General features: G+C 62.8%; 51 protein-coding genes and 1 pseudogene (2 of these 52 running past the window's edge). 26 read left to right on the plus strand and 26 right to left on the minus strand.

What is annotated here, in order from left to right; translation table 11 throughout:
• Positions 1-557 carry the 3' portion of a CheR family methyltransferase gene (locus KW842_RS05215; protein WP_229223480.1) on the plus strand. The gene continues 301 nt to the left of window position 1, outside the view, so only the last 557 of its 858 coding nucleotides appear in the window; its start codon lies off the left edge, out of view; it ends in the stop codon at positions 555-557.
• Here KW842_RS05215 and KW842_RS05220 read toward each other — a convergent pair.
• On the minus strand, positions 554-1,180 hold the full coding sequence (locus KW842_RS05220; protein WP_218302988.1) for a glutathione S-transferase family protein: 627 nt from the start codon (positions 1,178-1,180) through the stop codon (positions 554-556). The genes KW842_RS05215 and KW842_RS05220 overlap by 4 nt on opposite strands.
• Positions 1,177-1,845 (minus strand): glutathione S-transferase family protein, encoded by a 669-nt coding sequence (locus KW842_RS05225; RefSeq protein WP_218302989.1) that lies wholly within the window; start codon positions 1,843-1,845, stop codon positions 1,177-1,179. The genes KW842_RS05220 and KW842_RS05225 overlap by 4 nt, the downstream gene beginning before the upstream one ends.
• Before the next feature lie 123 nt (positions 1,846-1,968).
• Between KW842_RS05225 and KW842_RS05230 the strand changes: the two genes are divergently transcribed.
• Complete coding sequence (locus tag KW842_RS05230) at positions 1,969-4,626, plus strand: M1 family metallopeptidase (protein WP_218302990.1); 2,658 nt, start codon at positions 1,969-1,971, stop codon at positions 4,624-4,626.
• 379 nt (positions 4,627-5,005) lie between these two features.
• Entirely contained in the window at positions 5,006-5,683 is a 678-nt protein-coding gene (locus tag KW842_RS05235; RefSeq protein ID WP_218302991.1) for a YceI family protein, read from the plus strand.
• 123 nt (positions 5,684-5,806) lie between these two features.
• On the opposite strand, the gene KW842_RS05240 is transcribed toward KW842_RS05235, so the two are convergent.
• Positions 5,807-6,436, minus strand: coding sequence for a LysE family translocator (locus KW842_RS05240; RefSeq protein ID WP_218302992.1), 630 nt, complete (start codon positions 6,434-6,436; stop codon positions 5,807-5,809).
• Positions 6,437-6,551: 115 nt separating this feature from the next.
• Here KW842_RS05240 and KW842_RS05245 point away from each other — a divergent pair, with 115 nt between their 5' ends.
• The 3 genes from KW842_RS05245 to KW842_RS05255 are packed head-to-tail and all read left to right on the plus strand — an operon-like array spanning position 6,552 to position 11,507.
• Positions 6,552-9,350: a hybrid sensor histidine kinase/response regulator gene (locus tag KW842_RS05245; RefSeq protein WP_229223481.1), complete on the plus strand. Its 2,799-nt coding sequence runs from the start codon at positions 6,552-6,554 to the stop codon at positions 9,348-9,350.
• Positions 9,351-9,409: 59 nt separating this feature from the next.
• Entirely contained in the window at positions 9,410-10,789 is a 1,380-nt protein-coding gene (locus tag KW842_RS05250) for an MFS transporter (protein ID WP_218302994.1), read from the plus strand.
• A gap of 58 nt (positions 10,790-10,847) precedes the next feature.
• Entirely contained in the window at positions 10,848-11,507 is a 660-nt protein-coding gene (locus KW842_RS05255) for a class I SAM-dependent methyltransferase (protein ID WP_218302995.1), read from the plus strand.
• A gap of 12 nt (positions 11,508-11,519) precedes the next feature.
• Here the strand turns inward: KW842_RS05255 and KW842_RS05260 are convergent, their stop codons facing one another.
• Positions 11,520-12,590 carry a flavodoxin family protein gene (locus KW842_RS05260; RefSeq protein WP_218302996.1) on the minus strand — a complete coding sequence of 357 codons (1,071 nt, stop codon included), beginning with the start codon at positions 12,588-12,590 and terminating at the stop codon, positions 11,520-11,522.
• 154 nt (positions 12,591-12,744) lie between these two features.
• On the opposite strand from KW842_RS05260, the gene KW842_RS05265 reads away from it, so the two are divergent.
• The 3 genes from KW842_RS05265 to KW842_RS05275 are packed head-to-tail and all read left to right on the plus strand — an operon-like array spanning position 12,745 to position 14,171.
• On the plus strand, positions 12,745-12,996 hold the full coding sequence (locus KW842_RS05265; protein ID WP_218302997.1) for a hypothetical protein: 252 nt from the start codon (positions 12,745-12,747) through the stop codon (positions 12,994-12,996).
• Positions 12,997-13,038: 42 nt separating this feature from the next.
• Complete coding sequence (locus KW842_RS05270) at positions 13,039-13,626, plus strand: helix-turn-helix domain-containing protein (protein WP_218302998.1); 588 nt, start codon at positions 13,039-13,041, stop codon at positions 13,624-13,626.
• On the plus strand, positions 13,623-14,171 hold the full coding sequence (locus tag KW842_RS05275; RefSeq protein ID WP_218302999.1) for a GNAT family N-acetyltransferase: 549 nt from the start codon (positions 13,623-13,625) through the stop codon (positions 14,169-14,171). Before KW842_RS05270 ends, KW842_RS05275 begins: the two co-directional genes overlap by 4 nt.
• On the opposite strand, the gene KW842_RS05280 is transcribed toward KW842_RS05275, so the two are convergent.
• A complete protein-coding gene (locus tag KW842_RS05280; protein ID WP_218303000.1) occupies positions 14,168-17,269 on the minus strand; it encodes an FAD-dependent oxidoreductase in 3,102 nt (1,033 codons plus the stop codon). The genes KW842_RS05275 and KW842_RS05280 overlap by 4 nt on opposite strands.
• 98 nt (positions 17,270-17,367) lie before the next feature.
• On the opposite strand from KW842_RS05280, the gene KW842_RS05285 reads away from it, so the two are divergent.
• A complete protein-coding gene (locus KW842_RS05285; protein ID WP_218303001.1) occupies positions 17,368-17,931 on the plus strand; it encodes a hydrolase in 564 nt (187 codons plus the stop codon).
• Here the strand turns inward: KW842_RS05285 and KW842_RS05290 are convergent.
• The 10 genes from KW842_RS05290 to KW842_RS05335 form a co-directional block, all read right to left on the minus strand.
• Positions 17,921-21,010 (minus strand): glycoside hydrolase family 2 TIM barrel-domain containing protein, encoded by a 3,090-nt coding sequence (locus tag KW842_RS05290; protein ID WP_229223482.1) that lies wholly within the window; start codon positions 21,008-21,010, stop codon positions 17,921-17,923. The two genes, KW842_RS05285 and KW842_RS05290, sit on opposite strands and share 11 nt — an antisense overlap.
• A gap of 71 nt (positions 21,011-21,081) precedes the next feature.
• Positions 21,082-22,113, minus strand: a complete 1,032-nt coding sequence (locus tag KW842_RS05295; RefSeq protein ID WP_218303003.1) for an ABC transporter substrate-binding protein — start codon at positions 22,111-22,113, stop codon at positions 21,082-21,084.
• Positions 22,113-23,183 (minus strand): ABC transporter substrate-binding protein, encoded by a 1,071-nt coding sequence (locus KW842_RS05300; RefSeq protein WP_218303004.1) that lies wholly within the window; start codon positions 23,181-23,183, stop codon positions 22,113-22,115. Before KW842_RS05300 ends, KW842_RS05295 begins: the two co-directional genes overlap by 1 nt.
• Positions 23,183-24,229: an ABC transporter substrate-binding protein gene (locus KW842_RS05305; RefSeq protein ID WP_218303005.1), complete on the minus strand. Its 1,047-nt coding sequence runs from the start codon at positions 24,227-24,229 to the stop codon at positions 23,183-23,185. Before KW842_RS05305 ends, KW842_RS05300 begins: the two co-directional genes overlap by 1 nt.
• Before the next feature lie 21 nt (positions 24,230-24,250).
• Complete coding sequence (locus KW842_RS05310) at positions 24,251-25,108, minus strand: ABC transporter ATP-binding protein (RefSeq protein ID WP_218303006.1); 858 nt, start codon at positions 25,106-25,108, stop codon at positions 24,251-24,253.
• Positions 25,105-26,331 (minus strand): MFS transporter, encoded by a 1,227-nt coding sequence (locus KW842_RS05315; protein WP_218303007.1) that lies wholly within the window; start codon positions 26,329-26,331, stop codon positions 25,105-25,107. The genes KW842_RS05310 and KW842_RS05315 overlap by 4 nt, the downstream gene beginning before the upstream one ends.
• Positions 26,328-27,095: an ABC transporter permease gene (locus KW842_RS05320; protein WP_218303008.1), complete on the minus strand. Its 768-nt coding sequence runs from the start codon at positions 27,093-27,095 to the stop codon at positions 26,328-26,330. The genes KW842_RS05315 and KW842_RS05320 overlap by 4 nt, the downstream gene beginning before the upstream one ends.
• Positions 27,092-27,967 (minus strand): ABC transporter permease, encoded by an 876-nt coding sequence (locus KW842_RS05325; RefSeq protein ID WP_218303009.1) that lies wholly within the window; start codon positions 27,965-27,967, stop codon positions 27,092-27,094. Before KW842_RS05325 ends, KW842_RS05320 begins: the two co-directional genes overlap by 4 nt.
• Entirely contained in the window at positions 27,964-29,031 is a 1,068-nt protein-coding gene (locus tag KW842_RS05330; protein ID WP_229223483.1) for an ABC transporter substrate-binding protein, read from the minus strand. The genes KW842_RS05325 and KW842_RS05330 overlap by 4 nt, the downstream gene beginning before the upstream one ends.
• A 13-nt stretch (positions 29,032-29,044) precedes the next feature.
• Positions 29,045-29,767 carry a class II aldolase/adducin family protein gene (locus KW842_RS05335; protein ID WP_218303011.1) on the minus strand — a complete coding sequence of 241 codons (723 nt, stop codon included), beginning with the start codon at positions 29,765-29,767 and terminating at the stop codon, positions 29,045-29,047.
• Between the two features lie 211 nt (positions 29,768-29,978).
• Between KW842_RS05335 and KW842_RS05340 the strand changes: the two genes are divergently transcribed.
• Positions 29,979-31,061 (plus strand): ABC transporter substrate-binding protein, encoded by a 1,083-nt coding sequence (locus tag KW842_RS05340; RefSeq protein WP_218303012.1) that lies wholly within the window; start codon positions 29,979-29,981, stop codon positions 31,059-31,061.
• A 68-nt stretch (positions 31,062-31,129) separates the two neighbouring features.
• Here the strand turns inward: KW842_RS05340 and KW842_RS05345 are convergent, their stop codons facing one another.
• The 3 genes from KW842_RS05345 to KW842_RS05355 are packed head-to-tail and all read right to left on the minus strand — an operon-like array spanning position 31,130 to position 35,823.
• The gene (locus KW842_RS05345) at positions 31,130-33,538 is read right to left on the minus strand and encodes a TonB-dependent receptor (protein ID WP_218303013.1); all 2,409 of its coding nucleotides are present in this window, start codon (positions 33,536-33,538) and stop codon (positions 31,130-31,132) included.
• A gap of 26 nt (positions 33,539-33,564) precedes the next feature.
• Positions 33,565-34,725, minus strand: coding sequence for an LLM class flavin-dependent oxidoreductase (locus KW842_RS05350; protein ID WP_218303014.1), 1,161 nt, complete (start codon positions 34,723-34,725; stop codon positions 33,565-33,567).
• A gap of 24 nt (positions 34,726-34,749) precedes the next feature.
• A complete protein-coding gene (locus KW842_RS05355; RefSeq protein ID WP_218303015.1) occupies positions 34,750-35,823 on the minus strand; it encodes an LLM class flavin-dependent oxidoreductase in 1,074 nt (357 codons plus the stop codon).
• Between the two features lie 226 nt (positions 35,824-36,049).
• Here KW842_RS05355 and KW842_RS05360 point away from each other — a divergent pair, with 226 nt between their 5' ends.
• The 12 genes and pseudogenes from KW842_RS05360 to KW842_RS05405 all read left to right on the plus strand — a co-directional run bounded on the left by KW842_RS05360 (position 36,050) and on the right by KW842_RS05405 (position 46,340).
• Entirely contained in the window at positions 36,050-37,267 is a 1,218-nt protein-coding gene (locus KW842_RS05360) for a sigma-54-dependent Fis family transcriptional regulator (protein ID WP_218303016.1), read from the plus strand.
• A gap of 20 nt (positions 37,268-37,287) precedes the next feature.
• Positions 37,288-37,878 carry a malonic semialdehyde reductase gene (locus KW842_RS05365; protein ID WP_218303017.1) on the plus strand — a complete coding sequence of 197 codons (591 nt, stop codon included), beginning with the start codon at positions 37,288-37,290 and terminating at the stop codon, positions 37,876-37,878.
• 135 nt (positions 37,879-38,013) lie between these two features.
• A complete protein-coding gene (locus KW842_RS05370; protein WP_218303018.1) occupies positions 38,014-40,260 on the plus strand; it encodes a TonB-dependent receptor in 2,247 nt (748 codons plus the stop codon).
• A gap of 13 nt (positions 40,261-40,273) precedes the next feature.
• Complete coding sequence (locus KW842_RS05375) at positions 40,274-41,557, plus strand: amidohydrolase (RefSeq protein ID WP_218303019.1); 1,284 nt, start codon at positions 40,274-40,276, stop codon at positions 41,555-41,557.
• Positions 41,558-41,625: 68 nt separating this feature from the next.
• Positions 41,626-42,024, plus strand: a pseudogene (locus KW842_RS27845) (TonB-dependent receptor plug domain-containing protein); the annotation flags it as partial.
• Between the two features lie 76 nt (positions 42,025-42,100).
• Positions 42,101-42,565 carry a hypothetical protein gene (locus KW842_RS27850; RefSeq protein WP_373925138.1) on the plus strand — a complete coding sequence of 155 codons (465 nt, stop codon included), beginning with the start codon at positions 42,101-42,103 and terminating at the stop codon, positions 42,563-42,565.
• Positions 42,562-42,861, plus strand: a complete 300-nt coding sequence (locus KW842_RS27855) for a hypothetical protein (RefSeq protein ID WP_373925137.1) — start codon at positions 42,562-42,564, stop codon at positions 42,859-42,861. The genes KW842_RS27850 and KW842_RS27855 overlap by 4 nt, the downstream gene beginning before the upstream one ends.
• A complete protein-coding gene (locus tag KW842_RS05385) occupies positions 42,749-43,204 on the plus strand; it encodes a TonB-dependent receptor domain-containing protein (protein WP_218303021.1) in 456 nt (151 codons plus the stop codon). Before KW842_RS27855 ends, KW842_RS05385 begins: the two co-directional genes overlap by 113 nt.
• Positions 43,205-43,288: 84 nt before the next feature.
• Entirely contained in the window at positions 43,289-43,912 is a 624-nt protein-coding gene (locus tag KW842_RS05390; RefSeq protein ID WP_218303022.1) for a response regulator transcription factor, read from the plus strand.
• Between the two features lie 114 nt (positions 43,913-44,026).
• Positions 44,027-44,869 (plus strand): alpha/beta fold hydrolase, encoded by an 843-nt coding sequence (locus KW842_RS05395; RefSeq protein WP_218303023.1) that lies wholly within the window; start codon positions 44,027-44,029, stop codon positions 44,867-44,869.
• A 128-nt stretch (positions 44,870-44,997) separates the two neighbouring features.
• Entirely contained in the window at positions 44,998-45,738 is a 741-nt protein-coding gene (locus tag KW842_RS05400) for a sensor histidine kinase (RefSeq protein ID WP_218303024.1), read from the plus strand.
• A complete protein-coding gene (locus KW842_RS05405; protein ID WP_218303025.1) occupies positions 45,717-46,340 on the plus strand; it encodes a response regulator transcription factor in 624 nt (207 codons plus the stop codon). The genes KW842_RS05400 and KW842_RS05405 overlap by 22 nt, the downstream gene beginning before the upstream one ends.
• Here KW842_RS05405 and KW842_RS05410 read toward each other — a convergent pair whose 3' ends face one another.
• Positions 46,341-47,027, minus strand: coding sequence for a hydrolase (locus tag KW842_RS05410; protein ID WP_218303026.1), 687 nt, complete (start codon positions 47,025-47,027; stop codon positions 46,341-46,343).
• Positions 47,028-47,143: 116 nt separating this feature from the next.
• Between KW842_RS05410 and KW842_RS05415 the strand changes: the two genes are divergently transcribed.
• Positions 47,144-47,515: a hypothetical protein gene (locus KW842_RS05415; RefSeq protein WP_218303027.1), complete on the plus strand. Its 372-nt coding sequence runs from the start codon at positions 47,144-47,146 to the stop codon at positions 47,513-47,515.
• On the opposite strand, the gene KW842_RS05420 is transcribed toward KW842_RS05415, so the two are convergent.
• Complete coding sequence (locus KW842_RS05420; protein WP_218303028.1) at positions 47,512-50,535, minus strand: sensor histidine kinase; 3,024 nt, start codon at positions 50,533-50,535, stop codon at positions 47,512-47,514. The two genes, KW842_RS05415 and KW842_RS05420, sit on opposite strands and share 4 nt — an antisense overlap.
• Before the next feature lie 126 nt (positions 50,536-50,661).
• Here KW842_RS05420 and KW842_RS05425 point away from each other — a divergent pair, with 126 nt between their 5' ends.
• On the plus strand, positions 50,662-51,024 hold the full coding sequence (locus KW842_RS05425) for a hypothetical protein (RefSeq protein WP_218303029.1): 363 nt from the start codon (positions 50,662-50,664) through the stop codon (positions 51,022-51,024).
• 326 nt (positions 51,025-51,350) lie between these two features.
• The gene (locus KW842_RS05430) at positions 51,351-52,244 is read left to right on the plus strand and encodes a PAS domain-containing protein (RefSeq protein ID WP_218303030.1); all 894 of its coding nucleotides are present in this window, start codon (positions 51,351-51,353) and stop codon (positions 52,242-52,244) included.
• Positions 52,245-52,499: 255 nt separating this feature from the next.
• Here the strand turns inward: KW842_RS05430 and KW842_RS05435 are convergent, their stop codons facing one another.
• The 6 genes from KW842_RS05435 to ssuD all read right to left on the minus strand — a co-directional run.
• Positions 52,500-52,715 carry a hypothetical protein gene (locus KW842_RS05435; protein ID WP_218303118.1) on the minus strand — a complete coding sequence of 72 codons (216 nt, stop codon included), beginning with the start codon at positions 52,713-52,715 and terminating at the stop codon, positions 52,500-52,502.
• 131 nt (positions 52,716-52,846) lie between these two features.
• Positions 52,847-54,607, minus strand: coding sequence for an amidohydrolase (locus KW842_RS05440; RefSeq protein ID WP_218303031.1), 1,761 nt, complete (start codon positions 54,605-54,607; stop codon positions 52,847-52,849).
• Positions 54,608-54,696: 89 nt separating this feature from the next.
• Positions 54,697-55,263, minus strand: coding sequence for a YceI family protein (locus KW842_RS05445; RefSeq protein WP_218303032.1), 567 nt, complete (start codon positions 55,261-55,263; stop codon positions 54,697-54,699).
• Between the two features lie 208 nt (positions 55,264-55,471).
• Positions 55,472-56,296, minus strand: coding sequence for an ATP-binding cassette domain-containing protein (locus tag KW842_RS05450; RefSeq protein WP_218303033.1), 825 nt, complete (start codon positions 56,294-56,296; stop codon positions 55,472-55,474).
• A gap of 9 nt (positions 56,297-56,305) precedes the next feature.
• The gene (gene ssuC / locus KW842_RS05455; RefSeq protein ID WP_218303034.1) at positions 56,306-57,064 is read right to left on the minus strand and encodes an aliphatic sulfonate ABC transporter permease SsuC; all 759 of its coding nucleotides are present in this window, start codon (positions 57,062-57,064) and stop codon (positions 56,306-56,308) included.
• Between the two features lies 1 nt (position 57,065).
• Positions 57,066-57,223, minus strand: the end of a protein-coding gene (ssuD, locus tag KW842_RS05460) for an FMNH2-dependent alkanesulfonate monooxygenase (protein WP_218303116.1). The gene runs 988 nt beyond the window's last position; only the last 158 of its 1,146 coding nucleotides appear in the window; its start codon lies off the right edge, out of view; the stop codon is at positions 57,066-57,068.

Genomic DNA, 57,223 nt, shown 5'->3' on the forward strand with positions numbered 1-57,223 from the left:
GCCTGTCGCTGGGCGCCAGCTTGCACAGTGCAGCGCTGCCACGCATCTGGCTGGCCGACTGCGCCGGCGCACAGCAGGCATGGACGCTGGCCATCCTGCTCGATCAGGAACAACTCGCCTCGCGCACCGAAATCTACGCCACCGTCAATAGCGACGCCATGCTGGCCGAGGTGCAGCAGGAGCTGCTGCCGCTGGCGCGGCTGGGAGAACTGCAGGCCAACTACCTGCGCAGCGGCGGCATAGGCAAGCTGACCGATTACTTCGATACCGGCGAGGACGGCGCCGTGCTGAAACCGCATCTGGCCAGCCGCATCACCTGGGCGCAGTACAACCTGGTCACCGACGCCTCGTTCAACGAATTCCAGATGATACTGGGCCAGCGTGCCCTGCCCGAGTTCGCGGCACCGCTGCGCAAGCGCGTACTGCAACTGTTCGACGACAGCCTCACGCGATTCGGCGTGCTGGCCCTGGACCGGCCGTTTGACGAATTTGATCCCCGCGCGCGCCGCTACAAGCCGCTGCTGCCGCACCAATCCTGGTACAAGCGTCTTGCTTAGCCTTGCGCGGCAGCGCTTGGCCTTTCAGCGATGCGATCACGCCAGGCCTGTAAATGCGCCATGCCTTCTTGTCCCGGCCGGAAGCGCATCAGGCCGCGCGCAAACTCCAGCGCGCAAAACGCCGTGATGTCCGCAATGGTGAAACGCTGTCCCGCGACGAAATCCTGGCCGGCCAGCACCTGATCCAGCCAGCGCGCCGTCTCGCGCATCTTTTCGCCCTGCGCCGCGCCATAATCAGGAAACTGCGGCTGCTCCAGCATCGCCAGGCCCGGATGCGTGTGACGCACACAATTGGCGATGCCGTAGAACAGATGCAGCTCCACACGGCGATCAGTCATTTCGATAAAAGCCCGTTCATCATAGTCCTCGCCCATCAGGTTCGGCTCGGGCGCATGGCCTTCCAGCCATGAACAGATGGCGCGGGTTTCACACAGGATGCGGCCATCATCCAGTTCCAGCGCCGGCACGCGGCCGAACGGGTTGCGCGCCAGGTAGCCGGCGCTGCGGTGCTGCGCGGCGCCCAGGTCAATCTGTACCTGCTCAATGCCGTCCAGGCCTTTCTCGGCAATGAACATGGCAACCCGGCGCGGATTCGGCGCGCGGGCAGAGGTGTAGAGCTTCATCGCGATTGTCCTTGTTCCAGCATGGTCTGCACGCTGCTCGTATCGATCCGTTCGGCGCGCGGCGGCATGATGATGCCGCGCTGCACCGCCGGCCGCGCGGCAATCACCTCCAGCCAGCGCTGCAAATGCGGCAGATCGTCGACCGCCACACCCGACCAGTTATGCGTGTGCACCCAGGCCCAGTTGGCGATGTCGGCGATCGAATAGTCGCCCGCCAGGTACTCATGCTCTGCCAGGTGCGCATCCAGCACGCGGAACAAACGCTTGCTCTCGCCCTGATAGCGGTCAATAGCCGGCTGTATCTTTTCCGGAAAATAGCGATGGAAGACATTCGCCTGTCCCATCATCGGGCCGATGCCGCCCATCTGGAACATCAGCCATTGCAGCACTTGCGAACGTCCCTTGAAGTCCGAGGGCATCAGCTCACCGGTCTTTTCGGCCAGATAGATCAGGATGGCGCCGGACTCGAACACCGCGAAATTATCCTCGGCGCGGTCGACAATGGCCGGGATGCGCCCGTTCGGATTCAGTGCCAGGAACCACGGCTGCTTCTGCTCGCCGGCCGCCAGGTCCAGCGCATGCAGCGTGTAGACCAGTTCCAGCTCTTCCAGTGCGATGGAGATTTTGTGGCCATTGGGTGTAGCGGCTGTGTACAAATCGATCATGTCTGTGCCTTTTCCGGAAAAATTCACCAGGCCAGATCATAATCCTATTTGAGATTTGACAGCGCCCACAGTTCGCCGTAGATTGCTCGCTTGCCCAAAAGGCCAGTTTATCAAAGGAAGAACATGCAACGCAGTCTGATTTCGCTCGCCGTCATGGCGCTGCTGGGATTGTCCGCTGGCGCACCTACCCTGGTTGCCGCCGCTCCTGCCGCCAAGGCCGCGCAAGTCACCACCCAGCTTCCGCGCACCGCCGTCCCGACGCATTATGCGCTGTCGCTGACACCCGACGCCGCCAATAGTAGCTTCAGCGCCAGCGTAACCATCGCGCTCGACGTCAAGCAAGCCACCTCCAGCCTGACGCTGCAGGCAGCCGACCTGAAATTCAGCGCCGCTGCCATCAGCGCCGGTCCAGGCAAGGCATTGCAGCAGTCCAGCAAGATCGATGTCGATGCTGATCAGCAGACCGCTACCTTCCACTTTGCAGAATCGCTCAAGCCGGGCAGCTATCAGCTCAAGCTGGACTACACCGGCATTATCGGCACCCAGGCGTCCGGCCTGTTCTCGCTGGACTATGACAACGGCGGCGTGAAGAAACGCGCGCTGTATACGCAGTTTGAAAACTCCGACGCGCGCCGCATGATCCCGTCGTGGGACGAGCCATTCTACAAAGCCACCTTCGCGCTGGAAGCGACCATCCCGGCCGGCCAGCTGGCGGTGTCGAATATGCCGGTCACCTCGACCAGCAAGCTGGCCGACGGCCGTGAGCTGGTACGCTTTGCCACCTCGCCCAAGATGTCGACCTACCTGCTGTTCTTCGGCGTGGGCGAATTCGAGCGCGCCACCGCCATGCAGGACGGCGTGGAGCTGGGCGTGATTACGCAAAAGGGTACGCTGGGCCAGGCGCAGTTTGCGCTGGACTCGTCGCGCGACGTGCTGAAAGAGTACAACGACTACTTCGGCGTCAAATACCCGCTGCCCAAGCTGGATAATATCGCTGCGCCGGGCCGCAGCCAGTTCTTCAGCGCGATGGAAAACTGGGGCGCCATCTTCACCTTTGAAAATTCGATCCTGCTCGATCCGCGCGTCGCTACGCAATCGGACAAGGAAGTCTCCTTCCTGGTGGCCGCGCACGAAATGGCGCACCAATGGTTTGGCGACCTGGTCACCATGGCATGGTGGGACGACCTGTGGCTGAACGAAGGTTTCGCCTCGTGGATGGAATCGCGCACCACTGACCGCCTGCATCCGGAATGGAACTGGCATCTGCGCGCGGTTGACACGCGAGACGGCGCGATGGCCCGCGACGCGCTGGCCACCACCCATCCGGTGGTGCAGCGCATCGCCACGGTGGAGCAAGCCAGCCAGGCCTTCGACAGCATCACCTACAGCAAGGGCGAGGCGGTGATCCGCATGCTGGAAAGCTATGTCGGCGAAGACGCCTGGCGCAGCGGCGTGCGCAGCTACATGGCCAGGCATGCTTATGGCAACACGGTGTCCGATGACCTGTGGCGCGAAATCGAAAAAGCCGCGCGCAAGCCGATCACCGCGATTGCACACGACTTCACGCTGCAGCCTGGCGTACCGCTGATCCGCGTGGCGGACGCCGTCTGCAAGAACGGCAAGACCACCGTCCAGCTGACCCAGGGCGAATTCAGCCTGGATCAGGAAAACAAGAAGCCGTTGAGCTGGCGCGTGCCGGTCATCGCGCAGACCATCGGCGGCACCACCGTGCGTGCGCTGGTCAGCGGCGGCAAGGCCAGCATGACGCTGCCGGGCTGCGGCGCGGTGCTGGTCAACGCCGGCCAGAGCGGCTACTACCGCACGCTGTACTCGCCGAAGGCGTTCAGCACGCTGGCCGCCGATTTCGCCAGCATGCCGACCATCGATCAACTGGGCCTGCTGGCCGACAGCTGGGCGCTGGGCCTGGCCGGCCACATGCCAGCCTCCGGCTTCCTCGATCTGGCCGCCAACGCACCTGCCGACGCTGCACCGGAAGTGTGGCAGCGCATCGCCGGCGTATTGGCCGGCCTGCATGGCCGCTACGAAGGCCAGCAGGAACAGCGCGCCGCACTGGAACGATTTACGCGTGCGCGCCTGGCGCCGGTATTTGCCCGCGTCGGCTGGACTGCCAACAAGGACGAAGCTGCAACCGTCGCCAATCTGCGCGCCACCCTGATCCGGGTGCTGGGCGAAGTCGGCGACCCGGCCGTGATCGCCGAAGCCAATCGCCGCTATGCGGCCTCCGCGACCGACAAGACGGCGCTGCCGCCAGCACTGCGCCGTCCTGTGCTGGGCGTGATCGCGGCCAATGCCGATGCAGCGACCTGGGAGCAATTGCACGCCGCCGCCAAAGCCGAGCAATCGAGCATGATCAAGGCCGAGCTGTATAACCTGCTGGGCGCAGCCGACGACAAGGCGCTGGCGCAGCGCGCGCTGGAGCTGGCACTGACCGACGAACCGGGCGCCACGGCCGGTGCATCGATCATCAGCCGCGTGGCGGGCAATCATCCAGACCTGGCGTTTGACTTTGCCATCGCCCACCGCGAACAGATCGACAAGATCGTCGACATCGCGTCGCGCAGCCGCTACTTCCCCGGCCTGGGCGGACGCTCGTCCGATCCGGCCATGATTGGCAAGCTGCGCGCCTACGCTGCGCAATACCTGCGCGCCGAAGCGCAGGGCGATACCAAAACCGCGATCGCGTCGATTGAGTACCGCATCAAGGTGCGCACGCAACGCCTGCCGCAGATCGACGCCTGGCTGAAACAGCACGCCGGCTAAGCAAAAAAAAACCAGCATCATCGCGAGATGGTGCTGGTTACAAAACGCTCGAAAGCGTGGGGATGTTACTGAGGTCCGCCGACTATGGTGTCGGCCTGGAGCAAATTTGTGCCGGGCTTTCTCGGTCCGGCAACCGGGCGCTGGGCTTAACCTCGCGCTATGGGTTCTACTTTGCCACCGATCGGCAAAGACAGGCTTAGGACTTCATTAAGGTAATGCTTAAGGAAACTTAAGCGGGAGGAGTGGTGCCGGTGTTTCAGGCCACCGGCCAGCCTGCTGAGCTATGCTGCGTGTACGTCCGCGCCATCTTGGGCGCGGGGCCAGTTGCAGCATGCTGTTGCCAGCGGAAGCAATAATATTTGGACAATATGACGGCGAAATGACGTACACAAAATTTACCTTGCGATTATCTGCGGCGCTGCTGGCACTGAGCGCTTGCTCGCCATTGCCGCCACCGGCAGCGCCTGCCTCACCGCCGCCGCACGCAGCGGCCGTTCAGGCGCAGCAGCCCGCCGATAGCGGCCCGCTGCTGCACATCGACAGCGCGCGCTCGCTGATCGTGGCGACAGTGCGGCGCGGCGGCATGCTGGCGCGGCTGGGCCACGATCATGTGGTGGCCAGTCACGCCATCAGCGGCAGCGTTTCGCCATCGCGCAATCACGCGGATTTCACGTTCCGCCTCGATCAGATGAAAATCGATGAAGCGGATCTGCGCCAGGCCGCCGGCCTGGAGAAACAGCCTTCTGCCGACGCCATCGAAGGCACGCGCTTCAACATGCTGAACAAAGTGCTGGACGCGGACCGTTATCCGCTGGTGCGGGTGCAGGCGGAACGCCTTGCCACTGACCAGCCGCTGCGGGTCGCCATCACGCTGCATGGTGTCACGCGCACGCTGGAGGTCCCGGTGGAGCTGCGCGAAGAAGCGGGCGCCATCCAGGTGAAAGGCGCGTTCACGCTGAAGCAGACCGATTTCGGCCTCACGCCGTTCTCGGTCATGGCCGGCGCCATGTCGGTGCAGGACCAGATGGAACTGCGCTTCGACCTGCTGGCCAAATAAAAAAAGGCCCGCAGCAAAGGCGCGGGCCGAAGGTTTCAAATCGGGAGAGACTTGAAAGAGCAAAGACAGTATCTCAGCCCCGCATGACGCCATGATGACATGGCGCGCTCCCGAATAAACTTTTTAACGGGCGATGATGAGGCGCAGGCCAAGCACGATGAACACAGCGCCAGCGACGCGGTCCATCCACTTGCCGGCTTTCGGCGTGCGATTGATCCACGCGCCCACCGCGCCGGAAAAATAACCGAGCAAACCAAACAGCAGCACCGCCTGCGTAGTGAACAGCAGACCCAGTTGCGCCGTCTGCCAGGCCGCATCGCCACGCTCCGCCACCACAAACTGCGGCAGGAAGGACAGGAAGAACAGCACCACCTTGGGATTGATCATATTGGCGAACAGTCCCTTGGTGAACAGCTTGCCCAGGCTTTCATCCGGCAAGCCCGCGCCTTCCACGCGCGCGCCGCCACGGCTGCGCAAGGCGCCGGCGCCTAGCCAGATCAGATAGGCGCCGCCCAGCAGTTTCAGCGCGCCAAACGCCATCGGCGAAGCTTTGATCAGCGCACCGACGCCAAACGCCGCGAGCACGGTGTGACTCAGGCAGCCCAGCGCGCAGCCCAGGCCAAATAGCATGCCCTGGCGGCGCCCGCGCGACATGCCAACGCTCAGCACCATCAGGTTGTCCGGCCCCGGCGAAACGGTGATCAGCAGCGCGGCGCTGAGAAATCCAATAAACTGTTCTGGCGAGATGAGCAAGATACTTCCCTACGGCGCAAAACCTTCATCATACCAAAGCGCTAAGTTCTCGTTTAAAATGGCTGAAATAACTTCTATAACAGCCGGCGCGCGCACACCGATGAGCAAAGCGAGCATGACCCACAGCCTGATCGCCTATCTGCGCCGCTATGCCCTGCTCCTCCTGCTGACTCTTTGCCTGCCCGCCAGCGCTACGCCCATCGCGCTAGCCAACGCCAGCATCGACCTGGCCAAGACCGGCAAGCTCTATGCTGACAACGGCGAACCGTATCCGCTCAACGCCGCCGGCCTGCCGGCCATGCTGGCCAGCCTCAAGCCCGCAAACAGCGTCAACCTGCTGGGCGGCGGCTACTGGCTGTACGCGGAACTGCATAATACCGGCGGCCAGACGCAGTGGGTGATCGATCCCAACGACACGCTGATCGACATGGTCGACATCCAGGTCTACAGCGAGGATGGCGGGATCCGCCAGCTGCTGACCGGCTACCGCCAGCCGCATTCCTATATGCTCCACTATGGCAAGGACATCGACCTGGAGCCGGGCCAGCGCTACCAGGTGCTGATACGCTTCTCCAGTCCTTACTATGCGCGCACACCGGTGTTCTCGGTGCTGCCGCGCACTGACTACCAGCAGCTGGTGGCCAGGGAGAATGTGCTGATCATCGGCTCGGTGGGCGCACTGCTGGCGCTGACCGTGTTCAACTTCTTCATCTATTCGATCACGCGCGACCGCTCCTCGCTGTACTACTCGCTGTATGTGCTGTGCTATGCGGTGGCCTGGGGCATGACCTTCCACATGTCGGCCGACCTGTTCGGCTGGCATAAGCTGCACTGGCACTACGTGCCCTTCTTCCTGCTGCCTGTGCTGAGCACCCTGTTCTACACCACCTTCCTGCGGCTGAAGGAAACCGCACCGCGCCTGTACCGGCTCAGCCGCATCAACATCGTGCTGCCGCTGCTGACATTGCCGAGCTGTTTCCTGGCGCTCAGCTACGCGCACACCATCGCCACCATCGTCATCACCATCTGGATGACAATGGCGCTGGCCACCGGCATCATCGTCTGGCGCGGCGGCTATTATCCGGCGCGCTTCTTCGTGCTGGGCTTTGTGGCGCTGATGATACCGGGGCTGGTGATTTTGCCGGCCAACGTTGGCCTGATCCCGGCACTGGTCAGCAATGCGCAGTTGTTCACACTGCTGGGCGGCACGCTGGATGGGGTGCTGCTGGCGTTCGCGCTGGCCGACCAGATCCGCCTGCTGCGCAACAACCTGGAACAGCGGGTCAACGAACGCACCGTCGAACTGACCGAAGCCAAGGAACACGCGGAAGTGGTCAGCCGCCACCGCATCGACTTCCTGTCGGCGATGAGCCACGACATCCGCACCCCGCTGGCCGGCGTGATCGGCATGATCAAGTTCGCCATGCGCGACCAGTCAGTGCGCGGCCGTACCGAGGAATACCTGCGCATCGGCCTGCAAAACAGCGAGTCGCTGCTGGCCATCCTCAACGACATTCTGGATTTTTCCAAGATCGACGCCGGCCGCCTGTCGATTGAAACCGTGGACTTCGACCTGATTGCGCTGATCGACGACGCGGTCGGGATCCTGCAGCAGCAAGCCGACGCCAAGAGCCTGCTGCTGCGCTATGAGCTGGCGCTGGACCTGCCGCGCTATGTGCGCGGCGATCCGACGCGGCTGCGCCAGATCCTGCTCAACCTGCTGGGCAACGCCATCAAATTCACCGACCGTGGCGAAGTACGGCTGGACGCATCGGCGCTGCGGAATACCGACGGCCGCGCCAGCATCAGCTTCGATGTCAGCGACACTGGTCCCGGCATCCCGCCCGAAGCGCTGCCACGGCTGTTCCAGAAATTCGAGCAGGCCGACCATTCGACCACGCGCCGTTACGGCGGCACAGGCCTGGGCCTGGCGATCTGCAAAGAGCTGGTGGAACTGATGGGCGGCGCCATTGCCGTGTCGAGCCGCGTAGGCGCCGGCTCCACCTTCAGCTTTACGCTGCCGCTGGAACTGGGCGCGGCGCCGGTCGGCGATCCGTCCATATTGCCGCGCAAGGAACATCATGCCTACCGCTTGCGGGTGCTGTGCGCCGAGGATGTGCGCACCAACCAGATCATCGTCAGCACGCTGCTGGAAGGCATGGGCCACGATATCCGCATCGTCGAAAACGGCTTGCAGGCGCTGCATGCGCTCAGCACCGCTGCCTACGACATGGTGCTGATGGATGGACGCATGCCGATGATGGATGGCGAACAGGCGACGCGGCTGATCCGCGCCGGCGGCAGCGAAGACTATCGCGTGCTCGATCCGGCGATTCCCATCATCGCGCTGACCGCCAACGCCAGCGACCATGACCGCGCGCGCTACCTGGCGGTGGGCATGGACGGCTTCCTCAGCAAGCCAGTGGACGAGCGGCTGCTGTACGACCAGGTGGAGAAAATCATCGCTCAGCACCTCAGCCGTGGCCGCCAGTTGCGCGCAACCGACGCGGAGCAGTTGGCCGCCCAGCGCAGCAAGCTGGACGAGCAGTTCGGTGTGGCGCCGGAAGCGCTGCCGGCGGCGAATCCGGACACGGTGCAGATCATGCCGCTGGCCGGGCTGTCGCACAAGCATATCCAGCGCATCACCCAGGCCTTCCTTGACGAAGCGCCGCGCCGGCTGGAAACCGCGCGCGCGGCGGTGGTGGCAGGCAATAGCGGCGCGGCGGCGGCGGCCATCCACGCCTTGAAAGGCAGCGCCGGCTACCTGAATTCCACACACCTGCATTCGCTGTGCCACGAAATGGAAGCCGCCGCCAGCGCCGGCGACCTGGTCGAAGTGATCGATATGCTGCCGGACGTGGAGGCGGCGCTGGACAAGGCCTGCGCCGATTTGCGCAACGCGGCGGCGGCCTAAGCAAAGTTTGCGGTTTTCCGCGACAATGGGAAGCCTCATTCCATTGCATCGGACATTACATGAATCATCCTGATAGCGCGCTGGCCGCGCGCGACGGCCTGCCGCCCGATGCGCGGCGGCTTGCCATGCTGTCGGTCGCCATCGGCGTCGGCATGGCCTCGCTCGATACCGCGATCGCCAACACCGCCCTCCCTGCCATCGCCGACCAGCTGCACACCACGCCCGCCGCCTCTGTCTGGATTGTCAACGTTTATCAATTGGCCATGGTGGCGACGCTGCTGCCGTTTGCCGCGCTGGGCGAAGTGATCGGCTACCGCCGCGTGTGCATCTTTGGCCTGGCACTGTTCACTGCCGCTTCGCTGGCCTGTGCGCTGGCGTGGTCGCTGCCGTCGCTGGTGGCGGCGCGGCTGCTGCAAGGCATAGGCGGCGCCGCGATGATGGGCGTGAACACCGCCATGGTACGCACCATCTTCCCCGCCAAGCTGCACGGCCACGGCTTCGGCCTGAATTCGCTGGTGGTGGCGGTGTCGTTTGCGGTCGGCCCGACGGCCGCCTCGCTGATCCTGGCGGTGGCCTCGTGGGAATGGCTGTTCGCCATCAACGTGCCGCTGGGCGTGGCCGCCGTGCTGCTGGCGCGCCGCGCGCTGCCGTCGTCGCCGCGCGCCAGCCACAAGATCGACACGCCCACCGCCGTTCTCAACGTGCTGGCCTTCGGTCTGCTGATCCTCACCTTCGGCGACGCCGCGCACCAGGAAGGCTGGCGCAGGCTGCTGCCGGAAATCCTTGCCACGCTGTTCTTCTTTGCGCTGCTGCTGCGCCGCCAGGCCGGCCACGCCGCGCCGATGCTGCCGGTGGATCTGTTCAAGCGCCCGCTGTTCGCGCTGTCGTCGCTGACGGCGGCATGCACCTTCGCCACGCAGGGACTGGCCTTCGTCTCGCTGCCGTTTTATTTTGAGCATACGCTGGGCCGCTCACCGGTAGAAACCGGCTTCCTGATGACGCCATGGGCGGTGCTGGTGGCGGTGATGGCGCCCATCGCCGGCAAGCTGAGCGACCGCTATCCGCCCGGTGCACTGGGCGGCATCGGCCTGGCGCTGCTGTCGTCCGGCATGGTGTCGCTGCTGATGCTGCCGGACCAGCCGACCTTCTTCGACATCGGCTGGCGCATGGCCTGGTGCGGCATCGGTTTCGGCTTTTTCCAGGCACCGAATCTGAAAGCCATCATGGGCAGCGCGCCGCCATCGCGCGCAGGCGGCGCCAGTGGCGTGGTTGCGACCTCGCGGCTGATCGGCCAGGCGACCGGCGCGGCACTAGTGGCTTATTGCTTCACCATTTCCGCCACACGCGGCACCTCGTACGCGCTGGTGCTGGGCGCGGTGTTTGCCGGCGTGGCCTGCATCGCCAGCTTCGCGCGTTTGGCGGTGGCGCAGCAACCGTGAGCCGTGATCGGGCGGACGCTGTTACACTCTTCGGCAAACCAAGACAGGAGATGACAGCATGTCCAACCGCACGCTTAACCTGACCGACGCGCTGTATGACTACGTGCTGGCGCATTCGCTGCGCGAGCATCCAGCCCAGGCCGCGCTACGCGCCGCCACCCGCGACCACGAACGCGCCAGCATGCAGATATCGCCCGAACAGGGCCAGTTCATGGCCTTGCTGGTGAAGCTGAGCGGCGCGCGCAACGCCATCGAAATTGGCGTATTCACTGGCTATAGCGCGCTCTCGGTGGCGCTGGCCTTGCCGCCGGAGGGACGGCTGCTGGCCTGCGACATCAGTGAGGAATACACCAGCGTAGCGCGGCCGTTCTGGCGTGAGGCAGGCGTCGCCGACAAGATCGACCTGCGTATCGCACCGGCGCTGGAGACGCTGCAATCGCTGCTGAAGGATGGCGAGGCCGGCCTGTACGACTTCGCCTTCATCGACGCCGACAAGGTCAGCTACGACGCCTACTATGAGTGCTGCCTGCGGCTGGTCCGTCCCGGCGGCCTGATCGTATTCGACAACACGCTGCGCGACGGCAAAGTGCTGGAGCGCGCCGACAATGACGACATGGCGGCGCTGCAAGCGCTGAACATCAAGCTGCGCGAAGACCAGCGTATCGACATCTCGCTGCTGCCGATCAGCGATGGCGTGACGCTGGCCCTTAAGCGCTAGGACCAAGGCCCGCTACTTCGGCCGCGCAGGCCGCACACCCGCATCTGGCTTGCGCAGCTGGCCTTCGCGCAGCATTAGCACCGCCGCCGCCACCGACCGCGCCACATTGCGCACCTCCTGCTGGAACTTCTCATCCTGGTCCAGCACGGCGTGGCTTTCGGCATAGGATTCGTAATAGCCTACATAGCGATCCAGCGCCGATTGGTGGCCGGCGTCGATCAAGCCCATCCAGTCCAGCCAGTCGGCCAGGTTGCGGCGCAGGCTTTCCGTGCCGGCCACATCGCCATGCACCACCAGGCCGTAAGCGCGGCCCGCCAGGTGTTTGGGATAATCCCATCCTTTCAGCTCGATATCCTTGGCTTCATTGGCCTTCTTACCATGCGTGCTGGTCGGATCGGGATTGCCGCCGTCGGCGCAGACCAGACGGTCAATCATCAGCTTGAGCACCGACGGCGCCTGATACCAGTACGTCGGCGTGAGAATGATCACGCCATGCGCCGCCACCCACTTCTCATAAATTTCGGCCATCCAGTCACTGGTCTGGCGCTCGGCGTGATTGGGATAACAGCTGCACGGCCAGTGGCACAGCGGCATGGCGGTGGAAACGCAGCCCTTGCAGGGGTGGATGTGCAAGTCATAGCTGGAGGTCAGCAGGCTCAGGTCCAGCACATCGGCTTCGATGTCGGCCGCTTCCAGCACTTCCCTGGCCCATAGCGTCATGCGGTAAGTCTTGGAGATCTCGCCGGGACAAGTGCCGTCGTTGCGCGCCGCGCCGATGATCAGCAGCACCCGCGAGCGCGTGGCCGCGTCCTTCTGACGGCGCTCGGCGGCCAGCAGCCTGTCGCGCGTGGCCTTCCACTCTACCGACAAATCGTAGTCCGGATCGGCAAACCCTAGGCCAGCTTTTTGTGTGACCGGCGCCTTGCGGCCGGCGTGGTAATTTTTCCAGGCGATTTCCTCAACCTGTGCCAGCGCCTCACTGGCTGCCTCAAACGCCGGGTCCTTAAAGGAGCGCATGAATTGCAGATGAAACTCCTGGCGTTCCAGCGGCTGCGGCGCCTGTCCTTTTCGTACTTCTGCCATATTGGCCTCCTTGTATGAAGCCAGCTTGGCATGCTGCCGAGTCATGCTCCGTGCGCTCACGCACGCTCCTACAGGCCAACGGCGCGTGCACCTACGCTCAACTACGCCGGGCAGGCTTAGCATAGCGCTACATTTATTTGAAAGGAGACACATCATGAGCCAGCCAAACAAACCAGACCCACGCGGTTTCAAACCCGGCGCCAATATGCCGCAGGACGGTTACGATCCTAAAAAACAAGGCATGTCCGATAGCGGCAATCACGCCACCGGCCATCCGGGCAACGATAACCCGCATGCCAGCCAGCAAAGCGCTGCGGCAGCGGCCACCGCCGCCACGCACCGCGACAAGAAAGCCGGTGCGCGCGGCGACGACTATTCCGACACCAACCGCAAAGGTAATCGCTAATTCCATTTTACTGGACGTGGATTTCCTGTAAAATGGAAATCCATGGACATCAATCTTTTAATCGCCCGCCGCGTGCGGGAGCTGCGCGACGCCCATGGCTTGTCGCTGGACGCGCTGGCAACCCGCAGCGGTGTGAGCCGCTCGAATATCTCATTGATCGAACGCGGCGAGAGCAGCCCGACAGCGGCGGTGCTCGACAAGCTGGCCAGCGCGCTGGGTGTGGCGCTGGCTACGCTGTTTGAGGACAAGGCCGGCGAAGGCGACGCCGAGCCATCGCCGGTAGCGCGTGTGGCCGACCAGCCGGTGTGGACCGATCCCGCTTCCGGCTATATACGCCGCAGCCTGTCGCCGGCAGCGCCCTCGCCCTTGCAGCTGGTGGATGTGGTATTCCCGCCAGGCCAGCGCGTGGCCTACGACAGTGTGCCGCACAACGCCGACATTCACCAGCAGGTATGGATGATCGACGGCGCGATGGAAATCAGGGCCGGCGAACAGCACTGGAGGCTCGAAGCCGGCGACACGCTGGCCATGCGGCTAGACCGCCACATCGTTTATCACAACCCAAGCAACAAAGCAGCGCGCTACCTGGTGGCGCTGACCACCCAGCCGGCTACCCGGAGGGGAGCATGAGCGCCGCAGCGGCGCCAGTCACCGTGCGGCGCGTGGCTGTGGACGAAGCGGCGGCACGCGCGGAGCCGCTGGCGCAGGTGTTGGCCGATGTATTGATTGATTGCGTCGAAGGCGGCGCGTCGGTCAGCTTTATGCTGCCGCTATCGCGTGACAAGGCGCTGGACTTCTGGCGCGGCGTGCTGGCAGGTGCGGCGCGCAAGGAACGCGTGCTGCTGGTGGCGGAAACCGCTGCAGGCCGCATCATCGGCACTGTGCAACTGATCACTGCCCTGCCCGACAACCAGCCGCACCGCGCAGACGTCGCCAAGATGCTGGTCCACCGGGACGCCCGCCGCCAGGGCGTTGCCGCGCTGCTGATGGCCGCCGTCGATCAGGCTGCGCGCGAGGAAGGCAAGCAAGTACTGGTACTGGACACCGTCACTGGTGGCGACGCCGAACGCCTGTACCAGCGCGCCGGCTGGATCAGCGCCGGCTCAGTGCCCAACTACGCGCTGATGCCGGACGGCGCCTACTGCGCCACCACCTTCTTCTACAAGCAGCTTTAGAAGTCAGTCTCGCCCTCGATCACCACCGGATAGCCGCTGATCGCGCGCGAGGTCTGCATGCCCGCCATCACAGCCGCCTCCACGCAGCCCGCGTTAAGGCCGGTCTTGATCCAGTCTCCGGTCAGGAACAGATTGGAGAAGCCCGATTGGTCGGTGCGCAAGCGATAGCGTGTGCTGCCCGCCACCGACATCACATAACGCTCGGAGGGATCGACGTTGGCGCGCCAATACTGCGCGTCAAAGCGCTGCACGCCAGTCGCTTCGCTGCCGTCCACCAGCCAGTTCCAGGGGAAAGCGCCAGCCGGACCGGCCGCCGCCCACAGCGATGCAATCTCCTTGCCCAACTGATTGACTGCCCCCTGCTTCGCCGCTTCCGCCATCCGCCGGGGGAAGTCATGATCGCTGGCGGGCGGATAGCTGCCGACCGGCAGCGCGCTGCAGAAGTAGGACACATTGCGCGGATCAAGCGGCGCCGGCCAGTCCTCGCGCACCAGCAGCTGATCCATCGGTGCCCAGGTATCGTAAGGCTCGGTGAACGCGCTCAGTACCGGTTGCTGTCCATCCGGCTGATAGGCCCAGCCCATCTGCGTCAGATCCTTGTCCAGCCACACCTGGTAAGCTTGCGTCGCCACAGTCTGCACTTTTTCGGAAGTCGCCAGCAGCGCCGGACTTTGCGCCAGCAATTGCGGACACAGCACCGGCAGCGAACCGATCGAAATGCCGAACACTACCTGGTCAAAATCCACGCCGCGTTTCAGCGTCACCGTGGGCAGCGGCTTACCATAAGCCTCCTCATACACCTGCGGCCAATCGGTCCAATGCGATTCCAGATTGATGCCCTTCTCCTGCAGCAGCACCGCCTGCGCCGGATCGATCTGGCCGTACAGCGGTTCACTTGGCCAGCAATCCAATCCCTTCACAGGCACCAGCGGATCGTAGTCCGCACCGGCCAGCTGCACTTGCCGGGTCATGCGGATGCTGCCGATCTGCGCGCCGTCCGGCACCAGCTCCTCGATCTTGTGGAAGAACTTGAACTTCACGCCGCGCTTCAGCAGCGCCTGATACATCGGCGTAAAGATGGTGTCGCCCATGCCGGCCTGCATCTTGAACATGATGCCGCCCTTGTAGGCCAGGCCGATGCGCGCCATCGCCCGCAGCATGGTGCCAGCTTCCGCATTCGGTTTGGCGAAGTCGCCGCCTTCGTAGGCAAAAATCAGGTCGTAGAAACCACGCACCGGCGCCGATTGCACACACAGCTTCTCGTCCCCGCCATGCTTGCGCAGCCAGTCGCGGAAATCGAGATCATTGATCACGTCGAAGCCATGCTTGATCACGCCGTCCTCAAACACGCCCTTCATCACCGTGATACCCAGATCGAGGCAAATGAACAGGCGGCGAATATCGTCAGCCACATCCCCCTCGGCGCGCGCGATCAGCTTGTCGTAGCGCGTGTGCAGCTTGCCGCGCACGCCGGCCATGGCACCGGCCAGCGCCAGATGCTGGCCTTCGTCCGCATCTTCCGCCATATTGAACACCATGCCAGTCAAGGCGCCGGCCAGCAGCGACACATCGTCGATCAACTCTTCCACCGAGGACGTGACGCCTTCCGCCAGGTGATACAGCCAGTCAGGAATGATGCCGGTGTGATGCGGATGCGGCGCCAGTTCCATCTCCTTGGTCAGCCTATCCAGGCTGCGTATCCATTGCTCGATCCAGCCAACCATCGCCACCGCCATCTGCCACAGGGTGATCTTCTGGTCGCCCTCGCCCGGTTCGCCCGGCAGTGTGGGAAACACAATCGACCAGTTGTGCCACTGGTCGCCAACCTGCTCGGACAACGCCACATAATCATGCTGCTTGAACGCGTCGCGCCAGGTCGCCAGCGGCGCACCGGCTGGCCGGTCCAGGCTGGCGTAAGCCTCCTTGATCATCTTGAACGCATTCGAATAGAAGCCGAACCAGATGTGCAAGCCATGTTCCTCGATGCGTTGCCCCAGCTTGGCATTGCGCCCACTCGCCCCCTTGCCACCCAGTCGCCAGCCCTGCTGGTACACGGTGATGTCGTAATTATTCTGCCAGCCCGCCTGCCCGGTCAAATAATAAGCCGTGGTCATGGCGCTGACGCCGCCGCCAAGGATGGCGATTTTCTGCGGAGCGATAGCCGAGTTGTCCACCAGTTCCTCGCCGGGTTGCGCGGTGAAGTCGAAATTCAGGTAATACGGCAGGATCGCTTGCTGCGGTCCCAGTTTCAGGCCCAGCGTTTCGTTCAGCGGGAAGCTGTCGAAGGCATGCAGCACCGCCTCATATTCATACGCCAGCAGTTTGCCGCCGTGGATTTTCTCGATGGTGGCCGGCGCCGCCAGGATGGCCTGGTACACCGCCTTCAGCCCCGCACTGTCCGGGAACTGCTTGAGGAAGATCTGATCGATGCGCGGATTGCGCAGCAATGACAGGATATCCTTCCATCCAGCGGCATCCATATTGAAGAAATCAGGGATCGACAGAAACAGCTTGATCGCCTCTTCAATCAGGTCCAGCCAGTTTTCCAGCGGCCGTTCTTCGCCGGACTTCTGGGTGGCCGTCACCTCCAGCAGCGGATGCATGGCAATCCGCGTCTCCGGTGAAAATGGGTGAAAGCCCTTGGCCGACAGCGCGCAGCGCTGCGCGCTGATCTCGTGCTCGCACAAATATTTCGGATAGCCGAACAGCTCGCGGCCATTAATCAGCGCCATCGCGTCATCGACAAAAATGTGCGCCGGATAGTAGTAGATATGCGCCAGCTCGCCCTCTTCATCCATCGCCCCCACCATGATCCAGGTGACGATATCGATCTCCGTGATCCAGCCCTTGGCGTGATCGACCGGCGCCGCCGAATCAGCGTGATTCACCTGTGTGAAGGTGATCAGCACATACGGCGAAATCGCCTTGAAGCGCATGCGCGCACCGGCAACGGCGTTCAGCGTGCCGTCGATCGTCGCCTGCAATTTCGCCGAATCGCCCTTGACGAAAAAGCCGTACATCTCGGAGTTTTTCAACTGCAGCGGTGCATGCATCATCACCGAGCCGCCCTGGTAGATATAGGAAGGTCTGTTCGCCATGGCCTCAAGAAAGGAAAGTGGACAATTCCTTAAGTGTATTTCAGTTCTGGCACTGTTGCGAAAAATAAATTCGGGCCCTGCGGTGTAAAATGCAAGCCATGGACCACACCACCCACAAGCCAGATGGCCGCACCGCCATCCTGCTGCCTTCCGGCTTCGTACTCGACCTGATGGCGCCGGACGCCAGCGGCATGCCGATCACCGACATCGCCCTGTGCCTGTCGTCGCAGCCACGCTGGGGCGGCGCCGCGCGGCCATGGTATTCCGTGGCCGAGCACTGCGTGATGGTGTCGCGCATCGTCGCACCGGAATTCGCCTATGCGGCGCTGATGCACGACTGTGAGGAGTTTCTCGGCGACTGGCCGTCGCCGGTCAAGGTGATGCTGGGCCGCGACTACGTGAAGCAGCGCGTGCATCCGGTCAAGGACGCACTGCGCCGGCGCTTCGGCTTCCAGGACGAGCGTCCCGAAATCAAGCACGCGGACCTGGTGTGCATGGCGACCGAGCTGCGCGACTTGCTGCCGCCAGCATGGATGGAATGGGGACATCTGCCGCCGCCAGCCGCCGGGAAAATCATCCCGGTCGGGCCGGAGCGGGCTTACCTTCAATTCCTCGAACGCTACGAGGAATTGAAGCATCAGGCCATAGGCGTTACGGCGTGATCACAAAGCGGTAGCTGGCCGGTGTCAGCGGCACGCGATACCTGACGTGCGGACGGCCATCCAGGCTCCAGCCGGTATCGCCACCAACGCCGGCCTGCGCCATGTCGATCAGGACACTGCCATCGCCATGCGGCGCGATCTCCGAGCTTTTCCATTCGCCGCGCGGACGCAGATACAAGTCCTCATACGGGAACGGCAGCGCATTGAACGAGAACGGCGCATCCGAGCGCACCGTCACGCCGGCCTGCGCGCCGGACAGCGAGAACCAGCGCACATCCGTCTTGTTGCCGCTTTCCTGTGGCCGGATATACGAATGATACTGGTCTGCCAATGCCCCTTGATACAGGCCCAGCGCCGCGCCCGTCTTGCGGTCCACATAGGATTCATGCGGACCGCGGCCGTACCAGCGCAATTGATTCAGCGCCGCAGGACTGTCAAAGCGCAGGCCCAAGCGCAGCGGATCCGGCAAATCATCCCGCAGCGGCGTGAAGGTCGCCTGCACTTCCAGCGCGCCATCGCTGCGCATGCGGTAGATGTTCTGCCAGTGCGCGGCGCCAGCGCCAAAGCTGAACAACACTTTCAGGCTGTCGCCTTGCACTTCCAGCGAACGCACCTTGCGCTGATTGGTAAAGGTCTGCCACACCTTGTGGGTCTTGTCGACGCCTGCGCCTTCGTCGTTGTCCATCAGGCCACGCCAGAAGTTCGGACTGCCGCCTTTCAGTACCTGCTGGCCGTTGACGCTATAGGTCAGCAGGCCGGTGTCCGGCGCCAGCCGCAGCACCGCCTTGCCAGCACGTAGTTCATAGCCGCCCCCCGATTTCACCGGCTTGACCCATGCAGCCTTCGCCACCGCCGGTGTCGCCTTCGACAACACAAACTGCGACCAGCCGACCACTGCGCCCTGCTCGACGCCCTGCTCCGCCGCCTTGCTGCGCGCGCTCAGCGTCAGCACCAGCTCACCGCCCTTGGCGGCCGTCGCGGCGGACGGCAGCTTGATGGCCTGTCGTCCACCGGCGCGTGCATTTGACGCGGCCAGCGCACCTTGCGCCACGTGCACACCGTCGCGCTCCAGCTTCCATTCCAGCGCCAGGTGCCCCAGGTCGCGGAAGTCGTAGCGGTTCACCACTTCCACCGCGCCCTTGCGCGGATCGCCCTCAAACACCACCGGAGAATAGACTTTCTGCAGCTCATAGTATTCCGGGTCCGGCGTGCGGTCTGAGCGCAGCACGCCGTCGCCCACCACGCTGCCGTCGCCACGCTCGGGATTCACATCGAAGCCGGAAGCCCAGTAGGTGCGGCCCTTGTCATCCTTGGCTGCCACACTCTGGTCCACCCAGTCCCAGACAAAGCCGCCTTGCAGCTTGCGATGCGCGCGTATCACCTGCCAGTAGTCTTCCAGATTGCCCAGCGAATTGCCCATGGCGTGCGCGTACTCGCACTGAATCATCGGCTGGCGATACGCTGGGTCCTGCGCGTAATCAGCCATTTTCTCGATGTCGTCATACATGGGCGCGTAGATATCGACATAGTCGTTTGGCCGGTGCACCTCATTCAGCGTGCCGTAACCCAAATAGCTGATCAGACGCGATGGATCGGCCTTGCGTATCCATGCGGCGGACTGCTCGAAATTCGGACCGGTGCCGGCCTCGTTCCCCAGCGACCAGAAAATGATCGATGGCGAGTTCTTGTCACGCTCCACCATGCGCGACACCCGGTCCAGGTGCGCCACGCGCCAGTGAGGCTTGTAGCCCAGCTGGATCGCCGCCCGTCCGGCCGCATCGGGCGCCTTGTCGCCCAGTTCCATGTAGCCGTGCGATTCGATATCCGCTTCGTCCATCACGTACAGGCCATATTCGTCGGCCAGATCGTACCAGCGCGGATCGTTCGGATAGTGGGAAGTGCGCACCGCATTCACATTGGCGCGCTTCATCAGCTCGATATCCTTGCGCATGCTCTCCATCGACATCACGCGATAGGTATGCGGATCATGTTCATGGCGATTGACGCCCTTGATCATGACCCGCTTGCCATTGACACGCACCTCGCCATCGGCTATCTCCACCGTGCGGAAGCCGATGCGGCGCGAGGTGGCCGACACCAGCTTGCCCTGCGCGTCGGTCACTTCGATCAGCAAGGTGTATAGCTTGGGCGTCTCCGCCGACCATGGCTGCACCGCCGGAATTGTGCCGCGCAACACAGCCCGACGATCCACGCCCGGCGCCGCGCTGGCCCGCAGCACTTCATTGGTCCCATCCAGCACCGTGGCCTTGACGTTGACATCGGCCGGGGCGCCGGCAATTTCCGCCGTCAGCTCAAACTGCCCATTGCGATAAGCCTTGTCCAGCGATGCACTGACCTTGTAATCGCGCAGCCGCGTACGCGGCTCGGCGTAAAGATAGACGCTGCGCTCGATACCATTGACGCGCCAGAAGTCCTGATCTTCAAGATAGGAACCATCGGCCCAGCGATACAGCTCGATGGCGATCACATTGCGGCCTGGCTTCACATAACGGCTCAGGTCAAACTCGGATGGCAGCTTGGAGTCCTCCGAATAGCCGACCCGCTGGCCGTTGACCCACACATAATACGCTGCACCAGCGGCGCCGATCTGCAGGAACACATCGCGCTCGCGCCAGTCTTCGGGCAGGTCGAAGTTGCGGCGATACGAACCCACTTCATTCAGCTCATGCGGAATGAAAGGCTCGTTGGCGGGGAAAGGATAAACGATGTTGGTGAAGATAGGCTTGCCATAGCCCTGCGTCTGCAACATGCCGGGCACCTGGATGCTGCCCCATTTGCTGACATCAAACGACGGCTGGAAGAACTCTTTGGGCCGCGCTTCCGGATTCGGCGAATAGGCAAACGACCAGGTGCCGTCCAGCGACAGGTAATTACGCGATGCCGCCTTATCGGCCGCCAGCGCCAATGGGCGCGACTCAAAGTTGAAGAAAGTCGCCTTCATCGGCTCGCGGTTTAGCTGCACTACTTCGGGCTGTTCCCACTCCGCCGCTTGTTGCGGCGCAGCGATCAACGACTGCGGCAATACCAGCCCCGCAGCCAGCAAGGCCGCGGTCAACATGCGTATATCCATTGTGTCCCCTCGTTGTTTTATCGGTAAGGTAGTGTACCTTACCAAGGGGATGCAACCGATTACGCCAGTCCGAGCGAGCGCAATGGCGCTGGATCAATCCATTCGTCCAGCGCAAAATCGCGCTGAATGAATTTCCAGTCCAGCAGATACTGCTTGAACTGCGCCAACGCTGTCAGTCCTTCGTCGTTCAGGCCAACGCCGAGTTTTTCATGCAGCTTGTCGCCATAGGCAAAGCGCACCCACGATTCCGCCCAATTGGTTTCACGCGCGATGTGCGTCAGTGCCTGGCCCGGATTACGCCGCGCCCAGCTATCCACCGAGGCGATGCTGCCCAGGAAGCGCCGAACCAGATCCGGGTGCTGCTGCAAGGTCAGCGTGTTGACCGTCAGCGGCCGCGGCGTGCAATTGTTGACGCGCACCCAGCGATCCGGATGGAATCCCATATTCAGCACCACGCGCGCATCCAGCAGATGCGCAACCTCGGCGCCGCGCACATCCTTGACGTAGATGGCGTCCACCTCGCCCCTGACCAGCGCATGTACCAGCGCCGTGTAACGGTGCGGCGCGCCACGGCGCACCGGCGTATCCGGCTCGGTCACAGCATTGACGCGTGCCGACACATCAATCCATTCCGCATCCTTATAGCCCAAGCCTTCCGTCTCCAGCGCCACCAGCAGGCCACGCAGCGCCTCGGCACGGCTGACGTCCACACCATCGGCATTGGCAGGCTGCTTGGGCAGGCCAAGCTTGCGGCCTTTCAGGTCGCGCGGCGTGACGATGCCGGATTCCGGCAAAGCCAGAATGACCTGGTATTCATCGATCCATGAGATGCCGATCACCCGTGTGTCGCGCCCCTTGGCGCGCGCCCAGATTGGCTGCACCGCACCGCCAAGCCGGAACGAATCCGGCAGGTTGTGTTCGAAGTGCGAGGCCAGTTCGCTCGGGTTATCCGAATCCTGCAAGGACTTGATGGTGATGCCGTCGGCGGAAAACTCCTTGTCGTACAGCCCGAGCTGCGCGCTCAGGCCGAGCGGTGTCGGTATCGATCCACGCGAGTACCAGATCGTTGCCGGCTTGCGCTCTTCAGTCATTATTGCTTCTCCTGTTTCCAAAAATCGGTCAGTCCAAGTTCACGCAGACCGGCATCAACAAAGCGCGGTTCCAGCAATTCCTCGACCTTCAATTGTTTGCGCACCAGCTTCTGCTGATGTGCAAAGGCCAGCACCTCGCGGTAATGACGATACACCAGTCCATCGTAGCTTGGCGAAAAACGCTCCTTCCAGGCCAGTTGCGGATCATCGTAAGCGCGCCGCACAACACGCTCGGGAACACCGGCGCGGGTGGCGTCAAGCAGGAAGGCGTCCCGGTTGGTTTCCTGTGCCGCCCAATGCTGTGCGCGCAGCCAGGCAGTGACCACCAGTTGTGTCAGCGCCGGGTTGGACTGCGTGAACTCCTGCCTGCCCCACAATTCGGCACGCATCTTGCGCTCCGGCTTGCCCTTGCTGCTCCAGATGATACGGCCAGCGCCACGGTCCTCCAGCGCGTCGCCGCCCAGCACGAACAGCGCATCGACACGTCCAGTCGCCAAGGCTGCTGCGCCAGGCTTGATATCCATGTTCACCAGCGTGAAGTCACTGACCTTCAGGCCGCTGTCCTCAATCAGATGGCGCAACCCAAGCTCCCACGGCCGGCCACGATGCACGCTGATACGCTTGCCCTTCAGGTCACGGATCGAGCGCGCCTGCGATCCTGGCGCCACCAGCAGGAAAACATCCGCTCCACGTCCGAACGGCACCACCACTTGCGTGCGCACGCCGCCGGCATTCAGGATCACCGACGGCAAATCGCCATACGCGGCAAAGTCGATGCGTTTGCTGGCAAAGGCTTCGTTCATGGTGGCGCCGGTGTCGCCGCTGACCGGCAGCCACTCCAGCGTCGCGCCACGCTGCTGAAGCTGCGCAGCCAGCCAACCTTCCTGTTGGACGCGATAGGCTACGCCGCCGATGGCGGCTTTGCCGTTCTCAGTGAAAGCGGTGGTAGCGATACGCACCACGCCCGGCTCGGCGCGAGCAATCCCGATGGCGCCGGCGGCGCTCAGCGCCGTCGCAAGCGCAGCCAGGGAAAACTGCCGCAACAGCCTGGATAACCAGCGCGTACCCATCAGGCAGCCTGCCGGCGTTGCGCCAGCGCCTCCTCAAGCGGCCGTGGATCAATCCAGCTACGCACATCCACCGCTGCCGGCAGGAAGTGCCAACGATGCAGGAAATCGGCAAAGTCCTGCAAACCGGCCAGCGAACTCTCGGACAGGTCGGTTCGCAGACGCAGGTGAGCGTCTTCGCCATACGCCTTGACCACGTTGTACTCGCTGCTATTGGTTTCACGCGCCAGGAAGCGGCGCGTCTGGTCCGGATTGGCGTGCGCCCAGGCTTCTGCGCGCAGTACCTGGTCGACGATGGTCACTGCAGAATCGAAGTGCTGCTCCAGCAGATGCGCGTCGACGCTCAGCGTGCGTGGTGTGCCATTGTTGGCGCGGATCAGCGGGTCGGGATGGACACCGGTGTCGATCACCGTGCGCAGGCCGAACTGTCGGGCTACCTGTTCGGCATGCGCGCCCTTGAGGAAGATCGCATCCACCTCGCGCCGCAGCAGGCCGAGCAGCTCCGGATTCTGTCCGCGCCCACCGCTGAAGACGTTGGTGCCGGCGACCTTCTCCGCCGCCTGGTCACTCTGGCCGGCGTCGATGGCGAAATCCACCAGCGTCAGATCATGCACATACAGGCCATCCAGCTTGAGTGCGTTTTCGAGACCACGCAACGCCTGCGCGCGGGAAAAGTCGATCTGCGCGCGGCGCCACAACGGCAGGCCAAAACGCCGCCCTTTCAAGTCACGCACGGTCTTGATGTCGCTATCCGGCAGCACCAGGATGCGCTGCGTCTCATCGGCCCACGACAGGCCAATGACACGCGTGTCGCGGCCATCGGCCTTGGCCCACAGCGCCGGGATATTGCCGCCGTGGCGCACCGAATTCTGCAGCGTATGGTCGAAGTGGGATTCGCGCACTGCCTGGTCGCTGGATTCGCGTAGCGAACCAATGGCCGTGCCTTGCGCGGCAAAAGCCTGTTCCAGCCAGCCTTGTTGAACGGCGATGCCCAGGCCGGTAGGGACCGGGCAGCGGGTGTACCAGAGCGTGTCGAGTTGATTGCTCATGAAGTTCTCCTTGAGTTGAGGTTATAGCGCCAGACGGCGCGCCCAGTCGTTTGCATCCCATGGCGAAATCGCCGTACCAGCTTCCGGTGGCGCATCGCGCAGGTCGCCGAAATCCGCATGCAGGCCATCGCGGATCGCGACGAATTCCGCCTGTCCACGCTGGCGCGGATGGGGTAGCGATACCTGCTGGATGCGGCGCACGCGCCCCGGCCGTGCTTCCAGCACCACGATGCGATCGGCCAGATACACGGCTTCCTCGATATCGTGCGTGACCATGACCATGGTGATGCCTTCGTCCTGCCAAAGCCTGCGCAGTTCCTGCTGCAGGCGTACACGCGTCAGCGCATCCAGCGCGCCTAGTGGTTCATCCAGCAGCAGCACGTCCGGCCGGCCGACCAGCGCGCGCGCGATGGCGGCGCGTTGCGACATCCCGCCGGATAGCTGATGCGGGTAGGCGTCCGCAAAACCGTCCAGGCCTACACGGGTGATTTCGGCAGCCACGCGTTCGCGCCGCTCGGCCAGCGGCACATCGGTATTGGTGAAACTGAGCGCCACGTTCTGCTCCACTGTCAGCCAGGGGAAAAGGCGGTGATCCTGGAACACCAGTCCGCGTTGCAGGCCGGTGCCGAAGATCGGCTGTTCGTCATGCAGCAGTTCGCCCTGATAATCGGTATCCAGCCCAGCCAGAAGGCGCAGCAGCGTCGACTTGCCGCAGCCGGAACCACCGACAATGGCGACAAACTCGCCCGGTTCGACGGTCAGTGAAATATCATCCAGCACCAGCAGCGGACCAGCCTTCAACTGGAATGATTTGCTGACATGCTCGATGCGCAGGCCGCCGGCGCGTGCAGCCGCCTTGAAGTTGATGGGGGCGTTCATGCTGAAATTTCTCCTTTGTGTGTCGCCCGGCGCAGGTGATAAAAGCCCCACGCCGCCAGCCATGGCAATAGCCAGACCAGGAATACTTGTTGTAAGCCGATGCTATCGGCCAGCTTGCCGGCCGCCAGCGCGCCGCTGGTGCCGCCGACCATGCCGAACAAAGTCAGATGCGACGAGACGCGCGCCTTGTCCACTGGCGCGCGGCCAATGCGGTCGGTGTTGACCAGCGCATTTACGCCCAGCCCAAGACCAAGCAACACGGAAGCAAACAGATAAGCAACGGTATTTGGCAACGTGCCGAGCAGCAGCAGCGCCAGCATGATGGCGAGGTGCGCCCCACCATAGATGCGTTCGCGCTGCGGGCTACCCAGCACCGGTTTGCCAAGGAAGAGCAGAACCACCACGAAGCTCAAGCCCTGCACCGCCATCAGCCAGACCGCATGTTGATGCGGCCATTGCAGCACGCGCATTGCCAGCAACAGCGAGAACACGCCGACGCTGGATGCGGTAAAGCTGGCCAAAATCTCGAATAAATAGGTGGTGCGCACCGCCGGTAGCCGCCACAAGGCACGCCAGCTCGCGGCCTGCGAAGACGACGACGCCACCTGCTTGCGGCCGGACGTCTCCGGCAGCACATGCCAGCCCAGCACCGCCAGCAGCGCAAACATCCCCGCCGAGACCAGGAAGCCGGCCTTCAAGCCCATATTCGCAATCGCGTAGTTACCCGTCAGCGGACCAGCAAACTGCATGCCCAGCGTGAGCGTGCCTTTGTACCAGCCGGCCCTGGACTGGCCGATCTCCGGCAAGCGCACCAGGAATACGGTACTCATCGCCACGATCCGCAGCGAGATGCACAATCCAACCAGGAACATCAGCAGCGCCACCCATTGCCACCCCGGCAGCCACGGCAAGGCGCAAAACGCCAGCGATAAGGTCAAGCTGACAGCCGCGTACAAATACTTGGGATTGCCGCGCGCCAGAATGTAGCCGGCCGGGATGGTGCCAAGCGCCATGGCAAACGTCTCGGCGCTGCTGATCACTGCCAGTTGCAGGTTGCTGACGCCAAGGTGGATGCCCAGCAGCGTGCTCAATACCTTGTTCATGCCGATGGTCATACCGGACAGTAGTGTCAGTCCGACAAAACCGATCAGGAAGCGCCGCACCTCAGCGGATGGCGCGTCCGGCACGGCGCTTGCGCGCGCCTCGATCACCGGCGCGTTCATTGCGTACTACGCCCGCGCACCAGCAGGCGGGCTGCCCTTTGGAACGCAAAGTTCATCGACTGCGCCAGCAGTGCAATCGCCAGCACGGAAATCAGCACCACTTCCATGCGTCCGCCCTGCTCCGCGTTGATCAACAGCGAGCCGATGCCCGGTCCGGCAGCGAACAGCAGCTCTCCGCCGACGCAGGCCAGCCAGCTGAACGCCTGCGCATGCGTGACGCCGGTAACGATGGCCGGCAGAGCGGCTGGCAGCAACAGACGGCGGAAGGTCTGTGCGCGGGTCAGCGTCAGCACCTGGCCGACTTCGCGGTAGGACTGGTCGACGCGGCGCATGCCTTCGGCGGTGTTCAACACCGTTGGGTAAAACGCGGCGATGATCACCACCAGCAGCTTGGCGGCGTCACCACTACCTACCCACAATCCAAGCAAGGGCACCAGGCCAAGCAGCGGCACCTGGCGGATACTATGGAACAGCGGCCCAATCAGGCGGTCCGCCACGCGCGACTGCGCCATCAGCGTGCCGGTGGCGATGCCCAGCAGGCCGCCGATCAGCAGCCCTTGCAAGGTGCGCTGCAAGCTGGCGCGCAGGTGCAGCGCCAGTTCGCCGCTGTTCAGCAGATCGACCAGGCCTAGCCACAACTGCTCCAGCGGGACGAATACGTAGGCAGCGCCTGCGCCCTGGCGCGAGGCCCATTCCCAGGCCGCCAGCACAACCAGCGGTAGCACCAGGCCTTTGGCGGCATTGGCCGCGATATGCAATTTCATGAAGACTCCCTGTCACCGCGCTGCCAGCGCATCAGGTGCGCCTCCAGCCAGCGTAAGCCGCGATCCAGCGCGAAGCCGATGGCGCCGGTCAGTACAACGCCGACCATGACCACGTCCAGACGGAACATCTGGCGCGCCATTTCCATCATCTGCCCAAGGCCGCTATCGGCGGCCAGCAGCTCGGCGCCGACCAGCACCATCCACGAACGGCTCAAGGCGATGCGCACGCCCGTCAGTGTGGCCGGCACGATGGCCGGCAGCACTACCCGCCGCACCTGTTGCCAGCGTGTGAAGCCATAAATGCGGGCGACTTCGATGTAGCGTTCCGACAGGCCAGCCACAGCGTCATGTACGGCCAGCGCGACGATGAAGAACGTGGCTTTGACCACGATGAAGATTTTAAAACTCTCGCCAATCCCGAATACCAGGATGAAGAGCGGGATCAGTGCCACGGATGGCAACTGGCGCAGCACATTGAAGGTCGGCGCGGTATAGGCGCGCAAACCTGGTGAGAGACCGAGCAGCAGGCCAAACGCGATGCCGGTCATGGCGCCGATGGCGAAGCCGCCGGCAAGGCGCAACAGGCTGATTTCCAGATGCTGTTGCAGCTCGCCGGTTTCGATCAGCTCCCATGCCGTGTGCAGTACCTGTAATGGCGACACCAGGATCTGATCCGGCGCCCAGTCCAGCCACGTCGCCAGTGACCATACGGCCAGCAACAACAATGGCGAGGTCCAGGCAGACCAGCGCCAGGCCAGCCAGCGCGCGACCAGGCCAGGGCGCGCCAGCACGCGCGCCGGTGCGGCTTGCCGTTTACCGGCGCCGCGCACCGGCAACGTCTCTGAAGCCTGACTGGAAAGCACGGAACTCATGGCGCCCAATATTGTTGCAGCTTGAGGTTGACCAGCGCCTGCTCGACAAACTGTGGCGCGTACAAATTGCTGGCATCCAGTGGCTTGGCGATCAGGCCAGCCTGTTTGGCATACAGTGCCTCCGCCGCATAGTGCGCCTTGACTTCAGCCGTCAACAGCGGCGACCAGCGCGCCTTCCATGGCCGGTTGTCGCCATCCAGTTCACGCCGCACCACACTCTCCGGCTGACCGGCAGCAGCTTCAGCGCGAATGTACTCTTCACGGCCGTTCTCCACGCTCGCGCCTTGATGCGCCTTGACGTAAGCGGTGGCAACCAGCTGCGCCAGCTGCGGATACTTCGCCAGGAAATCCGCACTGCCCCACAATTCGGCACGCATCTTCCAGTCTTGCGGCGGCGTCTTGCTGGCCCAGATCACGCGGCCTATTTTCTTATCCTCCAGCAGGAAGGCGTCGCTCAAGGTGAAGAACGCATCCGCGCTGCCGCTGGCCAGCGCCGCCGCTCCTGCCTGTGGATTCAGGTTGAGCAGCTTGACGTCGCTGGCTTTGAGGCCGTTGGCCGCCAGCAGCCGTGAAAACGGATACTCCCAGGGCCGGCCACGATGCAGTGCAATCTTCTTGCCCTTCAAATCGTTGATCGAGCGCGCAGTCGAGTTATATGGCACCACCAGATAGGTATTATTCAGACTACCGCCTGGCACCACCAGCCGCGTGTGCAGCCCGGAAGCATTGGCGATAATCGAAGGCAGATCGCCGTACTGCGCGAAGTCGATCGACTTGTTGGCAAACGCCTCATTGACCTGCACCGCAACCGAATTGGTGGTTACCGGCACCCACTCCAGTTTCACGCCCAGCTTGCCTAGCTCGGACGCCAGCCAGCCCTGACTTGCCACCAGCGCCGACGAACCCGCAAACAGCGCCTTGCCGCCATTGGCGTTGCGCGCCACGGCGGCAATCCGCACGGCTTCCGGCAAACCCGCAGCTGGCGCGGCACTGGCCGCGCCGGACAGCAGCAGGAAAGCTGCCGCCAGCAAGCGGCGGCGCTGTACAACAAAAGCTTCCAACATCGTATGCATCCCCTTACAGATCGGTGGCAGGCAGCAGGTTCAGTTCGCGTGCTTTCTCATACAGCGGACTCATTTTCCACTGCTGGCGCAGCACGCCGGGGCCGAAATCGCGCGAACCGCCGATGGCTTCCGCTTCGATCTGAATCTTCGCGCCCTCTTCCAGCAGCAGGATGAATTCCGCCGTTTTCAGCAAGCCTTGCTTGCCCCATACGGTGGAGCCGCCATTCGCTTCAAGGATCGCGGTGTGGTACGGGTTGTTGTCGATCTGATCGAGGATGAAATCCACCTCCGGCTGGCGGCGGTCGATATAAATCGGGATCTCGCGTATCAACTGGAAGCGCTGTACCGGCACATAACGGATCGGCAGCGTACGGTGCGTCTGCGCCCAGGCGCCCAGCGATGGCGAATGCACGTGCGAGATGGTGGTAATGTCGGCATGGGTGCGGAACAGCTTCAGATAGCGGTTGCCGCCACCACCGTTATTACCGGCATAAATGGTGCCGTCCAGGCCCAGCACCGAAGCCACCAGCGGTTCGCCCTTGCGGAACGGACCTGGGTCATTGACGATGACCACCAGTTCCTCGCCTGGCACGCGTTCAACGAAACCGACGGTGCCGAAAGCGGTCAGGCTGCCGGTGCTGCGCAGCGCATCAAAAGCGATCTGCGCCTGCTTGCGGGTTTGCTCGGCAAAGGCCAGCACTTGTTCGCTCAAGCGGGCGGTTGCGGTTTCTGTCATGGGATTCTCCTGGAGTTGAGGGGTTGTCTCCTGAGTAGTGCAATCGCTGTGCCAGCACCACAGGGGCCAAAACGCCCCTCAGCCAGCAGCAACTGTTGCGTAGCCAACAGCGCACCCGCGAGACACTGTTGCACACGCAGCAGCCTCCCCGCCGAGCTGCGGGCATGCTTTCTGCTCAACTGCTTGCATTCATCAACCACCAAGGAAGTACATGAGCACACCCAACTCCACCGTCGACACCATCTGGTTCACCCGCTGTCCGGTTCCCACCGCGACCGGGCTGGCCTACAAACTGGGTTGGCTGGAACAGGAATTCGCCGCCGACGGCATCGCCATCAAGACCTTGCAGGAAGCCGGCGGCGAACTGGCCAAGCACCACTACGACCATCAGCTCAACACGCTGATACGCGAAGGCGGCAACCTGCTGGCCATTCCCGCCCGCGCGCAGGGCGCGCCGACACGCCTGATCGGTCTGACCTGGATCGATGAGTGGCAGTCCATCCTGGTCCGTCCCGGCTCCGGCATCAGCAAACCGGCCGACCTCAAAGGCAAGCGCCTGGCGCTGCCACCGTTCCGCGCCGAGGATATCGCCAGCAACCGCCGTGGCAACAGCATCGCGCGCGGCATGAGCCTGGCCGGCTATAAGGGCGCTCTGGCGGCCGCCGGCCTGACGCTGGATGATGTCAAACTGGTTGAACTGTCGGCCGAAGAGGCGCGCGTCCGCCGCGCGCCGGAATTGGGAGATTGGGGCCGTGCAGACCTGGGCGGCGGCCTGTGGCAAGGCATCGCAGCACTGAGTCGCGGTGAGGTGGACGCGGTATATGTCAAAGGCGCGGCGGCGGCACATGCGGCGCGCGAGGCTGGACTGGTGGTCGGTATCGACATCGACCATTTGCCGGAAAAACGCTTCCGCGTCAATAACGGCACACCGCGTCCGATTACCGTGCACGCCGATTTCCTGGCCAACCATCGTGAGCTGGTGGTGCGTTTCCTGACCCAGACGCTGCGCGCGGCCGAATGGGCCAAGCACAATCTGGCGGAACTGCGGGCGATCCTTCAGGATGAGACGCGCGGCTCGGCGGATAGCGTGGTGGAGGCGTATCGGGATGGCTTCCACCTGGATCTGGCGCCGGATTTGTCGGATGAGCGCCTGGCGCTGTTTAACCAGCAGAAGCACTTCCAGTTGGTGCATGGCTTGCTGGATCGGGATATTGATGTGTATGCGTGGGCTGATCACGGTCCGCTGGCCGAGGCCCGGCAGCGCCTGCAATCCACTCTGCGCGCCGCCGCATAAAATTTTCACCCCAAACGGAAGGGTCTGCCCCCATACGGGGTCAGACCCTGGCCGCAGCAGTGTGCGGGTTAGAAGTAGTAAGTGTACGATCCCCCAACCGTGCGACGCTGCCCCCAATAAATGGTATCGCCATTCGCCGTTCCCGGCACATAGGTGGTCAAGGTGTGGTTCTTGAACACTTTATCACCCAGGTTACTGCTATACAGCGTGAAGATATGATTCCCCCCCGGTAGCGTGTACGATGCGCGCGCATTGATCAGCGAGTAGCCGGGCTGGTTCAACAGATAGCGCGACGTACTCTGCGGGTCCACATAATAGAACTGCTTCGAGGTATAGCGCACATCGGCGGACAGCACGATCTTGCCGCCATTCGCCAGCGGAATACGATAGTCCGCCGCCAGCAATGCCGTCAGGTGCGGCGACCGCACAAACTCATTGCCATTGCGATTACCGCCGTTGTTCTGGATATCGAACTGGTCGAACTCTGTGCGCAGAATACCGACGTTGGCGTTGATGTGCAGCGCATCGATCGGCAGTGCCTCGATTTCGAACTCGGCACCATTGACGTGTGCCTTGGAGACATTCTGCAGATAAGCCACACTTTGCGTCGGATCGCCGTTGTACACGCCAGTGATATTCACCTGCACGTTCTTGTAATCGTAATGGAACACGCTGGCGTTGAAGTTCAGGCGGCGGTTCAGCCACTCGGACTTCAGCCCCAGCTCCACCGAATCCAGCTTCTCCGGCGCCACCGTGTTCAACGCCCGTACATCGCTGGCGCCGGTGTTGTAGCCGCCCGACTTGATGCCGTGCGCGTACTTGAAGTAGGCGCGCGCCTGGTCGGTGATCTTGTACTCCGGCGTAAAATCGTAAGTCCATGCGCGCCAGGTGGTGGACGGTTTCGACGTGAAGTTATTGTTCGCCACCGACGCCGCCGTGAAGTTCCCTCCCTGGACTGTCTGCCACCAGTTTGCAGCACTGCCAAACGTGACGCTGCCGGAAGCCGCCTGAATACGGCGCAGGTCCAGATCCTTGGTCTCGGTGGTCCAGCGCAGACCGGCGGTAGCCAGCAGCCGGTCGGTAAAGTTGACCGTGGTACTGCCGAACAGCGCGAAGCTGCGCGTATCGTGGGTAAAGGTGGTAGCGTTGTAGCCCACCGGCTGCGTGCTGCCCGCCAGTGCGCCGGCGATATCGTTCGGCAGGCGCGCGGTCGCGGACGACGAGCGGATGCCCTCATTGAAGTAATGCAGCCCGCCGACCCAGCTGACCTTCTCATCCTTGGCCGTCGCCAGCCGCAGCTCCTGGGAGAACTGATGGCTGCTTGCCTTGCTCCAGCCCCGGCTGACTTCCAGTGGCGTGTTGTCGCTGTCGCCCAGCGTATCGGTCTTGAAGTCCTCATAGCCGGTGATCGAGGTCAGCGTGTAGCCGCCCAGGTCATACTGGATATTCAGGTTGGCCCCACCCTGCTTGATGCCGGTCAGCGTCGGCGCGTTGGTGCTGACATCTTCGCTATCGGTGCTCGGAATATAGCCGTTGCGGTAGACGCCATTCGCAGCATAGCTGCCGGTGGTGGTGATGGCGCCCGTGGTTTTATAGTCACGATAATGCAGGTTCAGGTTGGCGGTCAGGTCGCGGTTGAACTTGGCCTGCAACTGGCCGCGGATGGCGTTATCGCGCAGCGCGCCGTCTTTCTTGCCGGTGTACAGATTATTCAACGGTCCTTCACCCTGATCTTCCGAATGGAACGACAGGCGGCCGGCCAGCACATCTTCCTTCAGCGCGCCGCCGATTGCGCCTTCAATCAGCTTGGTCTCGTGGCTGCTGTAGTCAGCCTTGATGTAGCCATCGACATACTCGCTCGGCTTGCGCGACACGATGTTGATCGCACCGCCGGTGGTGTTCTTGCCCCACAGCGTGCCTTGCGGCCCGCGCAGCACCTCCACCCGCTCGACATCGAACAGCGGGAAGCCGGTGGCGGTGGAATTGCTGATGTAAACATCATCCAGATAGAAACCCACCGGATTCGGGAAGTCGATCTGCTGCTGGCCTGCGCCCACGCCACGTATCCACCAGCGTGGACGGCCGTGCTGCTGTGTGCCGGCGGACGCATTCGGCACATAGTTGAGGATCTCGCTGGCGGAGCGGCCGATACCGTTTTCCAGTAGCTGCGTGCCACCCAATACTGTAATCGCGCTAGGCACTTCCTGCGCCTTGCCTTCGCGCTTTTGCGCCGTGACCTTGATGACTTGCAGCGATGCCGCCGCCGCTTCGCCTGCGGGATCGGCAGCATCGTCGGCGTTGCCGGTCACACCGGGCACAGCGCCTGGCGGGACATCGGTGGCGTGTGCCAGACCGGCCATCAGCAAGGCGCCGCCGCCCATGGCGATGGCGAAAGCGGCGTGCATCTCGCGCAGCAGCACAGTCAGTTTCGGTTTGCCAGAGCGGTGCTTGAAGGGAACAATATTTGAACTACTCATAAACATCCTTATTTTTATTAAATGCGTTAACCGACTGCGCGCAGCAGTTGCGGGTTGCTATGGCCGCGCACCAGTGGCAGCACTTCCTCGCCAACCCGGTAGGCTTCCTCCAGGTGTGGCGTGCTGGCCAGGATGAAGGCGTCGGCGCCAAGTTGCACCAGGTCGTCCAGCCGTTCGGCTACCTGTTCGTAGCTGCCGACGATGCCTTGCGTCTGGCCGCCACGGAACAGGTTGAAGCCGGACCAGATATTCGGCTCGGTAATCAGGTCCTTGTAGCTGTTGATGGTGGTCGGACGGTTGCCGCGCTGACGCGCCGCACCAACCGAATCACTGCCATCCTGGCCAAGGAAGGCGCGCAGGGTCTCAGGCGCTACGTTATCGAAGCCCTTGCGCACTTCTTCCCAGGCTTCCTCTTCGGTGGCGCGGGCGATGATGTCGACCCGTACCGCGCACTTGATCTTGCGGCCCAGCAGATCCGTCTTCTCTTTCACGCGGCGGAACTTTTCACGCAACTGGTCCAGTGGCTCCAGCCAGGTCAGATAGTAGTCGGCGTGTTTGGAAGCCGACGCCAGCGCCGCATCGGACGAACCGGAGAAGTAAATTTCGGGGAATTCTTCCTCCGACAGCGGATGCGCAAGGCCGGCGTTTTCCACCTGATAGAACTTGCCCTGATAAGAGAACGGGCCGCCGCGCCAGACGCCGCGTACCACATCGAGGAATTCAGTGGTACGGGTGTAACGGTCATCGTGGCCGGCAGAATCGCCCCACCACAGTTGCGACGGGCCACCGCCGCCGGTGATCACGTTGTACAGCGCGCGGCCGCCGGTGGCGCGCTGCAGGCTGGCCGTCATGCGCGCCGCCACCACCGGATTCAGGAAGCCCGGCTGGAATGGAATCATGAAGCGGAAGGTACTGGTCTCGCGCGCCAGCAGCGAGGAAATTACCCATGGCTCGTCGGTCATCGGGAAGGATGGAATCAGGCCGCCCTGAAAGCCGGAGATTTCCGCCGCGTGCGCGATCTCCGCGATGTAGTCCAGGTAATTGAAGCCATCGGCGCCGCCGCCACCCAGGCCGGCCTTGCGCAGATTGTCGTTGCCGGGGAACCAGTCGCCACGGAACGGCGTACGGGCGCGGTGCGAGCTTGGTTCGCCGTGAGTTGGAATGCGCCAGAAGATATCGATCGTCATAGTAAAAATCCTGTCAGTGTGGAGTTAGGCAGCTTGCTGGGCGGGTGGCGCCAGGCGGGTGCGCAACGCAGGCAATACGTATTCGCCAATGCGGTAGGCTTCTTCCAGTGCCGGCTCAGCGCCCAGCAGGAAGCTGCTGACGCCCGCGTCGGCGTAGGCGGCCAAGGTGGCAATCACCTGTTCATAGCTGCCGACCAGCGCGGCACGTGCACCGCTGCGCGCGGTGGCATAGCCGTCCCAGTAGCGGTCCTCGCCCAACGGTGGAACGACAGCACCTGCGCCGGTCTGCTGGCGATAGCGGGCCGCGTCACGTTCTGCCTCTTCCTGTGTCTCGCGCGCCAGCACATCGATGCGCAGGCCTGCGCCGATCTGGCGGCCATTGCCATCGGCCTGCTGTCGCAGCGCGGCGATATTGGCGCGAATCTGCTCCAGCGGTGCAGCGTCGAAGACATGCACATCGGCCTGACGCGCGGACAGGGCCAGCGCTTCGGCGCCATCCCCAGACAGATAGACCGGCGGCAGCGGATTGCCAGCCAGCGGGCCACGGAAGCCGCCGTCCAGCACCTCGAAATAGCGGCCCTTGAAGGTGAACGGCGCAGTGGTCTGTACACCGCGCGCCACGGTGACAAATTCATCGATGCGTGCCAGCACTTCGCTCTGCGGCAAATTATCGCCATGCTGGCGGCGGCGGGCTTCGTCGCCGCCCTGCACCAACTGCCAGGCAAAGCGGCCATTGGCAGCGCGCTGGAAGCTGACGGCGTTCTTGGCCGCATACACCGACGAGCCCCACGACGCCTCGAATTCGGTCAGCAGACGGATGTGGCGCGTGCCGCGTGCCAGGTAGCCGGCGATGATCCAGCTATCGTCGCCCTCAAAGTCATGACGGATGCGCAGACCGTCGAAGCCGGAGATATCCGCCGCACGCGCCACCTGGTGCGCATAGTCAAAATAATTGAACTTGTTGCCGCGCGGATCGCTAACGCCGTCGGTGAACGGTGGACGCTGCCGATCGCTACGCTCGCCACGGCGCAGGCGCTCAGCTTGTGCGTAGCGGCCGTCGCCGGCGGTCGGCAGTTGCCAGATGAATTCGATGCTCATGCAGTTTCTCCTGTGAATGTTGGCCTCCCACCACAGGTCGCATTAAGCGTGCCAGCCAAAAACCGGGCTGAAACGCTGATTTTCATGTTGGCTGACCAGCATTCTGCTGATTCCGCAACAGTGGCTGTTGCGGCGACTACAGCAGCGCAGCTTTATGCCAAATCCGGATAAGCTAGATTGGCATGATTCGTTCACGGCTTGCATCTGTGCGGGATATATTCATTGCATGGAACTTCTCGCACACAACTTTTCTGCCGAATTTGCCCGTAGCGCCGATCTTGCAAAAGGCGTTGAGAAAGGTGTTGCCAATGTTGATGAGCACGGCGCCAAGCCGCTGATCGCCTTCCGCGACGCCGAGCAGATGAGCCTGATGGTGAGGGCAACCGCATTTGTGTTTGCCGATCCACACACGCGCGCGCTGCACGATGTCATCGAGCGCGTCGCGCCCAGCGAGGCAACAGTACTGATCACCGGTGAGACTGGCACCGGCAAGGAGCTGGTGGCGCGCCATGTGCATGGCCTGAGCAACCGCCGCAACGCCGGTTTTGTGGCGATCAACTGCGGCGCGTTTTCCGAAACGCTGGTCGAGAGCGAGCTGTTTGGCTACGAACGCGGCGCCTACACCGGCGCCCTGCAAGGCAAGGCCGGCTGGTTCGAGACCGCCAATGGCGGCACACTGTTCCTCGACGAAATCGGCGATCTGCCGCTGGCGATGCAGGTCAAGCTGCTGCGCGTGTTGCAGGAGCGCGAGGTGGTGCGGCTGGGCGCGCGCCGCGCGGTGCCGATCGACGTGCGCCTGATCGCCGCCACCAATATCGATTTATCGGAAGCCGTGCGCGCCGGCCGCTTCCGCGAAGACCTGTACTACCGTTTGCAGGTGATTGCGCTGCCAGTGATGCCGCTGCGCGAGCGTAGCGGCGACGTGCTGCCGCTGGCGCACCACTTTCTGTCCACCTACGCGCGCCGCTTGCAGGTGGATGACGCGCGCCTGACGCCGGAGGCGGAACGGGCGCTGCTATCCTATCCATGGCCCGGCAATATCCGCGAACTGGAAAATGTGATGCACCGCGCGGTGCTGCTGTCGCGCGCCGGCCTGATTACACCATCGGAATTAAACCTGCCGGGCTGGCATAACGCGCAGCCAGCCTGCCTGCAACCGGCTGCACCGCCCGCCGCTGCGCTGGCGCTAACGCCCGAGCCGCAAGCAGCGGCGGCGACAGCGATCGCACCTGCCGCGGCCGCGCCAGCCAGCGAAGCCCTGCACCGTGCCTGGCAAACCTTGCTGGCCTCCGCCGAGCCGATCGAATTCGAAGCCCTGCAGCAGGAACTGGTGCTGGCGGCCTGGGAGCATTGCCAGCGCAATCAGGTGCGCACCGCCAAACACCTCAACATCAGCCGCAATATCTTGCGCACCTACCTCAAGAAAGCCGAAGCCATCATCTAACCCGCAACCAAGGAGTCATCTTGTCCGCCATCCTCAATGACGCGGCGCTGGACCAATTGTTCCGCAGCGCCCGCAGCTACAGCAATTTCCTCCCGCAAGCCATCGACGACGACACCATCAAGGCCCTGTACGACCTGCTCAAATGGGGTCCTACAGCCTTCAACGCCCAGCCGGCCCGCTACATCGTGCTGCGCAGCGCCGAGGCGAAGCAGCGCCTGGCGCCGGCACTGTCGGATAAGAACCGCGCCAAGACCATCGCTGCGCCGGCCACCGTCATCATCGCCCACGACAAACGCTTCTTCGACCAATTGCCGGAGCAGTTTCCTGCCTACGACGCCAAGCCGCTGTTTGAAACCAACCCGGCGCTGGTGGAGCCGACCGCCGTGCGCAACAGCTCACTGCAAGGCGCTTACCTGATCCTGGCGGCACGCGCGCTGGGACTGGACGCCGGTCCGCTATCCGGCTTCGACGCCAACGCCGTCAATGCCGAGTTCTTCGCCGACGGTGGCCACGCAGTCAACTTCATTGTCAACCTTGGCTATGGCGATCCCGCCTCGCTGTTCGCCCGCAGCCCACGGCTGAATTTTGAACAGGCCGTAACACTGCTGTGATTTCTGCGTGCTCTGCAACAACATACTGTTGCAAAGCACGCACACACTGCGGCCTCCGCAGCAAAAAACATCGTTTTCTTCCGGCATGCAAGTTGCAGACAGATATCTGTCCACACACCAAAAGGAAGAGCAACGATGCACAAGCCCCGACGTACCACCATCAACCTGCACCTGCTGGCCGCCCTGAGCGCGCTGAGCGCCTTCGGTCACGCCGCCGAACCTGCGGATACCGCCGAAAACGGCGAGGCAGCCGCCCTGCAAACCATCACCGTCACTGCACAGAAGCGCAATGAACTGGCGCGCGACGTACCGGCCGCCATTTCCGCCATCAGCGGCAAGGACTTGCGCGAAGGCGGCGGCAACCTCTCCGCTGGCGGCGTGATGGACCTGGTGCCCAACGCCTCCGGTCCGACCAATGACGGCCACGTGCGCACGCGCTGGTGGATACGCGGCATCGGCAGCGGCGACCAGTCGGCCAATCTGGTGTCGCCGGTCAGCTTCTACATCGACGAGGTATACCTGAATTCGCCGCTGCTCAGCGGCAGCCCACCGTTCGACCTGCGCCAGGTGGAAGTGCTGCGCGGTCCACAGGGCACGCTATGGGGCAAGAACACCACCGGCGGCGCGGTCGCCTTCACCACCAACAAGCCGACCTTCAAACCAGAAGGCTATGTGAAGGCGGAGGTCGCCAACCATCACGCCCACATCGTTGAAGCGGCTGCTGGCGGCACGCTCAAGGAAGACGTGCTGGCAGGCCGCATCTCGGTCTACAGCGACAGCAGCGACGGCTACGCCGACAACACCTTCCAGAAAACCAAGACCGGCAAGAAAGAAGAAGACCACCTGGTACGCCTGCAACTGCTGGCAAACATCTCGCCGGACCTGCAAGCCTTGTTCAATATCCACGGCCGCGACTACCACGGCAGCGGCGATGCGCTGCAAGGCCTGGGCCTGGGAGCCGGCGGCACCAATCTGTACGGCTATGTATTGCCGCGACTGGGCACGGCCGATATCGCCACCAATGCGCCGACCAGCGATAAACTGCGTAACAGCGGCGCCTCGCTGACCCTGCGCTGGAACCTGGGCCGCAACGAGCTAACGTCGATTACTTCCTACGAGCGCGTGGCGCGCACCACCAATGGCGACGGCGACGCCTCACCACTGGAAATCAGCCGCAGCCACGCGGAAATCGCCGCCCGCCAGGCTGCGCAGGAAATCCGTCTGGCCTCACCGCGTAGCGATCAGTTCAACTGGATCGCCGGCCTGCACTATTTCAAGGAGAAGCTGGACAACAACAGCTCCTCCGGCAACCTGCCCGGCGTGAGCGCCCTGCCCGCGCCGGCCGGCACCATTCCAAGCGCCTTCAACAACCTGAGCCTGCACCAGGACACCAGCAGCTATGCGCTATTCGGCAGCGCCACCTATAACTTTAGCGACCGCTTCAACCTGACCGGCGGCCTGCGCTGGACGTCGGAAAGCAAGGAGATCGCACTCAACCGCGTGGCCAACAGCGGCGCCGTCACGTACCGGAATACCGAACAGTGGTGGCAACGTTCTTCGGTATCGTCCACCCTGGCCACCACCGCCACACAAAATGCGGATAACACCTGGAAGGCAGGCACCTGGGATCTGACGCCGCAATACAAATTCACGCCCGATGTTTCTGGTTATCTGCGCGCGGCCAAGGGTTTCCGTGGCGGCGGCTACAACGGCGGCGTCACCACCCAGGCCACCACCGCCATCGTCAGCCCGGAATACCTGACGTCCGGCGAAGCCGGCCTGCGCACCGCCTGGCTGGATAACCGCGTCACCGCCGACGTCACCGTGTTCTACTACGACTACAAGGACGTGCAACTGAACCAGGTGGTCAGCACGCCGACTGGTCCGGTTTCACGCCTGACCAACAGCGCTGGCGCCAAGGCGCGCGGCGCGGAATTCGAGCTGGCGGCGCAAGTCGCACAAGGCTTGCGCCTGAACGCGGCAATCGGCCTGCTGCGCAGCAAATACACCGATTACGGCGTCTATACCGGTAACGAATTCGGCCGCGCGCCGCACACCAATGTGCTGCTGGGCGGCGAGTACCGCCAGCCGCTGTCGAACGGCGGCGAAGCCGTGTTTTCAACCAACTGGAATTACCGCAGCCGCTACTTCTTCGTCACCACCAATGAGACTGATCCCAACTACATCCAGCAGCCGTACACGGTCGGCAACCTGAAGCTGTCATATCTGCCGCCGGGCAAGAAGGTCAACCTGACCGTCTACGTCAACAACGTGACGGGCCGCTTTTACAAGACCAACGCCATCCCTTACGGTAACAACGTGGTTGGCTACTCCAACAGCGATCCGCGCACCTTCGGCCTGAGCGCCACCTACCGCTGGTAATTGAAAGGACACCATGAAACTGAAACTTATCGCTGCGGCGCTGCTGGCCGCACCCGTGCTGGCCAATGCCGCCTCGCCGGAAATCGAACGCCTGATCACCGCCGCCACGCCCGGCCTGATCGCCATCCGCCACGACATCCACCAGCATCCCGAATTGGGCAACCGTGAAACCCGCACCTCGGCGCTGGTGGCCGAGCGGCTACGCAAGCTGGGGCTGGAAGTTCAGACCGGCATTGCCGGCACCGGCGTGGTCGGCGTGCTGAAAGGCGCGCTGCCCGGCCCGGTGATCGGCCTGCGCTCGGAGCTGGATGCACTACCCGTCACCGAGCAGACCGGCCTGCCTTACGCTTCCAGGGTGCAGACCGAATACAACGGCAAGCAGGTCGGCGTGGCCCACGTCTGCGGCCACGACATCCACATTGCCATCCTGCTCGGCGTGGCGGAAGTGCTGGCGGCCGACCGCAAGCACTTGAAAGGCACGGTCAAGTTTATTTTCCAGCCGGCCGAGGAAGGCGCGCCGGATGGCGAGGAAGGCGGCGCCGCGCTGATGATCAAGCAAGGCGTACTGAACGCGCCAACACCGGAAGTATTCTTCTCGACCCACGTCGGCGCAGGCAAGGCCGGCGCCATCTCGGTCAGCCGTGAGCGCACTACGGCGGCGTCGGACATCTTCGTCGCCCGCATCATCGGCAAGTCCACGCACGCGGCGGCGCCATGGCGCGGTGTCGATCCGGTGCCGGCGGCGGCGCTAGCCATCCTGGCCTTACAGACCATACCGAGCCGCCAGTCGGATCTGTCGCTGCCGGCGCCGGTGATCTCGATCGGCAAGATCGAAGGCGGTGTACGGCAGAACATCATCCCCGGCGAAGTGCGGCTGGAGGGCACTATCCGCAGCGTCACGAGGGCGCAGCGCGATGACGTGGTGGCGCGGCTGGAACGTAGCTTCAAGGATAATGCCGAGAGCGTGGGCGCCAGCGCCGACTTCAAGGTACTGCCAGGCGGCTATCCGGCCGGCGCCAACAGCAGTGCACTGGTTGATCGCCTGCTGCCGGTGCTGAAAGCCGCCTCCAGCACTGGCGAGGTCAGAGTCGCCAACGGCGTGTACGCGGCCGACGACATGGCGGAATTCAGTTCGCGCATTCCCGCCGTCAGCTTTGGCCTGGGGGCGACACCGGACGGCGTTGATCCGGCGACAGCAGCCTCGAATCATTCGCCGCACTTCCTGGCGGATGACAGCGTGATCGCTGTCGGCGTGCGGGCATTCACCGGCCTGATTGCCGCCTACAGCGCACGTTGAAGGCGGGCTGACTAAACAGACAGTGGGCCGGAACGTCTTATACGTTCCGCCCCACTTAAGTCAGCCCCATGAGAAATATTTCCAGCGCCATCCAGGCCAGTCTGTTCCTGGCCACCAGCGCCAGCGCCGCCGAACTGCCTGCCCCGACCGATACCCCCCTGCCTCAGATCGCGGTTTCGGCCAATCAGGAAAACGCCGAAGGCCCGGTCCAGGACTATGTGGCCAAGCGCAGCGCCAGCGGCACCAAGACCGATACGCCCATCCTCGAAACACCACAGTCGCTGACCATCATCGGCGCCGAGCAGATCGAAACGCTGAAGGCGCAAAGCCTGACCGATGCCATCGCCTATTCGGTCGGCGCGGCGCGCGCGCCGTATATCGAGCGTACCGGCGACGAGGTAATGCTGCGCGGTTTCATGATCCCCACCTCCTTCCGCGACGGCATGCGCTACCAGGGCAACCGCTTTGACGGCCAGCAGGAACCGTATGGACTGGAACGTATCGAGGTACTGAAAGGAACTGGGTTCATTCAAGCGCAAGCAGGTGGCCGCCGACTTTGCCGGCGCGCTGTCGGAAGAAGGCGTCTGGAGCTATCGCCTGACCGGCTTGAAGCGCGACAGCGATACCGCCATCGGCTTCATCCAGGACAAGCGCGATTACATCGCAGCACTGGAATGGCAACCGAACGCCGCCACCAGCCTGACGCTGCTGACCGAGGTGCAGCGCGACCGCAGCGCTTACGGCGGCGATGGTTTGCCGGCTGCCGGCACGGTAGCGCCCAACCGCAACGGTCCGATCCCGCGCACCCGCTTCACCGGCGAGCCGGGCTACGACCACTTCGACCTCGACCGCTACTCGCTGGGCTACCTGCTGGAACATGCGTTCAGCGATCAGCTCAAGCTGCAGCACCGGCTGCGCCGCTACCACATGAAATCGGCGCACCGCAACTGTCGATCAGCGCCCGCACCAAGACCCGCCAGCTTGGCCTGTACGAGCAGGACCAGATGAAGATTGCCGATAAATGGGTGCTGCTGCTTGGCGGCCGTCACGACAAGGTGCGCCAGGACCAGTGCGATTATTTCGACGCCAGTGTGTGCGGTGTCGCCGGCGAACGCAGCTCGGCCACCACTGGCCGCGCCGGCGTGGTCTACCAATGTGCTGACCGACGATCCTGCCTATCCACGCTACCAGATGCAGCAGGGCGAGGTACGCTCGCGCGGCGTCGAACTCGAAGCCAAAGGCCGCATCGGCCGCGATGCGCAGGTTCTTGCCACCTACACCTATACCGATGCAAAGACCACTAAGGCCAGCCCGCTCTATCCGGAAGAAACCGGCAAGCGTACCAGTGGCATTCCGCCGCACCAGGTTGCGCTGTGGGCGGACAGCACGCTGGCCGCGTTCGGCCTGCCGCAGCTCAAGCTGGGCGCGGGCGGACGCCATGTCGGCGAAACCACCAGCCAATGGCACGATATGCATGGCGGCGACTACACCGTACTCGACGCCATGGCCAGCTACAGCACCGGTGCGTGGCGGCTGGCACTCAATATCAGCCATCTGAGCGACAAGACCTTCATCACCGCCTGTCCGTACCGCTGCTTCTATGGCGAGCCGCGCAAGGTGATCGTGTCGGCTGCATACCGCTGGTAAGCGCGCCTATACCAAGGTATAACTATACGGGGCGGGCCAGGTTGCAGAGAATGGCTGCATCACTTCTTCCACTGGAGCCCGCCCATGAATACCGCATCCGTCCTCATCGCCGATGTCCACCCGCTGATCCGCGCCGGCATGGCTGCGCTGATTGAATCCGACGGCAAATTCACCTTGCTGGGCCAGGCCAGCGACGGCCAGCAGGCGCTGGAAATGTGCGGCCGCCTGCAGCCCGACCTGCTGCTGATGGACCTGAACATGCCGGGCTGCGACGGCGTGGAGGCCATCGGCCGCATCCGCGCCCAGCATCCCGACGCCAAGGTCATCGTTCTCAGCGGCCATGACGGCGAGGACGACGCCGACCGCAGCATGCGCGCCGGCGCGCACGCCTATATGCTGAAAAGCGCGCAGCTGGATGACCTGATGCTATGCATACACTCGGTGCTGCAAGGAAAGAAATTCATGATGCCGGAACTGGCGGTCAAGCTGGCCAGCCGCATTCACGGCAACCAGCTGACGCCGCGCGAACGCGACATCCTCTGCCACCTGGCCACCGGCATGAGCAACAAGGTGATCGCGCGCGCCGCCGGCATTGGCGTCGGCACCGTCAAATTCCACGTCAAGAGCATCATGAGCAAGCTCAATGTCTGCACCCGCACCGAGGCAGCAATGGTGGCGGCCAAACGCGGCCTGGTGCACCTGAACTGAACGATTCCCGAACTATCCCCTAAGTACCAACCCAACTTTTGGCAGGGGTGTTCCTGGCGTGCGCTGCTTACACTGCCCCTGTCGTATTCTCATCCACTCACATAGGAGTAGCTCATGTCGAACAGCAAACTGACGGTCGATAGCGTCATCGTGGAAGATGGCACCCGCATTCATTTCAAGGACTGGGGCAGCGGCCCGGCGGTGGTGTTCAGCCACGGCTGGCCGCTGAATGGCGACGCATGGGAAGACCAGCTGATTTTCCTGGCCAGCCAGGGCTACCGCGTGATCGCCCATGACCGCCGCGGCCACGGCCAGTCCAGCCAGCCATGGGGCGGCAACGATATGGACACCTACGCCGACGATCTGGCCACCCTGCTGAACGCGCTGGACATCAAGGACGCCACGCTGGTCGGCCACTCGACCGGCGGCGGCGAGGTGGCCCGCTACATCGGCCGCCACGGCAGCGCGCGCGTCAAGAAAGCCGTGCTGGTCGGCGCCGTGCCGCCGCAGATGGTCAAATCGGACAACAACCCGAACGGCCTGCCGCTGTCGGTGTTCGACGGCATCCGCGATGGCGTGCTGAAGGACCGTTCGCAATTCTTCAAGGACCTGACCATTCCGTTCTACGGCTACAACCGTGCCGGTGCTCAGGAATCGGCCGGCGTGCGCGAGGCTTTCTGGCGCCAGGGCATGCAATGCAGCATCAAGAGCGCGTTTGACTGCATCAAACAGTTCTCGGAAACCGACTTCACCGAAGACCTGAAGAAAATCGACGTACCTACCCTGATCGTGCACGGCGACGACGACCAGATCGTGCCGATCGATACCTCGGCCAAGGCGGCCGCCAAGCTGGTGAAAAACGCCACGCTGAAAGTCTACCAGGGCGCACCGCACGGCCTGCCGACCACCCACAAGGACCAACTGAACGCAGACCTGCTGGCCTTCCTCAAGTCCTAAGCCAGTCTTAACCTAAAGCAAGAAGCGACTAACCCGATAGGGTAAGCCGCTTCTTGCAAATCTGCCGTATTTCCCTCCTCTGGCCTATCCTGCATGATGCGTATTGTCCCCATCCAAGGAGCCGCAGCATGGCCAGCAGCAAGCCCTCCCCCGACCTGCGTCCGGCGCGCCTCAACGCGCTGGGCGAGTTCGCCGCGTCGATCGCGCATGAAGTAAAGCAGCCGCTGGCGGCCGTGACGCTGAACGCGGAAGCCTGCATGAAGTGGCTGGACCACGACCCTCCGCGGCTGGACCAGGCGCGCGCCGCCCTTCAAGTGGTGCTGCAAGCCAGCGTGGCGGCCAGCGCCATGGTGCGCAGCCTGCACGGCATGGCCTGCCAGGCCGAGCCCGAGCGCGACTGGCTGATCGTTGACGATGTGTTGCGCGATGTATTGCAGTTGCTACGCGGCGAATTGCGCCAGCACGCCATCAGCCTCGGCGAAGAATTTACGCTAGGAAATTACCAACTATTTGCCGACCGCGTGCAGCTGATGCAGGTGGTCATGAATCTGCTGCGCAACGCCATTGAGGCGCTGAAGGATGTGCATGATCGCCCGCGCGCGCTGGCGCTGCGTTCCGCGCTGGTGGATGACGCATTGCGCATCAGCGTCTGCGACGACGGCCCCGGCATTCCCGCCAGCCTGGCAGCGCGCATCTTCGAACCATTGTTCACCACCCGGCCAGGCGGCACCGGCATGGGCCTGGCGATCTGTCAGGGCATCGTCCAGTCTCATGGCGGGTGCATCTGGAGCGAAGCCGGCCTGCCGCATGGCGCTGTTTTTCATCTCAGTTTCAAGGAGTACACCTTATGGACCCCATCTCGATCCTGATCGCGGACGACCATCCGCTGATCCTGGCGGGCCTGAGCTCGCTGCTGGGTGCAATGCCCGAATTCCGCGTGGTGGCGCAGGCCACCGACGGCGTGCAGGCGGTGGCGCTCTACCGCCAGCACCGGCCGGACGTGGTCATCATGGACCTCAGCATGCCGCGCCTGAACGGCGTCGAGGCCATCGAGCAGATCCGCGCCGATGACGCCAGCGCCAGCATCGTCATCCTTACCACCTACCAGGGTGACGAAGACGTGTATCGCGGCCTGCGGGCCGGCGCCAAAGCGTATCTGCTGAAGGATGGCGCTTCGGAGCAACTGGTGGATTGCCTGCGCACCGTCGCCAGCGGCCAGCGCTACCTGCCGGCCGCCGTGGCCGTCAAGCTGGCCGAACGCAAGGCCAGCAGCCAGCTGTCGCGCCGCGAGCTGGAAATTCTGGCGCACCTGGCCACCGGCAAGAGCAACAAGATGATCGCGCGCAGCGCCGACATTGAAGTCGGCACGGTGAAATTCCACGTCAACAACATTCTGGCCAAGCTCAACGTGGCCAGCCGCACCGAGGCCGCCACAGTGGCGGCCCGGCGCGGCTTGCTCAGCGTGTTTTGATTACTTGGCTGGGACCGGCGCCAGCGTTTTGTGCTCGGTGGTCGTACGCTGCGGCGCTTTGTGCACCATGGTGTAAGCGTAGTCCACACCCATGCCGTAGGCGCCGGAGTGTTCGCGTACGATGGCCATGACCGCATCGTAGGTGTCGCGGTGCGCCCAGTCGCGCTGCCATTCCAGCAGTACTTGCTGCCAGGTCACCGGCACCACGCCGGCTTGCACCATGCGCGCCATCGCCTGGTCGTGCGCTTCTTTCGAGGTGCCGCCGGAGGCATCGGCCACCATGTAGATTTCGTAGTCGCCTTCCAGCATGGCGCACAGGGCGAAGGTGGTGTTGCAGACTTCGGTCCACAGACCGGCCACGATGACTTTTTTCTTGCCGTTGGCTTTCAGCGCGTCACGGACTTTCTGGTCATCCCACGAATTCATCGAGGTGCGTTCCAGGATGTCCTTGCCTGGGAACACGTCTAGCAGTTCAGGATAGGTATGGCCGGAGAACGATTCGGTTTCCACGGTGGTGATGGTGGTCGGGATATTGAAGACCTTGGCGGCTTTGGCCAGGCCCACGGTATTGTTCTTCAACACCTGGCGGTCGATGGACTGCACGCCAAACGCCATTTGCGGCTGGTGATCGATGATGATCAGCTGGCTGTTGTGCGGTGTCAGCACTTCTAATTTCGGATTGCTCATGATGGGTTTCCATGTGGTGTAAAAGGAAACGTCATCTTAGGCGGCGGCCGCGCTAAAAACTACTCATCTAAATGTAGGCTCCGCGCTAACCCTGGGTCTGCTAAGATGGCTCCATCATGAAGACACAACTCACCGAACTGAGCCGCGCCCTGCGCGACCTGCACAAGCAATTGATCACCCTGGAAACCCAGTACTTCGGCGCCGTCGGCAGCCCGCTGGAGCATTTGCAGCTGATCACCAACCATCCACATTTTGCCTGGCTGCAAAAGCTGTCCGGCCTGATGGCGCAGATCGATGAACGGCTGGACGACGCCGAGCCGGTCACGCCGCAGGAAGCCAAGGCTTTCCGCCAGTCGCTGGAAATGCTGATCGGCCCTTGCGAGGAAGGCGATCAGGCATTCCGCACCAAATACAACGCGCTGCTGCACGACGGCCCTGAGCTGGTGATGGCACACGGCGCCGTGCGCAAACTGCTGGCACAGATTTAATCCTTAAAACGGCGCGGCAGCCAGCGCCTCCAGCGCGGCTGCCCGGCATAGGCGCACCTGCCCGGCACCACCAGCCGCACCAGCGTGCCGCCAGTCTCCACGTTATCCAGCGTCAGCTGTCCGCCGATGCGGGTGGCGCGCTCGAACAATCCTGTCACGCCCCAGCGCCCGGCGCTGCCCTTGCTGATGACCTCCGGCGAGATGCCCTTGCCGTCATCCTGTACCTGCAAAACGAACTGCGCGGGCGCGTAGTGCAGCGTCACCTCGATCGAGCCGGCGTCCGCATGGCGGAAGGCGTTCATCAGCGCCTCCCTGCCGATGCTGTAGCTTTCGCACGCCGCTTGTTCTTCCAGCACGCGCGGGCGGCCAAGCACGCGCAGCGTGAACACGGCGCGATAGCTTTCCTGCAGCACCTCGCCAACCAATCTCAGGCCGTGCTCCAGGTCGCCGTCGCCCATGGCGCCGGAGCGCAGCTCCTGCACTTCGTTGCGGCCTTCTTCCATGACCTTGTCCGCCATCAGCAGCATGCGCTCGATCTTGCGCCGCGCGGCCGAGTCGGCCGGCAAGCCGCCCAGCGCCGACTGGAAGCTCAGCGTCAGCCCATGCACGCTTTGCAGGAAACTGTCGTGCAGCGCGCGGGCGATGCGTTCCCGCTCGGCCACGCGGGTGGTGATGCGCAGCGTGGCCTGGCGCAGCCACAGCCGGTACAGCAGATACAGCAGCCCCGCCGCCGCCAGCGCGCACAGGCCGTAGAACAGCGGCGTCTGGGTAAACTTCGGCAGGATGCGCACCGAGATCGCCGCCTCTTCCTTGCTCCACTGGCCGAACTGGTTGACCGCCGCCACGCGGAAGCGGTAATCGCCCGGCCCCAGATTGGTGTAGGACACCGCGCGGCGCGTGCCGGTATCCTGCCATCCCGCGTCCACGCCTTCCAGCTGATAGCGGAAATGCAGCCCTTCCGGCATGCTGTAGCTCAGCGCCGTGTATTCGATGCGCAGCGAGGTGGCGCCGGCTGGCAGCAGCACCGGCTGCATGAAATCGAGGTAGCGCTTACCCTGCGATACCAGCGTCTCGATCTTGACCTCGGGCGGATGCAGTGCCGGATAGGTTCGCGTAGCGTCCAGCCGGGCGATGCCGCTGACACCGGCAAACCACAACTGCCCGTGCGCATCGGCAATCGCGCTCGGCGAGCGGTTGGCGGTGGCGGCAAAGCCGGGATAGCCGTCCAGTACGCCGTACAGCGTGTATTCCAGCGGCGCCTGCGGGTGCGCCAGCGCCGCCTGCCATTGCGCCGCACGCACATGCACCACGCCCTTGCTGCCATTGAACCAGCGGTCGCCGTTGGCCGAGATCACCATGCCCGACACGCGCGACAGTACCTCGCCATCCTGCACCTGGATGCGGCGGAATTGCGCGCCGTCCAGTACCGCGATGCCTTCGTTGCCGCCGATCAGCACCTGCGGCCCGCCATGAATGAAGGTGACCGGGCCGACATCGCCCGCAGCCTGCGGCGGATAGCGTTGCATCCGGCCATTGTCATAGCGCAGCACCAGGCCGTCGTTATAACCGAACCACATCACACCGGGGCCGCCGGGCGCGGCAAACGCGATGCCGTTCGGCAGTCCCAGTTCCGCCTGCGGCGTCCACTTCCCGTCCAGCCAGCGGTAACTGCCGCGCCGCGACACCGACAGCCACAGCGCGCGGCCGTCGCCGATGATGCGGGTGGCCTCCACGCCGCCCGGCCCGCGCAGGCCGTCCGGATAGGCTATCGTTTCCACCTGTTCGCCAAGGCGGCGTTCGATATGGTCGGCGCCGGCCTTCAGCAGCGCGCCATCGGGCGCGTTGGACAGCACGCCGAAGTTGCTCTCGGGGCCGCGTTCCAGCAGCACCGCCGTGCCATCCGGCTGCAGCCGCCACAGCTCGTTGGTGGGCTTGGCCCAGACCAGGGCTTGTCCCGCCGCATCGCGCGCAAAGGTAAAAAAGCGCTCGCCGCCGCGCATCTGCACCCTGGTCAGGCGGTTGTTGCGGAAGCGCTCGACGCCGGCCTGCGTGCCTATCCACACATTGCCGTCGCGGTCCTCGAACACCACATTGCCGGTCAGATTGCTGACCTGCCATGGCTGGTCCAGCTGACTGTCCGGCTGGACCGCCGGCGAATACACCGAACTCGCCTGATTGCCGATGCCGTCGGTGCGGCACACGCCGGGACAGGCCAAGGTCCAGTAATTGCCATCGCGGTCGAACCAGCCGCTTTCCTGCCCTTCCGCCTGCGCCATCCAGTCGGGACGCGGCAACTGCGGACCAGGATGCTGGGCCGGCACAGTGATCAGTTTGCCGTGCGTGTCGAGCCACAGACGGCCGTCAGGCGAGGTAGTCAAATTGACCGTGCTGTAGCCCCGCAGCACGGTGCGGAAGTGTGTGGCGCCGCGCTCCAGCACCACCAGCTGCTCGCCCGCAGCCAGCCAGATCTGCTGGTACTGGTCGAGCATGATGTTGGACACGCGGCCTTCCGGCAGCCCCAATTCCGGGCCGACATTGCGCCAGGCGCCGTCCCGCAGCTGTAGCAGCCCATTGGTGGTGGCCGCCCAGACCACGCCTTGCTCATCCATGATGACGTTCAGCACCGGCCCCATCAGGTCCGGGCCGATGTGCGAGGGATAATCGGTAATATGGCCATTGCTCAGCAGGCTGAGGCCGCCAAAAATATAGCCTATCAGCAGGTCGCCATTGCGCAGCGCTTTCAGGGCGGTGATCGGCCGCCTGGCCGCCACCTCGCCGGACAAGGCTTCAAAGCGGCGGAAGCGCACGCCGTCGAAACGGAACAGGCCATTGCTGCTGCCGATCCACAACCAGCCGTCCCTGGTCTGCGCCATGCTGGACACTTCGGCCGGCGCGCCGTCCTTGCCGGTCCAGATATCGTGATGGTAGTCGCTGAGGTCTACCTTGGGGTCCAGCGCCCAGCTGGCCGGCGCACCCAATAACATAGCCCACAGGCATAAAAAGTAACGAATTTTTGCCATGCGCTCATCATAGACCAAAACGTAAAATGTAAAAACCTATCAAATAAATAGAAACAATAAATTTTACCAATTAAAGTCAGGACATTAAGCTGTACACAAGATCCACAGCATTGAAAGAATACCATCATGAACATCCAACGCCGCCTGCATTCCCTGCCGCTGCCCGTCAGCGCCATCGCCCTGCTGTCCGCCATTGCGCTGGCGGCACTGGCTTATCCATCGGCCGGCTGGGTCTTGTTTGCTGCCGGCATCGTCGCCTGGGCAAAACTGGACGCCCGACAACTGTTAAAATCCGACCGTTACGGCCTGTCTCCGGCGCTGGCATTGCTGGCCTATACTACGCTGGCCGGCAACGACGCCAATCTGGCCATTACCTTTGCGCTGGCCCTGCATGCGCTGGTAGTGTTCCTGATTTTGCTGAGCCGCCATCTCTCTGAAGACAGAACGCAAGCTTTTTCTCAGCAAAATGGGATAAGCGTACGTATTTAAAGTGGTTTTTTCAGATATCCACATCAACTGTGGATAAGGGTGTGAATAACCGCCACTTGACAGGCCAGAAACCCAGTAACAGCAGGCTCTACAACAAAATGCCTAATCCACAGGCAGAATTTTTATCACGTAAAATCAAGCACTTACAAAATATGGAAAGTCGCGGCTTGACGGCTTTTCCGCATCTTGAAAATAAATTTTATGTGCATAAGTGAGAAGGGACACACCGTTGTTGCGCCGCACAGGGAATCCTTTGACAAAAGTGCTGGCGAGGAATAGTGTCACTCTGGAGTTCGGACTGTTCGACTTACCATGGGATAGCCTGCATGAATCAGAACGACGACGATACCGATTGGATGATAGAAGACGAAGCGCAGCCGGCTAATCAGGCGCAAGCTGGCAGCGCGAATGCGACCCCGGCGCCGCCACCCTGGCGCGTGCTGATCGTCGATGACGACGTGGATGTGCACGTTGTCACCAAATTCTCCCTGAGCAACGCCTGCTTCCAGGGGCGCCGCCTGAGCTTCCTGCACGCCTACAGCGGCGAGGAGGCGCTGAACGTGCTGCGCAACACGCCAGACATCGCGCTGGTGCTGCTGGACGTGATCATGGAAACCAGCGACGCTGGTTTGCAGGTGGCACGCCAGATCCGCGACACGCTGCATAACAACCTGGTGCGCATCGTGCTGCGTACCGGCCAGCCGGGACAGGCGCTGGAACATAGCATCATTCTCGATTACGACATCAATGACTTCTGGTGCAAGACCGACCTGACCACGCGCAAGCTGTTTACCACGGTGATCTCGTCGCTGCGTGCCTATGCGGGCCTGGAGGAAGCGCATCAGCATACGGCAAGCCTGCAGGCCGAACTGGCGCAGGCGCGCAAGCTACTGGTGGCGGTGGATCAGCACGCGGTGATCGCCACGCTGGACATGCGCGGCAAGTTCACCTCGGTCAACGACAAATTCTGCGCCGCCTTCCAGTTCAGCCGGGAAGAACTGCTGGGTGCCGATCCACGCCTGCTGCACGCCCCGCCCTACCCGCAGGACCAGTTGGCCGATGCGCTACAGGCGCTCAAGGATGGCGAAGCCTGGACCGATGTCGTCACCGCCTGGCGACGCGATGGACAAGAGGTGCGCCTACGCATTACCGCCAGCAGTGACGATGGCGGCGCCATCATCGTCGGCAGCATCTTGCAGGCGCTCAAAAAACCACTTTAAGACTGGCTTAAGTATCGGATCCATAAGCCTTTTTTCAGATATCCACAATTGCTGTGGATATCTATGTGGATATACCCCCATTGACAATGAATATCGCCTGTAACGGCGCGGTTTTCTACAAACTGCCCATCCAAGAGGCAAAAGCAAAAGTGTTTTAAATCAATGACTTAGATTATCACGCATTGTAACAAGAAAACTTTTCAAAAAAATTCTTGTCAACATGATTTGTGCATAACTAAACAGCGGCAGCGCATATCAATGGGCTGCCTGGCGGCGCTGTTCCGGATGCAGCAGGACGCGCTCGATGATGCGCGGATGGACATTGTGCGACTTCATGTACTCAATCGCGCAGACGGTGTTAAAGCTGTTCTGCACGATAATTCCGCGCTCGACCACAGCGCTGCAGGCGTCATCATGGCGGGGCTGGAACAAAGGTGCGGCTGGAGCTGCTTCCTGGCTGGGGGCTAGCATAACGTTCATCATGATCCTTGGTGAGAGTGGGGCTGCCGCCCGATCGGTGATGCGCTCAAGGAGTATGGACGACGCCCGCACAAAGTCAATGTCAGGCTCCTATCATTCCACAATTAATTCCGGCCGCAGCGTTACTTGTTCTGATAGCCACCGTAGTATTTCACCGGGCTCCAGTCGGGCAATACATCCAGCCTGGTGGGGGCGTATTGCTGGTATTCCGGGGCGGCGTAGACGACTTTGCCGTTGACGATGGTCAGGCTGGATCCGAGGTTTTTGATGTTCTCGACGTCCATCGTGAAGTAGTCTTGCGGCAGGATCACCACATCGGCATATTGGCCTTTGGACAGCGTGCCTTTCAGCTTCTCTTCGCCGCTCATCCACGCGCTGCCCTGGGTCATCAGTTTCAGCGCCTGATAGCGGCTCAGCACGTCTTTCTGCTGCCAGACTTGCAGGCCGCCCGCCGTCTTGCCGCTGACCGCCCAGTAGATCGACGGCCACGGACCGTAGCTCGACACGCGCGTGCCGTCCGTGCCCAGGCCGACCGGAATCTTCATCTCCAGCATTTTCTTGATCGGTGGCATCTGACGGGTTTGCTCGCCGTATTGTTTCCAGTACAGCTCGCCCTGGAAGTACATGCGGTTCTGCACGGCGATGCCGCCGCCCAGCGCTTTCACGCGCGCCAGTTGCTTGTCGCTGATGGTTTCGGCGTGGTCGAAGAACCAGCGCAGACCGTTCAGCGGCGTGTCTTGATTCACTTTTTCGATCACCGCCAGATCCCGGTCGATGCTCTCGTCATAGGTGGCGTGGATGCGGAACGGCCAGCGGTTTTTGATCAGCAGGCGCAGCACCGGTTCCAGCTCGCTCTCCATATGCGACGGCATGTCCGGACGCGGCTCCAGGAAGTTTTCGAAGTCGGCCGCGCTCCACACCAGGTTCTCACCGCCGCCTTCAGTGTTGTAACCGTTGGCGTAGAACAGGTGATCGTTCTTGTCGGGCTTGCTCAGCGTCAGCCAGCGCTGGTAGTCTTCCAGCTCCTTGCCCGGCTTTTGCGCAAACAGGTAGTAGGAGGTGCGCACGGTCAGCTTGCCATTCCTGGCCAGCTCCAGGCTGACCGCGTAGTCGTCCGGATAGGCCTGGCCGCCGCCGCCCGCGTCAATCGCGCTGGTCAGGCCAAGGCGGTTCAATTCGGTGTAGTACTGCTGGGTCGAGTTCAGTTGCTGCTCGCGCGACAGCACATTGGTCTTGGCCAGCGTGCCATACAGGATGGCGGCGTTCGGCTTGGCGATCAGCTTGCCGGTCGGCTTGCCATCCGCGCCCAGCTCGACCACGCCATCCTTGAACTTGGTGTTGGCGTCGTAACCCAGCGTTTCGATGCCCTTCTTGTTCAGGAAGCCAAGGCCGTACAGGTACAACAGGAAGACCGGCTTGTCGGGCACCGCTTCGTTGATTTCTTCCAGCGTCGGCAAGCGCTTTTCTTCAAACTGGAATTCGTTCCAGCCGCCGACCACTTTGACCCATTCGCCATCCGGCGTGCGCGCCGCCTGCTCTTTGAGCATCTGCAAGGCCTTCTTCAGCGAGGTGACGCCATCCCAGCGCAGCTCGGCGTTATAGTTGAGGCCTTCGCGGATGATGTGCAGGTGCGAGTCGTTCAGGCCGGGAATCACGGTCTTGCCGGCGGCGTCGATGACTTGCGTGCTGGAGGATTTGAGCTTGAGGATCTGGGCGTTGCTGCCCACGGCTTCGATTTTGCCGTCCTTGATCGCCAGGGCCTGCGCAAAGGCGCCCTCTTTGGTCATGGTGGCGACCTTGCCATTGGTAATGATCAGGTCGGTGGCGTGCGCGGAGAACGCACAGGCGATGGCCGCCGCGAATGCAAGCTGGGTCAATTTCATAACTACTCCTGGAAAATAAAATGCCGGCGCGGTTGGTATGCCGCGCCGGCAGCGTGTCAGAGAATTGAGGCCAGCTCAGTTCTCTCGAATTAGTCTTTCAGTGCTTCGATGGCGAAGGTCAGGGTCACGTCGTCGCCAACGTTCGGTGCGTAGGCGCCGGCGTTGAACTCGGTGCGCTTGATGGTCGCGGTAGCGTTGGCGCCGCAAGCCAGTTTCTTGGCCATTGGGTGATCAGCGCATTTGAAGTGGGTGATGGTCAGGGTGACTGGCTTGGTGACGCCTTTGACGGTCAGGTTGCCTTCCACGGTGGCCGGCACGTCGCCTTTGAAGTTGACCTTGGTCGACTTGTAGGTGATGGTCGGGAACTTGGCGGTGTCCAGGAATTGTTCGCCCTGGATGTGCTGATCGAACAGTTTCGAGCCGGTGTCGACCGATTTGGCATCGATGGTCGCTTCTACCGAACCGGTCTTGGCGGCGCGGTCAATGGTGAACTTGGCTTTGGTGTTGTTGAAGCGGCTTTGCTGGGTCGAGAAGCCCAAGTGGCTGTAGCTGAAGCTGGAGAAAGTGTGATTTTCGTCCGACGAGAAAGTTTCAGGTGCGGCGAAGGCGGACAGGGAAACACCAGCGGCGATCAGCAGGGCAACGATTTTTTTCATTTAGAAACTCCTAATGTGGTGAACAAGATTGTTCGAGTGAGGACGATTATGCTCGCGACATCTAAAGTTGTAAAACGAAAAATTTACCGCTTTACTATCGATAAAATCGATCATATCTGCGTGCCGTTATCATAACGGAACGCCAGGCGAAGGGTATCTGTCTTAAGGCATGCAGCCGGCTTACCCGAGCGGGTAAACCGGCTGCAAATCAGGCGGCAGCGGCGATAGCGGCTGCCTCGGCGGCGGGAGTTTGATGCAGGATACGGCTCAGCAAACGCTGTTCCAGTGCGGCGAAGGCGGCATTGCCACGCGCACGCGGACGCGGCAGATCGACTTTCATATCGAGCGTAACGCGCCCTTCCTCGATCAGCACCACACGGTCAGCCAGCGCCAACGCTTCCTGCACATCGTGCGTGACCAATACAGCGGTGAAACCGCGCGACAGCCATAGCGATTCAATCAGCTGCTGCATCTCGATGCGGGTCAGCGCATCCAGCGCGCCCAAGGGCTCGTCCAGCAGCAGCAATTGCGGCTCATGCAGCAGCGCGCGCGCCAGCGCCACCCGCTGACGCTGGCCGCCGGATAGCTCGGCCGGCCAATCATCTGCACGCTCGGCCAGACCAACCGTCGCCAGCGTGGCAGCCGCCGCGTTCAGCGAGCGTGGCAAGCCGATTGCCACATTCTCCAGCACCGTCTTCCATGGCAGCAGGCGCGCCTCCTGGAACATGATGCGGATGCTGGCGGCGATGCTGCCCTGACCAATGCGGATACTGCCCTGCTCCACCGTCTCCAGCCCGGCGACAGCGCGCAGCAGCGTGCTCTTGCCGCAGCCGCTGCGCCCGACCACGGCGACGAATTCGCCCGGCTGCAAATCCAGCTGTACATCATGCAGCACCTGGCGCGCACCGAATGACTTGCTCACGCTATCGAGATTCAGCGACACGCCCTGGCGACGCGGCGGCGGCGCAGAAGTCCAGGTCGCGCTCTCGCGCGGCAGCGCTCCCGTATCGAATAAAGTGCTTGAAATAGACATGCGTTCTCCTTAACGGTAGGCTGGATTCCAGCGCAGGAAGTGTTTTTCCAGCCCGCGCGACACCAGATCGGCAGCCTTGCCCAGCAAGGCGTACAGCAGTATCCCGACCAGCACCACATCGGTTTGCAGGAATTCACGGGCGTTCATGGTCATATAGCCGATGCCCGCCTGCGCCGAAATCGTCTCCGCCACAATCAGCAGCACCCACACCAGGCCCAGCGAGAAGCGCACGCCGACCAGTATCGAAGGCAGCGCCGCCGGCAGGATCACGTCACGGTATAGCGGCCAGCCGGACAAGCCGTAGCTGCGCGCCATTTCAATCAGTCCCTGGTCCGCCGAACGGATGCCATGGAAGGTATTCAGATACACCGGGAAGAACACCCCCACCGCCAGCAGGAACAGCTTGGCCGTTTCATCGATGCCGAACCACAGTATCACCAGCGGGATCAGCGCCAGCGCCGGAATATTGCGGATCATTTGCAGCGTGGTGTCGAGCAGCGTTTCCGCGCGGCGGAAGCTGCCGGTCAGCAGGCCAAGCGCCAGGCCCAGGCCGGCGCCGATGGCGAAGCCGCTGGCCGCACGCCACAAGCTGGTGCGCAGATGCGTCCACAGCTCGCCGGATACGGCCAGCGCCCAGAAGGCCTTGGCCACAGCCCACGGCTCGGGCAGGATGCGGCTGGACAGCCAGCCCAGTTGCGACGACAACTGCCAGACCGCGATCAGCAGTACCGGCAGCACCCACGGAGTCCATGCGCTTTGCTTCTTCATCTTACGCGGCCTTCTTCTTGGGCAGGATATCGCTGGCCATGATCTCGCCGAACGGGCCGGTCAGCGATTGCTCGCCGTGGTCCTTGCCCTTGCCCAGCAGCGGGAACACCAGCTCCGCAAAGCGGTACGACTCTTCCAGGTGCGGATAGCCCGAGAAGA

Source organism: Duganella sp. sic0402 (assembly GCF_019219065.1).
Lineage (GTDB): Bacteria > Pseudomonadota > Gammaproteobacteria > Burkholderiales > Burkholderiaceae_D > Rugamonas.

Excerpts from the sequence above, each read along its gene's own strand:
- KW842_RS05220 (WP_218302988.1), bottom strand. The coding sequence starts at position 1,180 with ATGAAGCTCTACACCTCTGCCCGCGCGCCGAATCCGCGCCGGGTTGCC.
- KW842_RS05225 (WP_218302989.1), bottom strand. The coding sequence starts at position 1,845 with ATGATCGATTTGTACACAGCCGCTACACCCAATGGCCACAAAATCTCC.
- KW842_RS05230 (WP_218302990.1), top strand. The coding sequence starts at position 1,969 with ATGCAACGCAGTCTGATTTCGCTCGCCGTCATGGCGCTGCTGGGATTG.
- KW842_RS05235 (WP_218302991.1), top strand. The coding sequence starts at position 5,006 with ATGACGTACACAAAATTTACCTTGCGATTATCTGCGGCGCTGCTGGCA.
- KW842_RS05245 (WP_229223481.1), top strand. The coding sequence starts at position 6,552 with ATGACCCACAGCCTGATCGCCTATCTGCGCCGCTATGCCCTGCTCCTC.
- KW842_RS05250 (WP_218302994.1), top strand. The coding sequence starts at position 9,410 with ATGAATCATCCTGATAGCGCGCTGGCCGCGCGCGACGGCCTGCCGCCC.
- KW842_RS05255 (WP_218302995.1), top strand. The coding sequence starts at position 10,848 with ATGTCCAACCGCACGCTTAACCTGACCGACGCGCTGTATGACTACGTG.
- KW842_RS05260 (WP_218302996.1), bottom strand. The coding sequence starts at position 12,590 with ATGGCAGAAGTACGAAAAGGACAGGCGCCGCAGCCGCTGGAACGCCAG.
- KW842_RS05265 (WP_218302997.1), top strand. The coding sequence starts at position 12,745 with ATGAGCCAGCCAAACAAACCAGACCCACGCGGTTTCAAACCCGGCGCC.
- KW842_RS05270 (WP_218302998.1), top strand. The coding sequence starts at position 13,039 with ATGGACATCAATCTTTTAATCGCCCGCCGCGTGCGGGAGCTGCGCGAC.
- KW842_RS05275 (WP_218302999.1), top strand. The coding sequence starts at position 13,623 with ATGAGCGCCGCAGCGGCGCCAGTCACCGTGCGGCGCGTGGCTGTGGAC.
- KW842_RS05280 (WP_218303000.1), bottom strand. The coding sequence starts at position 17,269 with ATGGCGAACAGACCTTCCTATATCTACCAGGGCGGCTCGGTGATGATG.
- KW842_RS05285 (WP_218303001.1), top strand. The coding sequence starts at position 17,368 with ATGGACCACACCACCCACAAGCCAGATGGCCGCACCGCCATCCTGCTG.
- KW842_RS05290 (WP_229223482.1), bottom strand. The coding sequence starts at position 21,010 with ATGTTGACCGCGGCCTTGCTGGCTGCGGGGCTGGTATTGCCGCAGTCG.
- KW842_RS05295 (WP_218303003.1), bottom strand. The coding sequence starts at position 22,113 with ATGACTGAAGAGCGCAAGCCGGCAACGATCTGGTACTCGCGTGGATCG.
- KW842_RS05300 (WP_218303004.1), bottom strand. The coding sequence starts at position 23,183 with ATGGGTACGCGCTGGTTATCCAGGCTGTTGCGGCAGTTTTCCCTGGCT.
- KW842_RS05305 (WP_218303005.1), bottom strand. The coding sequence starts at position 24,229 with ATGAGCAATCAACTCGACACGCTCTGGTACACCCGCTGCCCGGTCCCT.
- KW842_RS05310 (WP_218303006.1), bottom strand. The coding sequence starts at position 25,108 with ATGAACGCCCCCATCAACTTCAAGGCGGCTGCACGCGCCGGCGGCCTG.
- KW842_RS05315 (WP_218303007.1), bottom strand. The coding sequence starts at position 26,331 with ATGAACGCGCCGGTGATCGAGGCGCGCGCAAGCGCCGTGCCGGACGCG.
- KW842_RS05320 (WP_218303008.1), bottom strand. The coding sequence starts at position 27,095 with ATGAAATTGCATATCGCGGCCAATGCCGCCAAAGGCCTGGTGCTACCG.
- KW842_RS05325 (WP_218303009.1), bottom strand. The coding sequence starts at position 27,967 with ATGAGTTCCGTGCTTTCCAGTCAGGCTTCAGAGACGTTGCCGGTGCGC.
- KW842_RS05330 (WP_229223483.1), bottom strand. The coding sequence starts at position 29,031 with ATGTTGGAAGCTTTTGTTGTACAGCGCCGCCGCTTGCTGGCGGCAGCT.
- KW842_RS05335 (WP_218303011.1), bottom strand. The coding sequence starts at position 29,767 with ATGACAGAAACCGCAACCGCCCGCTTGAGCGAACAAGTGCTGGCCTTT.
- KW842_RS05340 (WP_218303012.1), top strand. The coding sequence starts at position 29,979 with ATGAGCACACCCAACTCCACCGTCGACACCATCTGGTTCACCCGCTGT.
- KW842_RS05345 (WP_218303013.1), bottom strand. The coding sequence starts at position 33,538 with ATGAGTAGTTCAAATATTGTTCCCTTCAAGCACCGCTCTGGCAAACCG.
- KW842_RS05350 (WP_218303014.1), bottom strand. The coding sequence starts at position 34,725 with ATGACGATCGATATCTTCTGGCGCATTCCAACTCACGGCGAACCAAGC.
- KW842_RS05355 (WP_218303015.1), bottom strand. The coding sequence starts at position 35,823 with ATGAGCATCGAATTCATCTGGCAACTGCCGACCGCCGGCGACGGCCGC.
- KW842_RS05360 (WP_218303016.1), top strand. The coding sequence starts at position 36,050 with ATGGAACTTCTCGCACACAACTTTTCTGCCGAATTTGCCCGTAGCGCC.
- KW842_RS05370 (WP_218303018.1), top strand. The coding sequence starts at position 38,014 with ATGCACAAGCCCCGACGTACCACCATCAACCTGCACCTGCTGGCCGCC.
- KW842_RS05375 (WP_218303019.1), top strand. The coding sequence starts at position 40,274 with ATGAAACTGAAACTTATCGCTGCGGCGCTGCTGGCCGCACCCGTGCTG.
- KW842_RS27855 (WP_373925137.1), top strand. The coding sequence starts at position 42,562 with ATGAAGATTGCCGATAAATGGGTGCTGCTGCTTGGCGGCCGTCACGAC.
- KW842_RS05385 (WP_218303021.1), top strand. The coding sequence starts at position 42,749 with ATGCAGCAGGGCGAGGTACGCTCGCGCGGCGTCGAACTCGAAGCCAAA.
- KW842_RS05390 (WP_218303022.1), top strand. The coding sequence starts at position 43,289 with ATGAATACCGCATCCGTCCTCATCGCCGATGTCCACCCGCTGATCCGC.
- KW842_RS05395 (WP_218303023.1), top strand. The coding sequence starts at position 44,027 with ATGTCGAACAGCAAACTGACGGTCGATAGCGTCATCGTGGAAGATGGC.
- KW842_RS05400 (WP_218303024.1), top strand. The coding sequence starts at position 44,998 with ATGGCCAGCAGCAAGCCCTCCCCCGACCTGCGTCCGGCGCGCCTCAAC.
- KW842_RS05405 (WP_218303025.1), top strand. The coding sequence starts at position 45,717 with ATGGACCCCATCTCGATCCTGATCGCGGACGACCATCCGCTGATCCTG.
- KW842_RS05410 (WP_218303026.1), bottom strand. The coding sequence starts at position 47,027 with ATGAGCAATCCGAAATTAGAAGTGCTGACACCGCACAACAGCCAGCTG.
- KW842_RS05415 (WP_218303027.1), top strand. The coding sequence starts at position 47,144 with ATGAAGACACAACTCACCGAACTGAGCCGCGCCCTGCGCGACCTGCAC.
- KW842_RS05420 (WP_218303028.1), bottom strand. The coding sequence starts at position 50,535 with ATGGCAAAAATTCGTTACTTTTTATGCCTGTGGGCTATGTTATTGGGT.
- KW842_RS05425 (WP_218303029.1), top strand. The coding sequence starts at position 50,662 with ATGAACATCCAACGCCGCCTGCATTCCCTGCCGCTGCCCGTCAGCGCC.
- KW842_RS05430 (WP_218303030.1), top strand. The coding sequence starts at position 51,351 with ATGAATCAGAACGACGACGATACCGATTGGATGATAGAAGACGAAGCG.
- KW842_RS05435 (WP_218303118.1), bottom strand. The coding sequence starts at position 52,715 with ATGCTAGCCCCCAGCCAGGAAGCAGCTCCAGCCGCACCTTTGTTCCAG.
- KW842_RS05440 (WP_218303031.1), bottom strand. The coding sequence starts at position 54,607 with ATGAAATTGACCCAGCTTGCATTCGCGGCGGCCATCGCCTGTGCGTTC.
- KW842_RS05445 (WP_218303032.1), bottom strand. The coding sequence starts at position 55,263 with ATGAAAAAAATCGTTGCCCTGCTGATCGCCGCTGGTGTTTCCCTGTCC.
- KW842_RS05450 (WP_218303033.1), bottom strand. The coding sequence starts at position 56,296 with ATGTCTATTTCAAGCACTTTATTCGATACGGGAGCGCTGCCGCGCGAG.
- ssuC (WP_218303034.1), bottom strand. The coding sequence starts at position 57,064 with ATGAAGAAGCAAAGCGCATGGACTCCGTGGGTGCTGCCGGTACTGCTG.